This is a genomic window from Actinoplanes palleronii, from assembly GCF_016862315.1.
GTDB lineage: Bacteria > Actinomycetota > Actinomycetes > Mycobacteriales > Micromonosporaceae > Actinoplanes > Actinoplanes palleronii.
In genome coordinates, this window is the sequence record NZ_BOMS01000044.1 from 1 (window position 1) to 53,690 (window position 53,690).

Sequence of the window (53,690 nt, forward strand, 5' to 3'; positions counted from 1 at the left end):
CCGAGCGGGGTGCGAACGGCGCGGAGTCCGCGTCGTTGCGCGCGTCCGGGTCGCTGAACTCGTACGAGAACAGCGCCTGGTCCCACCGGTAGTCCCCGTCGATCGCCTTCGCGTACGGGTCGAGCAACAATTTGGTCGGGTTGCACCGCAGGCCCCGGGACGGGTCGTAGGGCCCGTGCACCCGGTAGCCGTACCGCTGACCGGGAACGATCCGCGGCAGATACCCGTGCCAGACGAGCGCCTCCCGCTCGGGCAGGTCGAACCGGGTCTCGGTGCCGTCGTCGTCGAACAGGCACAGTTCGACCCGCTCGGCGACCTCGCTGAAGATGGCGAAGTTCGTGCCGCCGCCGTCGTACGCGGCACCCAGCGGATACGGATTTCCCGGCCAGATCCTCATACCGCGATCCTGAGTGCTCCGCCTCGAGCGCACACCGGCGATCGCCCAAAACCACCCCGTCAGTGGAACGCCGAAAATAAACTCCGTCGTCGTGTCCGAACCTGGTCCTCCCGTTCGAGGAGCAGACAGGAGCAGATGAGGACACGAACGAAGGAGACCACGATGACCACCCTCGACCGGCAGTGCAGCCCGGCCGTCCGGACCACCCGATCGTTGCTCGGCTACGGGGTGCTCGCCGGGCCGTTCTACGTCACGGTCAGCCTGGCCCAGGCGCTGACCCGGGACGGTTTCCGCCTCGACGAGCACGCCTGGAGCCTGCTCGAGAACGGTGACCTCGGCTGGCTGCAGATCACCAACTTCGTGCTGACCGGCCTGATGACCTGCGCCGCGGCCGTCGGCCTGCGCCGCGCCCTTCCCACCGGTCACGGCCGATTCTGGTCACCGTCACTGCTTTTTGTGTACGGCGTGAGCCTGATCGGCGCGGGTGCTTTCACGGCGGATCCGGCCCAGGGGTTCCCGGCCGGCACCCCGGCGACCACGGCGGTCAGCTGGCACGGGATGCTGCACTTCGCGATGGGCGGGATCGGGTTCCTCGGCCTGATCGCCGCGTGTCTGGTGCTCGGCTCGCGATTCGCGCGCGAAGGTCGTACCACATGGGCTTGGTTCTCCCGGACCACCGGAATCCTGTTCCTGGCCGCCTTCGCCGGGATCGCCAGCGGCTCGCACGGACCGACCACCCTGGCCTTCGTCGCCGCCGTCCTGCTCGCCTGGGCCTGGCTGGCCGCCGTCTGCCTGCACTTCCACCGCACCGCCGCCTGAGAGGACCTGCCATGCGCTACCTGATGATTTTGAAGGCCGAGCAGCCGTCGACCCCGCCGCCGCCGGGCCTGATGGAGGCGATCATGAAGCTCGGCGCGGACGCCACCGCGGCTGGTGCGCTGCTGGACACCGCGGGCCTGGCCCCGAGCCAGACCGGCGCCCGGGTCTCCCTCGTGAACGGGCAGATCGGCGTGACCGACGGCCCGTTCGCCGAGGCGAAGGAGACGATCAGCTACGCGATCTACGAGGTGCGGTCCAAGGCGGAGGCGGTCGAGTGGGCGTCGCGCTTCCTGGCCCTGCACCGGGACATGTGGCCGGGCTGGGAGGGCGACACCGAGATCCGCAAGGTGTTCGGGCCGGAGGACTTCGGCAACTAGCGCCCCGGGTGGCAGGATCGGTGGCCGTGACGGCCACCGAGCCCTCCCGCGTCGTGGCGACGGTCTGGCGGATGGAGTCGGCCCGGATCGTCGCCACTCTCGCCCGCCTGGTCGGCGACGTCGGGCTGGCCGAGGAGCTCGCCCAGGACACCCTGGTCATCGCGTTGGAGCAGTGGCCGGTCGCCGGCGTGCCCGAGCACCCGGCGTCCTGGCTGACGGCCACCGCCAAGCACCGCGCCGTCGACCTGCTCCGCCGGCGGGGCCGGTACCGGGAGAAGCTCGCCGAGCTCGGCCGGGCCACACCCCAGGTGACCGATCCTGATCTCGCCGCCGAGTTGGACGACTACGTCGGCGACGACCTGCTGCGGCTGATCTTCACGACCTGTCATCCGGTGCTGCCGACCGAGTCCCGGGTGGCGCTCACGCTGCGGCTGCTCGGCGGGCTGAGCACCGACGAGATCGCGCGGGCGTACCTGGTGCCGGAGCCGACCGTGGGCAAGCGGATCACCCGGGCCAAACGCACCCTGGCCGAGAAACGGGTGCCGATCGAGCTGCCGCCGCCGGCCGAGGCCGCCGACCGGCTCGCCTCGGTCCTCCAGGTGATCTATCTGATCTTCAACGAGGGGTACGCGGCGACCGCCGGCGAGGACTGGATGCGGCCGGCGCTGTGCACCGAGGCGCTGCGGCTCGGCCGGGTCCTGGCCGGGCTGGCGCCGGACGAGCCCGAGGTGCACGGCCTGGTCGCGCTGATGGAGCTGCAGGCGTCCCGGACACCCGCGCGGACCGGTGCGGACGGCGCCCCGGTGCTGTTGCAGGACCAGGACCGGCGGCGGTGGGACCGGCTCCTGATCCGCCGCGGCCTCACGGCCCTCGATCGCGCCGGCTCCACCCTCGGCCCGTACGTCCTGCAGGCGTCGATCGCGGCCTGCCACGCCCGCGCGAGCACCCCGGCGGACACCGACTGGGAGCGGATCGCGGCGCTGTACGAGGTGCTCGCGTACGTCACCCCGTCACCGGTGGTGGAGCTGAACCGGGCGGTCGCGGTCGGCCACGCGTACGGCCCCGCCCGGGCCCTCGCCATCGTCGACGCCCTGGACCTGCCGGGCTACCCGCTGCTCCCTGCTGTCCGCGGTGACCTGCTGGCCAGGCTGGACCGGGCCGCCGAGGCGCGCGCGGAGTTCCTGCGGGCCGCCGCGATGACCCGCAACAGCCGGGAGCGCGACCTCTTCACGGCCCGAGCCGCCGCACTTCTCGCATAGACGCCGGGTGCCCGCTGCCGTCTGCCCGCCCGACCGGCCGGCCGGGAGCGGTGGGCACCTCCGGTCGGGCCGGCACCCGGTCACCCGCGCCGCCGCCCGCACGCTCGGCGTTGCCGGCTGGTCCTCAGGGGTGCCTCCCGGTCCTTGAGGCACCCCTGAGGACCAGCCGGCACCCCGGCGGCCGCTCAGCCGATCACTCAGCTGGTTTCGAAGGCGCCCAGATCCGGAGCCGAGCCGGTGAACGGCAGGCCCGCGTCGGTGCCCTTGTCGATCAGGGTGCTGGTGGCCGCCAGGTGCAGGGCGGTCAGCACGGGCAGGTCGCCGTTCGACTGGCGGGAGACGTTCCAGCCGGTCGTGGCCACGCTCTGGAACTGGGCGTCGTTCATGGTGAGGCTCAGGTTCCACGAGTTGGTGGTGGCGGTCGTGCCGGAGAGGTTCGCGGTGAGCGTTCCCCCGTACGCAATGTTGTTCTTCAATGTTCCGAGACCGACGGCGGCGCCGCTGGCATTGATGCCCAGCATGTTGAAGCCGATGCCGTTGCTGTAACTGGTGTTGTTGACGTAGTCGTTGGCGACCGGGTGGTGGTTGCTGTAGAAGCCCGGGCCGCGGTTCAGGAAGGCGACCGAGTTCCGTACGGTGTGCTTCGCCGCGGTCGCGACGTAGACGCCGCCGTAACCACCGGCCTTGAACCCGGCCCCGTTCCCGATCGGCGTCGTGGTCTGCGGCAGATACCCGTTGCGCCACGACCACGAGTTCTCGATCGTCACCGACGAGTACGCGTTGATCAGGTCGAAGCCGTCGTCGGAGTTCCACCACGCGCGGCAGCCGCGGAACACGTTCCCGGCATTACCGGCCGCGATGTGCGCGCCGAATCCGTCACCGTTCTCGCCGGCCCCGTTCGAGCTGTACGGGTCGTAGTTGTTGTAGGAGTCCGAGTTCAGGACGAGGTTGTTGCCGCCCTTCGCGATGAACAGTCCCGGACCCATGTTGTTGTGCGTGTTGATCTTCTCGAACGTGTTGTTGCTGCCGGAGATCCACAGCCCCCACGACTCGTGGTTCAGGCTGTTGTTCTGCGGCACGCCGGTCACGCCGATGCCCCGCAGATACAGATGACTGCCGGTCACGTCGAAACCCTTGATCCGGCAGTTCACGCCGGTCATCCCGGAGAAGTCGAAGATCGGCTTCTCGCTGGGATAGTTCACGTAGCTGATCGGGCTGCCCGCCGTGCCGCTCGTGCTCAGCTTCACCGCGTCGACCACGGCGGTCTGGCTCGAGCAGGCGGTCGTCGCCGTCGTGAACGCGTAGGTGCCGCCGCGCAGGTAGACGGTGTCGCCGGCCGCGGCCACGGTCTGCGCCTTCGCGATCGACTGGAACGGCGCCGCGACGGTGCCGGCCGCGCTGTCACTACCCGTGGGGGAGACGTAGTAGGCAGCCGCCGCGTGGCCCATCGAGGGGAGGATGATCACTGCCGCGACGGCGCTCGCCGCCAGGGCGGACACCAGGGCGGTGTTACGCACTTTCTTCCGGATGCTCACCGGTTGACTCCTATGTGGGGATGTGTCCTGCCCGCCTGGTGGGGAGCCAGGCGCTTCCCGGTGGGGAGCCGGGAAGTCAAGGATCATAGAGATGCTTCCTGTGACCGGTTACCGAGGCTTCGCGCCAGGGCGGGGATCATCACGGCCGCCGGGATCAGGTGCAGCCCGAGCAGGGTGGCGACGGTGGCGGTGTCCGCTCCGGAGAGGACCGGCGGGACCAGCGAGATCGCGGTCAGCACCACGGCCGTCCACACGAACCGCTCGGCCGGGCGAGTGCTCCACCGTCGCAGGGCGACGGCGATGACCACGCCGACGACCGAGAAGAAGCCGGTCACCACGGCGAACCCGGCCAGGGGGATCCTCTCGCCGCCGTCGGGGATCGCGAAGTCCACACCGGCGGCTCCGGCGATCGCGGCGGCCACGGTGGTGGCCACCACCGCCACGAGGGTGGCGACCAGCCCGATGCGGGCCATCACTCGGTACCGTCCGCGGCCAGGCGCTCCGGCAGCCCCAGCTGCGGGAAGCGGTCACCGCCGAACGTGGTGATCTCGGTGATCGCCCCGCCGGTGACCCGCAGGACGTCGAGGGTCAGCGGCAGGTACGCGCCCTCCTCCTTGTGCCAGAGGTAGAACGCGACGGCGGGCTGCCGGTTCATCGAGGTGGGCACGCTACGCAGGCGCCCCAGCTCGGTGAAGCCGTCCGCGAGCCAGTCGGCGACCACCGCGTCGCGGCCGAGCTGCAGCCCCGGCGTCGGCGGCATCGAGCAGCGGACGTCGTCGCGCAGCAGCGCGGCCAGCCCGTCGATGTCGATGGCCACGCTGGCCTCGGTGAACCGGCGCACCGTCGCACGCGTCCCGGCGTCCTCCTCACCACCGGTCCAGTCCTGCCGCTCGGCGGGCAGGTGCTCCCGCATCCCGGCGCGGGCCCGCTGCAGCGCGCTGTTCACCGAGTTGACCGAGTCGCCGAGCAGTTCCGCGACGTCCTTCGCCGGCCAGCCGAGCACGTCGCGCAGGATCAGCACGGCCCGTGGGCGCGGCGCGAGGTGCTGGACCGCGACCAGGTAGGCCAGCTCGATCGTCTCCCGGGCGACGGCCAGGGTCTCCGGCTCGTCCGCGCCACCCGCGGGCAGTTCGTCGAGCAGCCGGTCCGGGTACGGCTGCAGCCACCGCACCTCACCGCCGGTGGCCGGCTCCGGGCGGCACGTGGCGAGCAGGTCCAGGCACGCGTTGGTGGCGATCCGGTACAGCCAGGCCCGGAACGTCGAGCGCCCCTCGAACGTCTCCCGCCGCCGCCAGGCCCGCAGGAACGTCTCCTGCACGGTGTCCTCGGCGTCCTCGAACGATCCGAGCATCCGGTAGCAGTGCACGTGCAGCTCCCGCCGGTGCCGCTCGGCCAGCCCCTCGAAGTCCGCGTCCATGGCGCCACCCTTCTGTCTCGGCGTGTTCCGTCACAGGTAAGACGGCTGCGGGCCCGGGAACTCATCACCCGCGGTCTACAGCGCCTCCCGGGTGGCGGTGAGATGGCCGGTCAGGCGGGCACCGGCCAGGCCGGGATCACCGCTCTCGACCGCGGCCAGCAGCGCCTCGTGCTCGCTCAGCACCTGGTCGGCGCGGCCGCTGGTGCGGTGGATGGCGGCGTGACCGATCCGCAGCTGCTGGTCGCGGAGCGAGTCGTACAGGCGCAGCATGATCGGGTTGGCGGCCAGGGCGACCAGGGAGCGGTGGAAGAGCTGCGCCTCGGTGTTGAACGCGTCCAGGTCGGTGTCGGCCAGCAGGGCCCGCTGGCGCGCGAGCGAGCCGCGCCACTGCTCGGTCAGATCCGGCCGGGCGGCCACCTTGGCCAGGGCGAACTGCTCGACCACGAGGCGCGCCTCGATGACGGCCGCGGCGGCGCCGGCGGTGACCGGGACGACCAGGGCGCCGCGGCGCGGGTACAGCTCGATCAGGTTCTCGCTCTCCAGCTGGACGAACGCCTCGCGGACCGGGGTCCGGCTGACGCCCGCCTCGCCGGCCACCTCGCCCTCGGTGATCAGCTGCCCCTCGCGGTACGTCCCGTCCAGGATCCGCTCCTTGACCGTGGTGTAGACCCGCAGGCGAGGGGTTAGCATCTCAGGCGTATCTCTCATGTATCTCAGTTTAGGGGCATCCCGTGCAGCTCGCCGAGCATCCGTTCCGCACCATCGCGTGGGACCAGCTGGAACCGACGGTTCACCCCGGCGAGTCCGGCACGGCCAGCTGGCAGACGCACCGCCTCGGCGACGTGCGGATCCGGCGGGTGCGGTACTCGGCCGGGTATCTCGCCGACCACTGGTGCACCAAGGGGCACGTGCTGCTCTGCGTCGAGGGCAGCCTGCGGACCGATCTGGCCGACGGCCGGACCACGACGCTCGGCCCCGGTGACTGCTACACCGTCGGTGACGACTGCGAGCCGCACCGGTCCAGCACCGCGACCGGCGCGACCCTGTTCATCGTGGACTGACCACCCGATCATTCGGCGCGGGGTCGGTCGCCCGGCCGACATCGCGGCCCGCCGGGGAGTGGTAGGCAGGGGACATGTCCGCGGAACGCCGCCGCGTGTTGGCGATCGCCGCCGCGCTCACGGTCTTCCTGGCCGTGGGCGTCTTCTGGCTGACCCGGCTCGCGGTCGGCGGCACGGGGGAGGAGGCGGCGTTCGTGGCGCCGCCGGCCTCGGCGTCACCCTCCATTTCGCCCTCACCCGCACCCTTGTCCTTGTCCGCCGCGCCGCCGGGCACTCCCGATCCGCTGCCGAGAGGCGCCGCTCCCACCACGACCGCGACCCCGACCTCGACCGGCACCGACGACGCCGGTCCTGACAAAACCGGCCAGACGCCGACGAATCCTGCCATCCGGCCGTCCTCCCAGCGGCCGAGCAGCAGCCCGCCGCCGCCCCCGGCCCCGAAACCCCGGGTCATCGAGGTCGGCGGGGTGACCCTGGACAACCGCAACCCGCAGACCATGTGCACGCTCTTCGAGAACAAGACGGCCGGCATCGCGGTCAAGCTCCGCAACATCCGGGTCTCCGGAAAACTGACCATGGATCCCGGCACCTGCGCGACGAACGGCGAGATCGAGGGCAGCCCCCAGTGCGTCAGCGGGATGACCCTGGAACGAGGCGCTGCCTGCTTCACCGGAACCGCAGCCACCGCCACAACCCCCGACGAATACATCGGCTACGTCCGGATCGACGTGCAGGGCCGGTGTGCCTCGGCCGGCCCGAAGGCCTGCTCCGGCCCGGAGTTCGGGGGCGATCCGCCGACCGCTGCCCGGCCGGTCACCGTCACCTGGACGGTCCGCAGCGAGAAGCCGGTCTGCTACGCCGTGCGCGCGCCGGACGACGTGAACCAGGACAAGTTCTGCTTCAAGACCGACGAGTAGTGGACAAGCTCTCCCGGCGCCCGCGCGCCCCGGCACCACCGGCCGAGACCGGACCGGACTGGGGCACCCGGCTGAAGGACCTCGCGGGCATCCTGGCCCCGACCACCGCGATCACCGCGCTGCTGATCTACTTCGGCTACATCGGCACCCGCGCCCGCTTCGCCTACTTCGGCGTCTACCTGGAGCTGGCCGGCCTCTCCAACCAGGATTTGATGCTCTACGGCCTGGAAGTCCTCAACGTTCCGGCGGCACTGGTCCTGCTCGCCGTCCTGCTCGGCGCGGGCGGGCACGCGGCGGTCAGCTGGCTGACCGGGGCGCCGGAACATCGCCGCGCCGCCCTGGGCACCGCCGCCGCCCTGCTGATCGCCGGGGGACTGCTGCTGGCCAGGGCCACGATCGGGCTACTGGTGGTCCGGGTGTCGCGCACCGAGATTCCCGGCACCAGCGCGCTCGCGCTGGCCCTCGGACCGATCCTCATTGCGTACGGAGGGTGGGCCGCGGCCACCGTTCTGGTCCGGGACGGCCCGGCCCGGTTCCCCCGGTGGTACGCCACGCCAGGGATCGTCCGGCTCCGGCGCCTGATCACGGTAGCCGTCAGCGGCCTGGTGCTGGTTGGCCTGTTCTGGGCGGTGAACAGCTTCGCCTGGGCATACGGGCAGGGTCGCGCCGTGGACGACGCCCGTCGGCTGTCGTACCGCGCCGAGGTGTTGCTGGACACGAAGGAGCCGCTGATCGACCTCCCGCCCGGCGTTGACGAGACCCCGCTGGCCGGCGAGTTCAAGCACCGCTACCACGGCCTACGCCTGCTGGTAGCCGCCGACGACCGCCTCTTCCTGGTCCCCGCCACCTGGACCGACCAGGCCCGCACCCTGGTGATCCCTTACGACGACCAGATCCGCATCCAGCTCATCCCACCCCGGACGGGGTAACCACGTGAACACACCCGCCGGCGGGATAGCGCGAAGTGCCGCACTGTGGAAACCTGCGTCAGGCGTAATCTGCAATGTGCAGGTTGCGAGTCGCTGACAGCGACTATCGTCGTCCTGATGAGGAGTTCTGCGATGGAGAAGAGTGGCAGCCCGGCAAAGGTGATCGACGCGCGGGGACCCGAAGCCTTCGAGCAACTGATGAGGGTCGAGCGGGAGTCCTCCCAGATCTTCTACAGCCTCCCGATGTTCCTTCCCGGCCCGTTTCAGTCGGAGGGCTATGCCCGGGAGATGCTCAGCGGCATCGCCCATCCCGCACCGACCGGCGGCGAGCTGGCCGACCGCCTGCGGGTGCGGATGAACCGGGCCGCCGCTTTCCGCGAGCGACTCGACGGCGACACGCCTCCGCGGGTCTGGGCGGTGCTCGACGAGGCCGCGCTCCGCCGGACCCGGGACGCGGCGATGATGCGCGAGCAGATCGACCACCTGCTCGAGCTGTCCCAGAAGGACACCGTCCACCTGGCGGTCATGCCGTTGAGCGCCGGCCCGACCGCTTTGCTGGGCGGCTCCTTCGAGGTGCACGAGGCCGCCGAGGGCGAGACGTCGGTCTTCTTCGAGGGCCGCTACCAGGACGAGATCATCGGTCCCGACCAGGCGCGCGCCGAGTACTACCGGGACCTGGTCAGGACGCTCCTGGCAACGGCGGCGTCCGAGTCGGCGGCGACGTCGCTGCTGGTGGACATCCGAGACTCGTTATGACGTCTCGACCTCGATGAACGCTCGCCATACCGGCCGGTCGAAGGTCAGGACCGGGCCGCCCGGGTCTTTGGAGTCGCGCACGTGCACGTGGTTGCCGTCGAGTGCCACCTCGACGCAAGCGCCGCCTCCGCTTTTCGAGCTCGTCCGCCAGACGAGGTCATCCCGGTCGTTCACTACGCCTCCCGAACACCAATGCCGCGCGCGAACCTCAGGGGATCGTGCGGGCTGATCCGGCTTCACCGATGCAGTTTTTGTCAACGGTCGGTCACTCACGGTACCCGAAATCCACGGGACTGAATGAGGCGGAGATGAATCGGTCTTACCTTCCGCCGCGTCGGCGTCCGGGGAGCTGGTCTACGGTAGGTCTGCGCGAACTGGCAATTGCTGTCTGCGAATTGCAGCCGTACGACCGATCAGAAGGGCCTGGCGATGCCGGACACCCACTCCCTCGACGACACCTCGGCCGTGGGTCCCTTCGTCGCCCGCAACCAGGTCAGCCGGCGTCTGGTGGAGCTGCGGGAGAAACGGGAGCTGACGCCCGACCAGGTGGTGGCGCACACCGGGTGGTCTTCCTCGAAGCTGACCCGCATCGAACGCAGCGAGGTGACGATCCAGCCTCTCGAGCTCCGAGCACTTCTTTCCTTCTACGGCGTGCACGACGAGAGCGAGGTCGCCACCCTCGCCCACCTGTCGCAGACCTCACGATCGCGTTCCTGGTACAGCAGGCACAAGCTGGACAAGACGTTCCAGCAATTCGTGGCGTACGAGACCGAAGCTGCGGTGATCAACAGCTCCCAATTGCTGTTCGTTCCCGGACTGCTGCAGACCGAGGAGTACGCCCGGGAGATCACCGCGCTGTCCATGCGGCGCCGGCCCGACGACCCCGATGTCCTGGCCCGGGTGACCCTGCGGATGGACCGCCAGCAGGCCTTCCGTGCCCGGCTCGGCAAGCGGAACCAGCCGCACATCAACGCGATGATCGACGAAGCGGTCCTGCGTCGTCCGGTGGGCGGACGGGACTGTCTCCGCCGGCAGCTCGATCATCTGCTGCGACTCGCCGCCGACGGCTCGGCGTACTCGATCTCGGTGACACCGCTCGACCTGGTGCATCATTCCGGCCTCGGCGGAACCTTCGAGCTGCTGCAGTTCGAAGGTTCGCTCGACGACGTGCTCTTCATCGAAGGTGCGGCGGGCCTGGACTCGCTCACCACGGACCAGACCCAGGCCGAGCGGTTCCGGGGGATCGTCAGTGACCTGCGGACCTACGGCCTCGGTGGAGACGAGGCGCTGGACTTCCTGCGATCGGTCCGGGACGGGCTGTCGCAGCCCTGACGGCCCGGACGACGCTCAGGGAAGCGGGCGGCGGCCGGCCTCGACCGCCCGGATGACGGCCCGCCGCACCTGCTCGAACTCGGTCTTGTTGGCCGAGCTGAACAGGATCGTCGGAACTCCCCGGTGAAGGGCCCTGAGCTCCATGAGTCGAGGGTTGCGGTGGCCGTCGCGCACCACTGCGCCGCCCATGCCCGCGGCGGCGACCAATCCGGCGAGGATCATCAACGCCGACCCGAAGATGACGGCGAGCGGGGCCGCGAGCGCCAGCTCGACGGCCGCGCAGAACATCGCCACGGTCCGCGCCGGGTGGGCGTAGTGGTGGGCGATGCTGGTGACGACGAGGTCGTGCAGGTGGAACAGCCCGCCGGGGGTCTCGATGCAGGTGTTCGTGACCACGATGTGCGGGCCCGGGTAGAAGTAGCAGACGGCCGACGAGGTGTGTGAGTCGAGTGCCATGTGGACCTCCCTGGTCTCTCCATGGTCCGGGCGAGGCAAGCCGTCAGCAAGTCCCACTACCAAAACGTCCGTCAGCGTCGAGCTGTCTGCGAACCGCTGATCAGTCGAATAACTCTATTTGCCGGCCTTCGGTGGGATCAGAAGAGCGACTTATGCGGTCTTAACAAGATTTGCCCTTACCGCATAGGGGCGAACATTCGGCGTCGGGTGGGTTCCGGCGCCCGGCGTCCCGCCGGGGCGGACGGCGTGCCGTGGTGAACCTGTGAGGTGAGAGCATGGCCTCGAGCGGGTGGAAGAGGTAGCCGGATGTTTGATCATTTTCTGTGGTCCGTGGTCGTGGTGCCGCCGCTGGCGGTGCTCGTGGTGCGGCTTCTCGCCGACCGGCTCGCGCCGGGCCGGGCCGCTTCGGTGATCGCCTGGTCGGCGGTGACCGTGGCCGCGACCAGCACGATCAACCTGTTCCTGCTGGCCGCGCACGCCCTGGCCCAGGTCCCGGCGGTCGGCCGGCTGTTCGGCTGGTCCGCCGCAGTGGTCGCGGCCGACACCGCCGGTGTCGAGTGGGTGCCGTGGCTGAGCCTGGCTCTGAGCGTCGCCGTCGTCGTCGCGGTGGGCCGGCGCTGGTGGCGGCAGCGCGCGGTGCTGGCCATGGTCCCGGTGGACGGGCCGGGTGGCCTGGTCATGCTGCCGGACGACGCGCCCCGGGCGTTCGCGGTCCCCGGTGACCCCGGGCACGTGGTGGTCACCACCGGGATGCGCGGGCTGCTCACCGACCCGCAGTTCGAGGCGTTGCTCGCGCACGAGAACGCGCACCTGAGCGAACGCCATCACCGGCTGGCCCGGTTCGCCGAGCTGGCGGTCGCCGCGCACCCGGCGCTGTGGTGGGTCGGCAAGCACGTCGACTACCTGATCGAGCGGGCCGCCGACGAGCGGGCCGCCACCGACCTGGGCAGCCGGAAGACCCTCGCGCACGCGATCGGGGTGGCGGCGCTGGCCGGGGCGGGCAGCCCTTTCGCTGCGGCGTTGCACGCGGCGGTGCCGGGCGGTGTCGTACCGAAGCGGGTCGCCCACCTGTTGCGGCCGCAGCCGCGACCGGCGCCGCGGGCCTTCCTGATCATTCCGGCGCTGCTCGCGCTCAGTTCGGTGATCTGGACCGGCGAGGCCACCCTCGACCTGGTTGAGCTGATCCACGCCGCCCTGCGCTGACGGCCGCTGACCACAACCGGTCAACCAGTGCCGATCACGATGGACCAGCCGCGCCCGGTCAGCCGAGCGCCTGCATCACCGGCGCGAACCAGCGGCCCCGCTCACCCGGCAGCTCCCGGCCGCCGCGCACCATGGTCACCGTTGATCGCCGTAGCGCGAGGCCCCGTTCCGCGGCCCAGCCGAGCAACGAGGGGTGCCGGTCGTCGAGGTCGAGCCGCACCCCTCCGCTGACCGCACCGGCCAGATCGCCGATCAGGGTCCGCGCGTCGTCCAGGTTCCCCGCGACGACCGGGCCGACGACGACCTCGGCGAGATTGCGCCACGCACCGCCATAACCGCTGATCACCCCGCCCCGCTCGACGACCCGGAGCTGCTCGGTGAAGCCCGGCAGCCGCCGCACCAGCTCACCGCGATCCGCCCCGGCGACCTCGGCGTCGAGCGCGATGAGAGCGGGCAGATCAGCCGGCACCGCCGGACGCGACCCGGCCGCGCCACCTGAAGCCGGCACCGCCGGACGCGACCCGGCCGCGCCACCTGAAGCCGGCACCGCCGGACGTGACCCGGCTCCGCCATCGGAAGCCGGCGCCGAGAACCGGCCGGCGTAGGTGTGTGTGAGCCCGTCCACGACGAACCCGAGCTTCTCGTAGAGCGGCCGCCCGTACTCGGTCGCCCACAGAATCACCGTCGCCTCGCCCGCCGCCACCAGCGCATGCTCCATCAGCCGCCGGCCCAGCCCCCGTCCACCACACCGACCCGCCACCAGCACCATGCTGATCGCCGCGAGCCCGCCGCCGAACCGGGTCAGCACCGTGGTGCCGACCAGCCCACCCGCCTCGTCCCGCACGCCGTAGACCGTGCCGACGTCGAACAGCAGCCGCCACTTGTGCTCCTCGGGCAGCCACGCCCGGTCCTGCGCCAGGGCCAGGCACGCGGGCAGGTCGTCGAGCGTCAAGTCCCGGATCTCCGTGGTCACGCTCCGATCCTCACACACTGACATCTGTCATCGGTGAACGCTGATATTCGGCCTGGGGCCGGGCGCTCCGGAAGCGGTGTAGTGAGGTCATGCTTCGTCGTAGCGCACCCGCCATCGGGCTGTTCTTCCTGGCCCCGCTCGTCGCCGAGTTCCTGCTGGGCAACCTGCCGATCACGTTCCTGCCGGCGGTCGTCGCGCTGGCACCGCTCTACGGCGGCGGCGCCCTGCTGATCCGGGAGGTGACCCGCCGGCTCGGTCTCGGCTGGCCGAACATCCTGATCCTCGCTCTCGCCTATGCGGTCCTCGAGGAGGGGCTGACCACCCAGTCGCTGTTCAACCCGAACTACGCCGACGCGCACCTGCTGGTCGACGGTTATCTCCCGGCGCTCGGCATCGCCGTGCCGTGGACCCTCTACGTCCTCGGCCTGCACACGTTCTGGAGTGTCAGCGCGTCGATCCTGATGATGGAGGCGGTCGCGGGGGAGCGGCGCACCACCCCGTGGCTGGGCCGCACCGGTCTGATCGTGACCGGCGTGCTGTTCGCGATCGGCATCGCCATCAGCACCGCGATCACCATGCAGCAGTGGCCCTACACCGCCACCGCCGGCCAGTTCACCGCCACCGCGATCATCCTGGCCCTCCTGATCGCCGCCGGGTTGCTGATCACAATCAAGATCAAACCCCGGCAGGGTACGGCGCCGGGCGCCCGGACCGTCCTGATCGCGACTCTGGTCGCCGGTGCGGTGTTCCAGGGCCTGACCATCGTGAGCCTGCCCACCTGGATCGGCACGGCCGTGTGGGTGCTCGACGTGGCCGCCTTCCTGACCCTCGTCGCCCTCTGGTCGGCCCGCGAGGGCTGGACCGACCTGCACTACCTGGCGATCGGGGCCGGCGCGCTGCTCACCTACGCCTGGCACTCGTTCGTCGAGACCCCCACCGGCGGCGCCGCGATGGCCATCGACCTCTCCGGCAACGCCGTCTTCACCGCCGCCGCCCTGACCCTCATCTGGTACGCCCACCGTCGCCTCACCGCACCCACCCCGCTCAAGGTCTGACCCCCGGCTGGTGTCGGCGGCTGCCTCCGGCCCGTCGAGGCAGCCGCCGGCACCAGCCGTGCCCACCTTGCGCGAGGCCCGCGTCGGGGAGCGCGCCGCCGCGCGCCGCCGGCTTCCCCGGCTGGCTTCCAGGGGTGTCTCGGCGGCCTTGAGGCACCCCTGGAAGCCAGCCGGAACGTGTTGAGTGGCCGGATTTCGGGCAAGGTAGAGGCGGCAGTCCGACTACGAGGAGGCATTCATGCGGATCGGCGACGCGGCTGCGGCGGCCGGGACGACGGCTCGGGCACTGCGCTTCTACGAGGCGAACGGCCTGCTTCCCGCACCTCAGCGCACCGTCACCGGCCAGCGCGTCTACGGTCACCGCGAGGTCGCCCGGCTGCGGGTGATCCGTGGGCTGCTGAGCCTCGGTCTGACCGTCTCCGACCTGCGCGAGTGCGCCGACCGGCTGGACCTGCTCGACGGCGACGCCGCGGCGGGCCGCGGTGCCGGCCGGGCGAACCCGGCCGGGCGGGCGCACCCCGCAGGGCCGACCGCGCGCCGGATCGCCACCCTCGACGCCGAGATCAGTCGGCTGACCGGCCTGCGGGACGACCTCGAGGCCCGGACCCGGATTCAGGCGAACAGCGCCCGGCCCCAGTAGTCGTCGGCGGCGAGCATGCCGGGCGGGCAGGCGAACAGGCCGCTGGAGACGTGCCGGATGTATTCGTTGAGGGTGTCCTGTTTGGCCAGGCTGTTCTGCACCGGCACGAACTGTTTGTGCGCGTTGCGCTGGTAGGCCATGAAGAACAGCCCGGCGTTCAGCCGGCCCAGCCCGTCCGAGCCGTCGACGAAGTTGTAGCCGCGCCGCAGCAGCCGCGCCCCGCCGTTCTGGTCGGGGTGGGCCAGCCGCAGGTGCGAGTCGACGGCGATGACCGGCTCGCCCTCGCCGTCCTGGGCGGCGAAGTCCGGTTCGTCGTGCTCCAGCTTGCCGGTCAGCGGCGCGCCCTCACCCTTGTCCCGCCCGATGATCATCTGCTGTTCGGCGAGCGGTGACCGGTCCCAGGTCTCGACCAGCATCCGGATCTTGCGGGTGACCAGGTAGGAGCCGCCGGTCATCCAGTCCGGGCCGTCGCCGGGCTGCACCCACAGGTGCTCGTCGAGCAGCCCGGTGTCCTCGGACTTGAGGTTGCGGGTGCCGTCCTTGAAGCCGAACAGGTTGCGCGGGGTGGCCTGCGACCGGGACGTCGACGAGGTCCGGCCGAAGCCGAGCTGCGACCAGCGGACGCTGACGATGCCCATCCCGAGCCGGGCCAGGTTGCGGATCGCGTGCACCGCGACCTGCGGGTCGTGCGCGCAGGCCTGGACGCCGATGTCCCCGCCGCTGATCGCGTCCTCGAGGGTGTCCCTGGGGAATTTCGGCAGGTCGGCGAGGGCCGCCGGGCGCCGGGCCGCGATCCCGAAACGATCCTTTCCGCGTACGTCGCGGAAGAGCGTCGGCCCGAACCCGATCGTCAGGGTGAGCCCGGAGGCGGGCAGCCCGAGCGCTTCACCGGTGTCGTCCGGCGGGGCTTCCAGGGAGCCGCCGACCGCGCCGAACGTGCCGGCGTCCAGCCCCTGCGTCATCCGGGCGCCGGCCGCCGTCCAGTTCTGCAGCATGTCGACGAGCGCGGCCTTGTCGTCGGTGATCACGTCGAACGCGCAGAAGTGCAGCCGGTCCTGCGCCGCCGTCACGATCCCGGCCTGCCGCTCCCCGTAGAACGGGATGGCCCCGGCCGCGTCCGCCTCGCTGGTGGTGGCGGTGGCGGGCTGCTGGTCGTGACGTGCGAGAGCGAGCGCTCCCGCGCCTGCGGCGGCCACGCCCGCGGCGCTCGCGCCTGCCAATCCGAGGACCTTGCGCCGCTCCATGTGACGGGCCTTTCTCGCGGTCGGGGGTGCCGACGTGGTTTCGGTTTTTCGGGGTGAACCGTGCCCCGCCACGGGCGTCGCCCCGGAGGGTTTCGCGTTCTGGACGCGCCAGCGGCCAGCGAAGCCCGCAGGGGTCCCGGCGGGAGCGGCGATCTGTACCCCGGCGGACGCACGACATCTTGAATTTGATCTTGGGGTGAACCGGGGGCGAGACGACCGCCTCGCCCCCGGGCAAGCTGCCTGACTACTTCTTGGCGACGATCGCCGCAACCTTCGAGATCGGCTCGGCGAGCGCGTTGATGTCGTCGCTGAGTTCCTTCAGGTCCGCCTGGGTGAGCGTGTTGTGCAGCTTCCAGCCGTCGCCGGCGCGGTGCTTCTCGAGGGCGGCCTCGACCTTGGCGAAGTTCTCGTCGAGCGTCTTGACCAGGGCCGGGTCGCGCTCCTCGAGGGCCGGGCGCAGCGCCTGGATGGCGCCCTGCGAGCCCTCGATGTTGGCGGCGAAGTCCCACAGGTCGGTGTGCGAGTAGCGGTCCTCCTCGCCGGTGATCTTGCCGGTGGCGACCTCGTCGAGCAGGCCCTTGGCGCCGTTGGCGAGCTCGACCGGGGAGAACGTCACCGACTCGGCCTTGGTGACGATCGTCTGGACGTCGGTGAGCAGCTGGTCGGCGATCTTGCCGTCCTTGCTGACGTCCTTGGTGACCCAGAGGTCCTTCTCGATCTTGTGGAAGCCGGTCCACTCCACGCCGGGCTCCAGGTCGCCGTCCCGGGCGTCGATCTTCGGGTCCAGGTCGCCGAAGCTCTCGGCGACCGGCTCGATCCGCTCCCAGTAGGTGCGGGCGATCGGGAACAGCGCCTTGGCCTTCTCGATGTCGCCGCCCTTGACCGCGGTCACGAACGCGGTGGTCTGCTCGATCAGCGCGGTGGTCTGGCTCTTCACGTAACGCTGGTAGTCCTTGCTGGCCTGGGCCAGCTTGGCGTCCTCGGTCAGCGGCGCGGCCGAGCCGGACACCTGGAACGCGTTGCGGATGCCCTTGCCGATCATTCCGGGCTTGCAGGCGGTCTCGTAGGCGCCGGCCGGCAGCTCGACGATCAGCTCACGGGACAGGCCGGGCGCGATGTTCTCGATCTCGCCCATGATCCGGTCGCCGGCGGCGTAGATGTAGAACTCGTTGATCTTGCTGCCCTTGTTGCTGATCGCGAACGTGACGGTGCCCGCGCTCGACGCGGTCCGCTCCACCTTGCACTCGGTGTCGGAGGCGGCCACGGTGATCTTGCCGGAGGCGGCGTCGCCGGCCTTGTCGTCGGCCTTGTCGCCACAGGCGGTCAGCAGCAGGGCGGCGGCGGTAGCGGCGGCGCCGGCGGTCAGCAAGCGGGTATGCATCGTTCTCCTAAGGAGCGGTGGTGACGGGGGTGGGCGCCGGCTTGTGTGGGCGAGCCGGCCAGAGGAAGAGAACGAGGACCGGAATCCCGTACGCGAGCCAGGCGATCGTCTCGATGACGGTCGGCGCCGGCGTGAAATTGACCATGCCGCGGAGCAGTTCGGCGTACCACGCGGTGGGCGGGAACGAGCTCGTCACGTCGAAGGCCAGGTTGTTCAGGCCGCCGAGGACGTTGGACTCCTGCAGGTCGTGGAAGCCGTACTTGAAGATGCCGGCCGCGACCAGCACCAGCAGCGCGCCGGTCCAGGTGAAGAACGTGGACAGGTTGATCCGGACGGCGCTGTAGTACAGCAGCCAGCCCAGCACGATCGCGGTGAGCAGGCCGAGACTGATCCCGATCAGCGGCTTGGCGCTGTCCGCGGTGCCCTGGGCGGCCGCGTAGAACAGGATCGAGGTCTCCAGGCCCTCCCGGATCACGGCGAGGAACGCCACGCTCGCGATCGCCACCGGGCCGACCTCGATCGCGGACTCCATCCGGCCGCGCAGCTCACGTCCCATGTGGCGGGCCATCCGGCGCATCCAGAAGATCATCCAGGTGACGAAGGCCACGGCCACGAACGAGGCGATCGCCTCGAACAGCTCCTGATGGGTCGAGCTCAGCCGGGCGATGCCGACCTGCAGCAGCACGGCGAAGCCGACCGAGATCGCGGCGGCCAGCGCCACGCCGGCCCAGACCAGGCGCAGCAGGGGCTTGCGGTCGCTCTTGACCAGGAAGGCCACGAGGATCGAGACCACGAGGGTGATCTCCAGGCCCTCGCGGAGGCCGATGAGGTAGATGGCGGTCATGGAGCTCCAAAGGTTAGCCAACCCTAAGTCGGTAACCGCATCATTCTTCTATTCAGATGTAGATGTCAAATGACTCCACCTCCAGGATTGTGACAGCACTTATATAAGTGCTGTTACAGTTGGGCCGTGACCGAGTTCTCCGATCCCACCGACCACGCGGTATGGCAGTCGCTGTGGAACCTGCAGTCCGCATTGGACGCTGATATCGCCCGGATCTACGCCGAGGCCGACCTCGGCGGGATCAAGACCACCTGGGTCAAGGAACTGATCAAGCTGCACGTGCGCGGACCGATGACGATCAGCGAGCTGGCCGAGGCGACCGGCCGGACCCACTCGGCGCTGAGTCAGAAGGTGTCCGCGATGCGCGCCGCCGGGTTGGTGCGGACCACGGCGGGGCCGGATGCGCGTACCAAAAAGGTCGCCCTCACCGCGAAAGCCGCAAGTGTCGCGGATCGTCTCGCGGCCGAGTGGCGCGCGACCGAGGCCGCGGTGGCCGAGATCGAGGCGGAGATCCCGTACGGGATGACGCAGGTGGTCCGGGACGTCGAAGCGGTCCTGGCCCGCCGGAGTTTCCGCGACCGGATCGCTCTGAAACTGGCCGAGGATCCCGCGTGGCAGTGACCCGTGCTCTCATCGACGTGCAGCCGCTGCGGTCGTCGCCGGCGTTCCGGCGGCTCTGGATCGGGCGGACCTGCTCCGGGCTCGGCAGCCAGATGACCCTGATCGCGGTGATTTACCAGGTCTGGCAGCAGACCCACAGCACGGTCTGGACCGGCGCGGTCGGGCTCGCCCAGGCGCTGCCGATCGTGCTGTTCGGCCTGTTCGCCGGCGATCTCGCCGACCGGGTCGAGCGGCGCCGGCTCTCGATCGTCGCGACGACCGGCATGGCCGCGTGCTCGGCGCTGCTCGCGGTGCAGGGGTTCGCCGGGCAGCTGCCGGTCCCCGGGGTGCTGGCGCTGGTCGCCGTGCAGGCGTGTTTCGTCACGGTCGGCGGGCCGGTCGGGCGGGCGTTCCTGCCGCACCTGCTGCGCCGTGAGGAGGTCGCCGCCGGGCTGGCCCTCAACCACATCGTGTTCCAGGCGTCGATGCTGCTCGGCCCGGCGCTCGGCGGCCTGCTGCTCGGGTGGGCCGGCGTCGGTGGCTGCTATCTGATCGACACGCTGACGTTCGCGGTGGGGTTCTACGGCGTGATCGGGTTGCCCCGGCTGCCCCCATCGGTTGCCGTGCCGGCGGGGCGTCTGCGTGCGGTGGGGGAGGGGCTGCGGTTCGTGGCCGGGAACCCGGCGGTGCGCGGTGCGCTGCTGACCGATCTGGCCGCCACCCTGCTGGCCATGCCGATCAGCCTGTTCCCGCTGGTGAACGCGGAACGGTTCGGGGGGAACCCGCGGACGCTGGGGCTCTTCCTGACCGCGATCGCGGTGGGCGGGGTGTGCGCGTCGGTGTGGTCCGGGGCGTTCACCCGGCTGGGCCGGCCCGGGTCGGTGATGCTCTGCGGGGCGGGGGTGTGGGGGGTGGCCCTGGCCGGGTTCGGGCTGGTGCCGAACCCGTGGCTGGGGCTGGGGTGTCTGGTGGTGGCGGGGGCGGCGGACACCGTGGCGGTGGTGTCGCGGGGGACGGTGGTGCAGCTGAACACGCCGGAGGGGCTGCTGGGGCGGGTGGCGGCGGCCGAGCAGATCGTCGGGCAGGCGGCGCCGGACGTGGGCAACATGCGGGCCGGGGTGGTGGCCGGGGTGTCGTCGGGGGCGGTGGCGCTGGTCAGCGGCGGGGTGTTGTGTGTGGCGGCGGTCTGCGCGATCGCGCGGGGGACGCCGGCGCTGCGCGGTCGCTGAACAGCGGCGTGGCGCGGCTGCGCGGTCGCCGGTCAGCGGCGTGGAGCGGCGTGACGCGGGTGCGGTGTCGCTGATCAGCGGCGCGGCTGCGGGCTCGCTGGTCAGCGGTCGGGCAGGAGCTTGCGGTAGGCGTCTCGGAATTCCTGGCGGGGTTTGCCGCAGGAGTCGACCGGGACTCCGGGGCGGATCCAGCGGCCTTGGGCGTCCAGCAGGACCAGCCAGGGGACGAACGGGAGTTCCTGGGTGCAGGCCTGTGCGGTGGCACCCTCGTCGGGGAGCCGGAGCGTGGCCAGCAGCGCGGTGATGTCGGTCGCGCGCACCTCGGCGCTGCCGGTGGCGCCTGGCTGCGGCCGGTCGTCGCAGATCACCGCCGAGACGGCCGGGAAGCTGCCGGTGAGGCGGGGCAGGGTCAGGGCGTCCTGTCCGTCGCCGGTCTTCACCGCGCACGACATCCACTGGCTGTGCACTTTCGGTCCGCCGGACGCGACGCTCACCAACGGACCCGGCGCGCTCGTCAGTGGCGTCGACGCGGCCGACGGCGCTTCCGGTGGCGCTCCCGCCGGGCTCGGGTTCTGGGCACAACCGGTCACTCCGAGCGCCACCGCGATCGCCGATCCCACCATCCGTCTGCCCATGTCGCGCCGATCCCTCCCGTTGCGTGTCCTCCTGGGACGGGGCGGCCGCCGGCACGGTTCCCCTCAGCTCCGCCGATCCTCGTCGAACCACGACTCCGCTCGCGGGTCCTCGACCGTCAGGCTGTCGCCCCACCGGTGCCGCAGCTCGTCGGCCGTGGCCTGCCGCGCGCCGACCAGATGGAGCCGGCCGATCACCGGCAGGGAAGCCGGGTCGAGGCCGAAAGCGTCGATCAGGGTCAACGACTGCAACCCCGGATGCCCCATCAGCTGCTCGGCGTCGGTCAGCGCCCCCGGCGGCCCCTCGAACTCCACCACCAGCTCCCGCAGATCCGCCAACGGCGCCAGCCGGGCCGCGGAGAACTCCCCGCCGGCGCCCACCCGCACCACCGGGGTCAGCCGGAGCCCGACGGGCACCACGTCTCCCGCTCCGTGCCGCAGCAGACTCAGCCGCAGCCCACGGCCCTCCTCCGGCGCCTCCACCCGCAGGCCGGCCGGGCTCCGGTGCAGGAACAGGAACCTCATCGACTGCGGCAGGCGGACACTGCCGAGCTCCGCGCAGCCCAGCCGTACCCGGTCCAGGCAGGTCCGGCGCAGGTCGAGGTCACCTGACGCGTCACCCCAGTCCAGGGCGGTGATGGTCGGCTGGGCGCCGAGCGCCTCGCCCAGGCCCCGATCAGAACCGGACCACACCACCGTGGTGGTGTCCGGCAGCAGGGCCAGCGCCGTCCAGTCGATCGGGCCCTCGGCCGGGGTGAGACCGGTCGCGGGCCGCAGGTCGAGGACAGGCATCCCCGCGGTCAGACTCCGTGGGCCCGCCCCGAAGTCGACCTCGATCTCCACGGGCGGCCGGCGCACACCGCGCACCGACCGGAAACCCCAGGTGTTCGCCGGCATAGGGCCATCGTGTCAGTCCCGGGGCCAGGTGGCGAGGCGAGCACGCAACGTAGCGATCTGGGGCGCGTCCAGGCCGTAGAGGGTGAAGCGCACGTCGTCGAGCCGGTCCAGGTAGCGGCCGGCGTCCGCGATGTCCTGCGGGTCCAGGGCCGGGTCCACCGCGTACGCGAGAGCGAGGATCCGGTCCAGCGGATAACGCTCCAGCGCGGCCGCGACGTCGATGTAGTCGCGGACCTCGCGGCGGTTGACCAGCGCAGCGACCTTCGTGGCGATCAGGTCGTCGAGGTGCATGACCGGGCCGAGGTCCATCACCACCGGGGTGCGGTGCCGGTCCAGCCGGCACAGGGTGAGCCGCAGCGCCCGGTGCTCGCCGGCGACGAGGAACTCCTGGATGTCCGCGTCCATCCCGGCGAACAGTTCGTCACCCTCCTCGCGGACCACCCGGTAGCCGGCCTCGGTCAGCGCCGCGACCACCTCGCCGGCCGCCGCGACCACCGCGCCGTCGGTGTCGGTGAACAGGTCGACGTCCTCGGTCGGCCGGGCGACCAGGCCGTTGACCAGCCAGGCCACCCCGCCGCCGAGCACGAAACGGTGTTTGTCGGCGACGCCCAGCGCGATCCGGGCCACGTCACGGTAGAAATCGTCGACACCCATCAGGCGGCGAGACGGGCTGACAACCACGGATGGCGGGCCTCCCAGGCGGCACGCACCCCGCGCGGCAGATTCAGCTCGGACCACACCCGGACCAGCGTCGCGCCGTCCAGAAAGGCGCGCAACTCGTCGACCCGGATCGATTCCCGGAGCACATTCTCATACATCCACAGCAGCATGTCGTGCTGCCCGAGATCGAAAGTGCGATGCGGTTGCCACCACAGGCGCAACGGCAACTCGACCAGGCCGCAGGTGGGCCCGCGCAATTCCGCGAGGGTGCCGGCCACGACGACCGGCCGGTGCGGCCGGGCCAGGTGGACAACGGGGGCGAGGCTCGCGGACATGCCGCCAGCCTAAACCGCCACACCGGTCGGAATGCAAGCTCCTAGACTCCTAGGAAGCTTTAGAGGCTGTGGGGTCACTGTCATTTTTTCGTACGACCTGGGAAAGGTCCCGCCGAGCGACGTATGTCCGCCGTTGGTCCCGATCGCTCCACGGCCGCCGGGGTGTGGCTGAGGGCGAGGTCAAACCGTTTCCCGGCGAATAACCGCCTTCAATTCGCGTCCATTGATTCCCCGCCCGCGGCGCCGACCCCGCATCGGGGTGATCTTGATCATGAGGGTGGGTAGCAGTCGCCCGATTGTCCGCTCACCGCCGTGCTGCCGGCCAGCGCCCGGCAGGTCTTCCCGCGCGGATCATCGGCAAGCAGACCGCCCGCGCGACGCCGGCTGGTCCTTAGGGGTGTCTCAACGGCATCGAGGCACCCCTAAGGACCAGCCGGAGCCGGTCGGCTGGTCCTTAGGGGTGCCTCAACGGCCTTGAGGCGCCCCTGGGCGCCAGCCGGAGTCGGTTGGCTGGTCCTCAGGGTTGTCTCGAGGCCGTGAGGCACCCCTGGGCGCCAGCCGGGGTCGTGGTGCGTGCGGTTGTCGCCCCGTTACCTTTTTAATCGTCCCCACCGGGGACTGCTCGGTCGCTCGGTCCGGTATGACTTATCGCCCCTGTCGCACGCATGATCCGGGGGGTGTTGTCGCCGGGCCGGGTGGCGTCGGCGGACCGCTGATAGGGACCCGGCCACCCCTCATGGGTAGGTCTCTCCGTAACGTGGTTGCCGGCAGTCCGACGCTCTGACCAGCGGCCGAGCCCATGATGGACACGTGGGAGGCAAGGCGTGCACGACGAGTACGGCGTGTTCTTGGGACTCGATGTCGGCAAATCCGACCATCATGCGGTCGCGTTGAACCCCGTGGGTAAACGACTGCACGACGCGGCGCTGCCGAACACCGAGGCTGGGCTGCGGAAACTGTTCGACAAACTCGGCCGGCACGGCCGGATCCTGGCGGTGGTCGATCAGCCTTCCTCGATCGGTGCGCTGCCCGTCGCGGTGGCCCGCGCGTGCGGGCACCAGGTGGCGTATCTGCCCGGTCTGGTCATGCGGCGGCTCGCTGACCTGCACCCGGGCACCGCGAAGACCGACGCCCGTGACGCCTACGTCATCGCCGACGCGGCGAGGACGCTGCCGCACACGCTGCGCCGGGTCGATGTCGGCGACGACACCCTGGCCGAGCTGGAGATGCTGGTCGGCTACGACGACGACCTCGCCGGTGAGGTCACCCGGATCGCCAACCGGATCCGGGGCTTGCTCACCCAGATCCACCCGCCTCTGGAACGGGTCCTCGGGCCGAAAGTGCAGCACCCGGCCGTCCTGGAAGCGCTGTCGCGGTGCGGCGGCCCGGCGGGACTGCGCAAGGCCGGCCGCAGCAAACTGGTCGAGATCGTCCGGAAGCGGGCTCCTCGCATGGGTGCCCGCCTGGTCGAGCAGATCTTCACCGCCCTCGACGCTCAGACCGTCGTGGTTCCCGGCACCACCGCGGCCGAGACGATCCTGCCCCGGCTCGCCGATAGCCTGTCCGACCTGCTGAAACAGCGTGACCTGGTCGCCGGCCAGGTCGAGGAGATGCTTGATGCGCACCCTCTCTCGCAGGTCCTGACCTCGATGCCCGGCATCGGCGTCAGGACCGCAGCCCGGATCCTGCTCGAAGTCGGCGACGGCAGCTCGTTCCCGACCTCCGGACACCTGGCCGCCTACGCCGGACTCGCCCCGGTCACCCGCCGATCCGGGACCAGTATCCGCGGCGAGCATCCGCCCAAAGGCGGCAACAAGCAGCTCAAACGCGCGTTCTTCCTGTCCGCGTTCGCTGCTCTGTCCGACCCGCTCAGCCGGGCCTACTACGACCGCAAACGCGCCGAAGGCAAGAGACACAACGCCGCCCTCATCTGCCTCGCCCGCCGCCGCGTCGACGTCCTGCACGCCATGCTCCGCACCCGCACGGAATACCAGCACAAACCAGCAGAAAATCTCGCGCTCGCCGCTTGACAAAAACCATAGGGACACCCCCCGGGGACGGAACGTCGCGTGGCCTATGGCTCTGCGCGGACCCGCGCCGCCCCGGCGAGCCCCGACCCGACCACTAGTCGGGACTGCCTACCATCTGCTGAGATGCCCGCGTCCGTCTGCCGACCCTGAACCGGCATAACGGGCCATCACCCGGCTGCCCGGCTGCCCGGCTGCCTGGCAAGCCGATCACCCGAAACCGGCTCGGCGGACCCGGCCGTCGGTCACCTGCGACTCGACACTGCGGGTCGCTGCAGGTCAGGGCGTGTGGACGTGGGTCAGGTGAAGCGTTCCGTGGTCACCGGGATGAGGCCGCGGCGGCGGACGTCGGCGGTGAGCCTGCGGAGGACGGGACCGATGACGTCGGGTCGATCGCCGCCCAACAGGACCGTGACGTCGAGGCCCCAGCCGATGCCGTGGCCGATGCGGCGCAGGTTCCACGAGTACAGGTCGTTGCCGGCGCGACCCCGGCCGCCCGGCAGCCCGCCGTCGCCCTCGCCGGGCCAGGACGCGCTCAGCTCGGCCAGCCGGTTGCCGGGCAGCTCGCGGGCGAAGAGCACCCGGTAGAGCCGCTTCTCGGCGAAGCCGTCCGGCGTCTCGTCACCGCCCAGGCGCAGCGGCGCCGAGGTGGTGAAGCGTTCCCGGGCGCCGAACCCGGCCCGCAAGGTGTCCTCGCCGGGCAGGTCACCGCCGCCGAGCTCCCGGTAGACCCGCGCGGCGCGTTCCCGGCCGACCGGGGTGACCGTGGCGAGGAGCGCTTCCTCCGTACGAAAAAAGCGGCCGAATGATCCGGCGGCGCGCCATCGGCCGTCGCCGCCCGCCCACATCGCGCCGCCGAGCCCCACGGTCACGTGGTCCTCGCCGTATACGAACTCCTCGACCAGGATCCCGTCCCCGGCCAGCAGGTAGTAGTCCATGTGCGCAGCCCCCCCGAAGCCTCTACGACCGTCGATTCAACCCGCGGCCCGGTCGATCGACGGTCGTGACGCGCCCGGCCGCGCTGTCGTGTTCGTGACCCGGGCGGGCGCGATGATGGTGCGGTGGAGACGCGGCAGCCGGCGGGCCGGCTGCCGCGTTCTATCGGGCGCTCGGTTTCGAGCACACCCACGACGTCGCAGCCGGCTGGTCCGGGCCGGACGGGCGGCCGGTCACGCTGCGGTGTTACGCCCTCGGGTAGGCGATCGCCCGGTGGGTGGGGCCGTGGGCCTCGTCGCAGTGCGGTTCGCCGGCCGGGGCGGCGGTGTCGGCGGCGTGGTCGACCTGCAGCGTGGTGTGGGTGATGTCGTGCCGCTTCTGCAGCAGGTCCTCCAGGTCGCGGCGGACGGTGTGGCAGTCGGCGTGGTCGTCGACGATGACGTGCGCCGACAGTGCGGTCTGTCCGGAGGTGATCTGCCACAGGTGCAGGTCGTGGATCTCGCTGACCGTGCCGATCGCGGCCAGCTCGGCGCCGAGCGCGTCGACGTCGGTGCCGGCCGGTGCGGCTTCGAGCAGCACCCGGCCGGAGTCGCGGACCAGCCGGACGCCGGCCACGACCATCAGCACCACCACGATCAGTGAGGCGATCGCGTCGGCGCGGGTGAAGCCGGTGAAGACCATCACCAGCCCGGCGATCAGGGTGGCGATGAACGCGAACAGGTCATTGAGGATGTGCTGGTAGGCGCCCTCGACGTTGAGGCTGGTCCGGTTGGCGCGGGACATGCACCAGGCGGCGGCGATGTTCACCACCACGCCGGCCGCGGCGGTGCCCACCACCAGGGCGCCGGCCACCTCGGGCGGGGCGAGCAGGCGGTGCACGGCCTCGTAGGCGAGCCAGCCGCCGAGCAGCAGCAGCGTCAGCCCGTTGGCCTGGGCGGAGAGGATCTCGGCGCGCTTCAGCCCGTACGTGAAACCGCCCTTCGGCGGACGGGCCGCGAGTCGCATGGCGATCAGGGCCAGCACGATCGCGGCGGCGTCGGTCAGCATGTGCGCGGCGTCGGAGAGCAGCGCCAGCGACTGGGCGATCAGGCCGATCACCACCTCACCGGCCATGAACACGGTGATCAGGGTGAGGGCGGCGACCAGCCAGCGGCGGTCGGCGTCGGCGCGCACCCCGTGGTCGTGCCCGCCGTGGTGATGGTCGTGCTCGTGCATCCCGTCTCCCTCACCGATCTCGCTGCCCCGACCAGAGTAGGCCTGCCGGCGGCCCGGACGTCAGCGGTGCGGGCCCAGATGCGACCGTTCACCCTCGTGATCGAGGATGCAGAGCATCTCGGCCGGGCCGCCGGTCGAGCCGAACGCGTGCGGCACCATCGTGGAGAACTCGGCGGCCTCACCGGCCCGGACCAGCACGGTCCGCTCGGCCAGCCGCAGCACCACGGCGCCGGAGAGCACCACGAACCAGTCCCGGCCCGGGTGCACCCGCAGGTCGGCCGGCACCGCCCGGTCGAGGCGCAGCTTCGCCACCGTCATGCCGGCCGTGACGCCCTCGCGGGTCAGCAGCCAGGTGGTCATGCCGCGCGCGTCGTCGTGGTGCGGGCGGATCACCACGTCCTCGTCGCGGCCCGACTCGACGAGCTGGTCCAGGCTGGTGCCCAGCGCCCGGGCGATCGGGGCGAGCTGGTCGAGGGCGATCCGCCGGTGCCCGGTCTCGATCCGGCTCAGGGTGGAGGGTGTCAGATAGCTGCGGCTCGCCAGCTCGTCGAGGGACCAGCCGCGGGCCACCCGCAGGCTGCGGATCCGCTGGCGGACCAGGGCGTCGAGCTCACCGTCTTGCGTCATACGCAAGATAGTATGTCCCAGACGCAAGAACGGGATAGCGTACGGACATGGCACACGAACACGGTCACCACCACAAGCACGGACAGCCGAGCGGCGACCTCGCCGAGATCCTCGACCTGGACGCCGAGGTCCTGCGGGACTACTACGCCGAGGTGATCGGCTGGGCGGGCTCGCTCGTCGGGGACCGGCCGCGGATCGTCGACCTCGGTGCGGGCACCGGCGTCGGCACCATCGCCCTGGCCCGGCACCTGCCCACCGCCGAGGTCACCGCGGTCGACATGGACGAGGAGATGCTCGCCGGGCTGCGGCACCGCGCCGGCGCGGCCGGGGTCGGCGACCGGGTCCGCACCGTCCGGGCCGACCTCGACGGCGACTGGCCCGCGCTGGGCCCGGCCGACCTGGTCTGGGCGTCCGCGTCGATGCACCACCTGGCCGACCCGGCCCGCACCCTCGCGCGGGTCCACGACGTGGTCCGGCCCGGCGGCGCCTTCATGATCTCCGAGCTGGACGCGTTCCCGCGGTTCCTCACCGACCCGGCCGGGGTGGCGCTCGAGCAGCGCGCGCACGACGAGCTGGCCCTGATGCGGCGCGAGCACGGCATGCACATGGGTGAGGACTGGGGCGCGCTGCTGAAGACCGCCGGCTTCGCCCTCGAGGGGGAGCGGCGCTTCGACATCGAGCTGCGACCGCCGCTGCCGGCGTCAGCGCTGCGGTACGCGCAGGCCACCCTGCAGCGGACGGTGCCCCGGATGGTCGGCCGGCTCAGCGCGGACGAGGTGGCGGGGCTCACGGCGTACGCGGAAAATCTCGCGGACCGCGACGATCTCGTGGTCCGGTCCACCCGGATGGTCTGGATCGGTCGCCGGCCCTGACCCACCCTCGTCGGCGCCGGCCTGGCGGACTGCCAGGATGGGCGGATGGTGACCCGACCGCGGCGTGACGACGCGCTCTCCCGGGAGCGCATCGTCGACGCCGCCACCGCACTGCTCGACGCCGAGGGCGAGGGTGGGCTGACGTTCCGCGCTCTCGCCGCGCACCTGAACACCGGGCCGGGCGCGATCTACTGGCACGTGGCGAACAAGGGTGAGCTGCTGACCGCCGCCACCGACGCTGTGCTGAACCGGACAGTGCCCGCGGCTGCCGCCGGCGCCACGCCACCGGACGCGATCCGGGCGGTGGCGCTCGGGGTCTTCGACGCGATCGAGGCGCATCCGTGGGTCGGTACGCAGCTGACCCACATGCCGTCGCAGCCGGCGTTGCGGCGGCTCTTCGAGCGGCTGGGGCAGCAGGTGCGGGCGCTCGGGGTGCCGGCCGCGGCGCAGTTCACGTCGGCGTCGGCGCTGCTCAACTACGTGCTCGGGGTGGGCGCGCAGAACGCGGCGAACGCGCGCGCCCACCAGCCGGGCGCCGACCGGGGGGAGATCCTGGGTGCGGAGGCGGCGGCGTGGGCCGGGCTGGACCCGGGGGAGTACCCGTTCTTGCGGAGCGTCGCGGGTCAGTTGCGCGAGCACGACGACCGGCAGCAGTACCTGGACGGCGTCAACCTGATCCTGGTGGGGATCACGGCGTGTGCCGGGGGGCATACATGATCACAGCGACGCCGAGCAGGCAGATCGCGGCGCCGACGAGGTCCCAGCGGTCGGGGCGGAACTTGTCGACCACCATGCCCCAGCCGAGCGAGCCGGCCACGAAGACGCCACCGTAGGCGGCCAGGATCCGGCCGAAGTTCGCGTCCGGTTGCAGGGTGGCGACGAAACCGTAGGCGCCGAGCGCGACGACCCCGGCGGCGATCCACCACAGGCCGCGGTCTTCCCGCCAGCCCTGCCAGATCAGCCACGCCCCACCGATCTCGGCGAACGCGGCCAGCACGAACAGGAGCAGCGAGCGCGCGACGATCATGCAGGCGAACCTACCGGCCGGGTAGTGGCCGCAGGCGGCGGGCAGGCCGCGGGTGGGCAGAGCGCGGGCGCCCGCGGGCCGCGCGGCTGGCTGTGAGGGCCATTATCGAGCCGTCATAAGGGCCGTCAGAACCAGCTGACCCCGCCGCGACGCGCCGGGATCAGCTCAGGCGGGTCTGGACGATCAGGTCGTGCAGGGCCGTCACTGCGTCCGCCGACGGCTTGTCCGGCAGTGGTGACGCGTCCCGGGCCGCCTCCAGCTCCGCCCGCAACCGCGGGATGTCCGCTGCCAGCCGCTCCGCCGCCCCGGCCGGGAACGGCCCGTGCTCGGCCTCCCGCTTCGCCGCGATCAGGTCGGCCACATAGGCGACGTCCGCCCCGAGCACCCGCAGGTCGGTCTCCAGCGAGCCGGTCCGCATCAGATGGATGCCGGTGAGCAGCACCCGCAGCGTGTACAACGCCGGCTTCAACTCCCCGCCCTTGGCGTACAGCTTCTCCTGGCTGTGCGAGAACCCCAGGTAGTGGTGCGCGTGATGCCGGGTGATCAGCCCCGGCGCCAGCTCCGCCAACGCGGCGTGCAGCGGCGACGTCACCACCACCAGCGGCGACAGCAACTGCTCCAGCACGTAGCCGTTGCGGCTGTTCAGCAGGCGCGCGAACTTCAGCAGGTCGTGCGAGACCACGTCCAGCTCGACGCCGTCGCGGACCCCGCCGCGCTGCAGCGTCTCCGGCCCGGTCCGCAATCCGACGACTTCCGCGATCGGCAGCACGTGCGCGGCGCGCAGGTCGAGGTCCGAGTCGATCGAGGCGAAGCCGTACAGGTGCGCGCCGCTCACGGTGCAGAAGATCAGGGGATAGGGAAGGTCGGTGGCAGCGTCCGCCGCCCACTCCGGCACGTCGAGGGTCACCGCAGATTCCTTTCCCGTACGGCGGTGAGCAGCGCGTCGACCCGTTCCCGGTCGGGCCGCTCCGGCAGCGTGGTGTCGGCGGCGGCCCGCGACAGGTCGGCGAGCAGCTCCGCGGCCCACGCGGCGACCGCGTCCCAGCTCAGCTCGCCACGCTTGACCGCCAGTAGCCGGTCGCGCAGGTGCCGCACGTCGACCAGGATCTCCCCGGTCCGCAGCACGTGCGCACCGGCCGTCAGCAGCCGGATCATGTGCATGGCCTGCTTGTGGTTGATCTCCCCGGTCCGGGCGCGCCGGGCCGCGACCCGGTCGAGCTGGTCGCGCGCGTAGTTGCCGTACGTCTCGGCGACCCGCCGGGACAGGAACGCGCCGCGGGCGGCCAGGAGCTCCCGCCCGTCGTCGGTGACCTGCTCGATCAGCGGCGACCAGAGCACTTCGAGCACTGTCGGGTTGGCCTGCAGCGCGAGCGTGCAGAACCGTTCGACCTCCCAGGAGAACTGTTCCTCGGCGGGCCCGTCCAGGTGGGTCGGCGGCTTGTCGAGACGCCAGAAGTCCCGGGTCGGCGCCGCGTAGACGCCGCGCCGGTCGTGGTCGCTGCCCGGGCCTTCGAGGCCGTAGGCGCGCGACCCGACGACGACCGCCAGGATCGTGTGCTTCTCGACGAGGTCCATGCCCGGGCACGGTACTGAACCCGTGCCCGGGCAGCGACGGGATTACAGGTCCAGGACCGTGGCGTCGATGGCGTCCAGCTCCTCCTGCGACAGCGGGAGGTTGTCCAGCGCGGCGATGTTGTTCTCCAGCTGCTCGACGCTGGACGCGCCGATGATCAGGCTGGTCATCCGCGGGTCGCGCAGCGCCCAGGCCAGGGCCAGCTGGGCCAGGGACTGGCCGCGGCGCTTGGCGATGTCGTTCAGCGCGTGCAGCCGGCCCATGGTCTTCGCGTCCAGGGCGTTCTCGTTGAGGAACACGCTGGTGCGGATCCGCGAGTCGTCCGGGATGCCGTCCAGGTACCGGTCGGTGAGCAGGCCCTGCTGCAGCGGGCTGAAAGCGATCGCGCCCGCGCCGGCCTCCTCCAGGGTGTCCAGCAGGTTGTCGTGCTCGGTCCAGCGGTTCAGGATCGAGTACGACGGCTGGTGGATCAGCAGCGGCGTGCCCAGCTCACGCAGGATCGCGGCGGCCTGCGCGGTCTGCTCGGCCTTGTAGTTGCTCAGGCCGACGTAGAGCGCCTTGCCGGACCGGACGATCTGGTCGAGCGCGCTCATCGTCTCCTCGAGCGGCGTCTCCGGGTCCGGCCGGTGGTGGTAGAAGATGTCGACGTACTCGACGCCGAGCCGCTTCAGCGACTGGTCCGCCGAGCTGATCAGGTACTTGCGGGAGCCGAAGTCGCCGTACGGGCCGTCCCACATGGTGTAGCCGGCCTTGCTGGAGATGATCAGCTCGTCGCGGTGGTGCTTGAGGTCGCCGTTGAGGATCTTGCCGAAGTTGGTCTCGGCGCTGCCCGGCGGCGGGCCGTAGTTGTTGGCCAGGTCGAAGTGGGTGACCCCGAGGTCGAAGGCGCGGCGCACGATGTCGCGCTGACGGTCGGCCGGTCGGGTGTCGCCGAAGTTGTGCCAGAGGCCGAGGGAGATGGCGGGCAGCTTGAGCCCGCTGCGCCCGGCGCGGCGGTACGTCATCGACTCGTAGCGGTCGTCGGCAGGGGTGTAGGTCACAGCCCCAGCCTAGGCATGCCGATCATGGTCATGTCCGCTGGTAGGTTGGTGAGGCCGGCTACACCCGCGCGGGAGAGACCTGGGTCCTGATCTTGTCAGGGCTCGTCGGCGCCGAAGAGGCAAATCCTCCCCGGAAACTTTCAGGCAAAAGGACCGCGTGGGCAGGCGACTCTGAAGTGCTCCGTCTTTCGAACGTGAAGGGCTGGGTATGACAGAGGGGGAGGTTGCGTGTCGACCTTCTCAACGCCCGGGAGCTGCCCCTATGACGTCGTCGTTCACCCACCGCCACATCGGCCCGCAGGCCGACGAGCAGGCGGAGATGCTCAAGGCCATCGGGTACGGATCACTCGATGCCCTGATGGATGCCGCGATCCCCGAGTCGATCCGGTTCCACGGTGAGCTCGACCTGCCGGCCGGCGCCTCCGAGGAGGAGGCGATCGCCGAGCTGCGCGCGATCGCCGGCCGCAACACGGTGGCCACCCCGATGATCGGCCTCGGCTACTACGGCACGCACACCCCCGCCGTGATCAAGCGGAACGTGCTGGAGAGCCCGGCCTGGTACACCGCGTACACGCCGTACCAGCCGGAGATCAGCCAGGGCCGGCTCGAGGCGCTGCTCAACTTCCAGACCATGGTCACCGACCTGACCGGGCTGACCACGGCGAACGCGTCGATGCTCGACGAGGCCACGGCGGTCGCGGAGGCCATGACGCTCGCCCGCCGCGCCTCCAAGGTCAAGACTCCGGTGTACGTCGTGGACGCCGATACCTTCCCGCAGACCCTGGCGGTGCTGCGCACCCGGGCCGAGCCCCTCGGGATCGAGGTCACGCTCGTCGACCTGGACGCCGGTGACGCGCTGCCCGAGGAGTATTTCGGGCTGCACCTGCAGTACCCGGGCGCGTCCGGCGCGGTCCGTGACCACGCCGACCTGATCACCGCGGCGCACGCCAAGGGTGCCCTGGTCACGGTCGCCGCCGACCTGCTGGCGCTGACCCTGCTGCGCGCACCGGGTGAGATCGGCGCGGACATCGCGGCCGGTACGACGCAGCGCTTCGGCGTACCCCTGGGCTTCGGTGGCCCGCACGCCGGCTATCTGGCGGTGCGCAGCGGTCTGGAGCGCAGCCTGCCCGGGCGCCTGGTCGGTGTCAGCAAGGACGCCGACGGCGCGCCCGCCTACCGCCTCGCGCTGCAGACCCGTGAGCAGCACATCCGCCGGGAGAAGGCGACCAGCAACATCTGCACCGCGCAGGTCCTGCTCGCGGTGATGGCCGGCATGTACGCGGTCTACCACGGCCCGGCCGGCCTGCGGGAGATCGCGCAGCGCACCCACCGCAAGGCGCGCGCGCTCGCCGCCGGCCTCGCCGCGGCGCGTATCGAGACCACCCAGACCGCGTTCTTCGACACGGTGACCGCGCGGGTGCCGGGCCGGGCCGCCGAGATCGTCGCCGGAGCCGCGGCCGCCGGGATCGACCTGCGGCTCGTCGACGCCGACCACGTCGCGATGTCGGCCGACGAGACCACCACGGACGCGCACGTGGCCGCGGTGCTCGCCGCGTTCGGCGCGCCGGAGAAGACCACCGGCCCCCGGGTGATCCCGGACGCGCTCGTGCGGACCAGCGACTACCTGAGCCACCCGGTGTTCAACACCCACCACTCCGAGACGGGCATGCTGCGCTACCTGCGCAAGCTCTCCGACCGCGACTACGCGCTGGACCGCGGCATGATCCCGCTGGGCTCGTGCACGATGAAGCTGAACGCCACCACCGAGATGGAGGCGGTCAGCTGGCCGGAGTTCGCGAACATCCACCCGTTCGCGCCGGCCGACCAGACCCGCGGCTACGAGGACCTGGTGGCCCAGCTCGAGGGCTGGCTCGCCGAGATCACCGGGTACGACGCGGTCAGCGTCCAGCCGAACGCCGGCTCGCAGGGTGAGCTGGCCGGGCTGCTCGCGATCCGCGGCTACCACCGCTCGCGCGGCGAGACCCACCGCGACGTCTGCCTGATCCCGTCCTCGGCGCACGGCACCAACGCGGCCAGCGCGGTGATGGCCGGCATGCGCGTGGTCGTGGTGGCCTGCGACGAGAACGGCAACGTCGACCTCACCGACCTGGCCGCCAAGATCGAGAAGCACCGCGACCAGCTCTCCGCGATCATGGTGACCTACCCGTCGACCCACGGCGTGTACGAGACCTCGATCGCCGACCTGTGCGCGAGCGTGCACGAGGCCGGCGGCCAGGTGTACGTCGACGGCGCGAACCTCAACGCGCTGGTCGGCTTCGCCAAGCCGGGCAAGTTCGGCGCCGACGTGTCGCACCTGAACCTGCACAAGACGTTCTGCATCCCGCACGGCGGTGGCGGCCCCGGCGTCGGCCCGGTCGCCGTCCGCGCGCACCTGGCGGACTTCCTGCCCGGCAACCCCCTCGAGCCGGGCGACCACCACGCCGTCTCGGCCGCCCCGCACGGCTCGGCCGGCATCCTGCCGATCTCCTGGGCGTACGTCCGGATGATGGGCCCGGACGGCCTCGCGCAGGCCACCGCGACCGCGGTCCTGGCCGCCAACTACGTCGCGGCCCGGTTGCGCGAGCACTACCCGGTGCTCTACGCCGGGGAGAACGGCCTGGTCGCGCACGAGTGCATCCTGGACCTGCGGCCGATCACCAAGGCCACCGGCGTCTCGGTCGACGACGTCGCCAAGCGGCTGATCGACTACGGCTTCCACGCGCCGACCATGTCGTTCCCGGTCGCCGGCACCCTGATGGTGGAGCCGACCGAGAGCGAGGACCTGGCCGAGCTGGACCGGTTCTGCGCCGCGCTGATCGCGATCAAGAAGGAGATCGACCAGGTCGCCGCGGGCGTCTGGCCCAAGGACGACAACCCCCTGGCGAACGCGCCGCACACCGCGTCGGCGGTCTCCGCGGACGAGTGGCCGCACCCCTACCCGCGGTCGGTGGCCGGTTTCCCGGAGGGCGTGGACCGGACGGCGAAGTACTGGCCGCCGGTGCGCCGCATCGACGGGGCCTACGGGGATCGCAACCTGGTCTGCTCGTGCCCCTCGCCGGAGGCCTACGAGAACTGATATCTAGGATGCGTGCGCAGGTCGCGGTCTTCGGATCGCGGCCTGCGCCGTCTCTCGCCAGGGCCGTCGAACCTCCGCCAATAAAACGGCCGTTTCGTTACCCTGAGTGATATTTATGCGGCGAGGCAGTGCACTGCCGGGCCGCGGTGCGGTTCGATCGTCGTGCCGTCCGGCAGCAGTTCGCCGGTGTCCTCGAACACGATGACGCCGTTGCAGAGCAGGCTCCAGCCCTGTTCCTGGAAGGTCGCCACGGTGCGGGCGGCCTCCCGATCGATGGCTTCGGCTGAGGGGCATTGCGCTAGGTGCTGGCACATCAGGTTTACTCCGGTAGGGGGCTGTGTGAAGGTTCACAAAGTCGAGGCCGAACGTTACCTCACATCGAACGACAGCGGTTCACAGCGGTGACGGCGTCCGCCCACGAATTCACAAGTTCGATAGTCCACGCACACGGCCTCGGCGACCACTCTCCGGTACCTCCTCTCGGTGCTCCGCCGGGTGCTCCGGCGTCCTGCGGTGCCCGTCACCATGCGTTACGTACGTTCCAGTGGTTCCGGGGTGATTCCGGTGACCCTGCCGAGCTTGTGACGGCCTTTCTCGAGGGCAACGGACTGCCGGTGCGAAAGCTCGGCCGAACGGGTGACAAAGACCGGCCGGATGGCCATGGCGCTATCTGCGGGGCGTCGCTCTACGTATCCGCGGATGCCGGATGCGTGATGATCAACGCCACTGCCGGCGGCCCCAGTCCGGTCCCCGCGGTCCCGGACGTGTACGCCGTCATCTGGGTACACGCCGACGTGCCTTCGCAGGGTTCAACGGACGACTGGGAACTCGGTTCCTGGCACGCGAGCTGGACTCCGCAGGAGCACGCCGGTGCGGTCCAGGACGTCCGGGACGCGATCGGGCGGGGCGACGTCTACCAGGTGAACGTGGTCGGGCACGCGTCCGCGCCGTACACCGGGAATCCGGCCGCGGCCCTGCGCCGCGTCGCCGCCCTGCCCGGAGCGCGGTACGGCGGCGTCCTGGCCGGCCCCGGCGGACGGTGGGCGATCGCGACCGCCTCGCCGGAGACCCTGGTCGAGGTTCGCGACGGCCGGGTGATCACCCGCCCGATCAAGGGCACCCGCCCGGCCACCGCTGCCGGGCACCGGGAGCTGCTCGCCTCGGCCAAGGAACGCGCCGAACACATCATGATCGTCGACCTGGAGCGCAACGACCTGGCCCGGCTGCCCGGCACCGGACCGGTCCGCGTCGACGAGCTGTTCGCGGTACGCCGTTGGAGTGGTCTCTGGCAGGCCGAGTCGGTCGTCTCGGCGGCCCTGGACGGCGACGTCGGCCTCGCCGAGCTGCTCCGCGCGGTCTGCCCCGGCGGCAGCGTCACCGGGGCGCCCAAGCACGCCGCGCTCGACCGGATCGCCGCCCTGGAGCCGGTGGGCCGCGGGGCGAGCATGGGTGGCCTGGGCTGGATCGGACACGACCACGTCGACCTGGGGCTGAGCATCCGGACCGTGGCGGTCGACGGCGCCCGGGTGCACGCCTGGGCGGGCGGCGGGATCACCGCGGACAGCGACCCGGCCGACGAGGTCGCCGAGGCCGCGGCGAAGGCCGGACCACTGCGCGCCGCCCTGGCCGGGACGGTCACAGGCGCCGCATAGCCGCTTCCGAGCGTTCTCTACCTATTGCGTGCCACTCTCACTGTCCGCCCCCACGGCCGGGGGCCGAGCGCGTACCTTGGCGCACGCGTTTCACCAAGACGGTCCACAGTGGCGACCAGGCCGCGGTGGCTGCAGAGAAGGCGACACCCAGGTCATGCTCGAACTCCTCGACCCACCGGCGGTTCCCGCCCCGCGCTCCGCGAGCCCCGAGTTCCCGCGCTTCGCGCACGACAGCTCGCAGCGGCTGCACCACAGCGCGTATCAACTCTGCCGGGATTGGCACCTCGCCCAGGACCTGACCCAGACCACGCTGACCAAGCTGTTCCTGAGCTGGGACCGGGCCGCGGAGAGCGACAACCTTTCGGCGTACGCCCAGAAGGTCCTGCTCCGGACGTATCTGGACCACAGGCGCCGCCGCAGCTCCACCGAGTCCACTCCGGGCGAATTGCGCGAACCGTCCTACACGTCCGATCCCGATCTGCGGATCACCATGATGATCGCGGTGGACCGGTTGCCGGCCCGGGACCGGGCGATAGTGCTGCTGCGCTACTTCGCCGACCACACGGTCGAGCAGGTCGCCGCCGAGCTGAACGTCCCGATCACCGTGGTCAAGAGCCAGACCCGGCGCTCCCTGATCAAGCTGAAGCACATGCTGGTCGGCGACCGCGCGGCCCTGTTTGCCGCCTGACGCTATCGTCACCCGCGAAGGGGAGTAGTCCTTTCGTCGGTCGTTCGACATCCTGGCGCCTCGCGGTGCCCGGCGGCCGGGCCCCGGGTCACGTACCCGGGGTGGACGAGACCTTCGGCCCTGCAGGTGACATGTGTCGCCGCGACAGGGGCCGGAGTCTCGGCGGTCGCGGGAAAACGGTCCTCTGCCCCGGTGGCGGGAGAGGAAACGACCATGGCGACGGCCCTTGCCACCGCTGCTATCGCTCCGTGCGCAGCCCGCGACCTCCGCGGGCAGCTGGTCGGGGAGCTCAACTTTCCGGCGGGGTCGCTGCTGGTGGTGGCCGGTGTGCCGGGAGCGGGCAAGACCACGCTGCTGAAGCGGCTGCTGCCGCAGGCGGGGGTGCGGCTGCTCGACTCCGAGCACGGGCGGGTGCGGCTGAGCCGGTACTTCGGCGCGCTGCCGTACAAGTACTGGCGGCCGCTGGTGCACGCCAGCCACTACGTGCGGCTGTACCGCGCGCTGCGGGGACCGGAATCGATCGTGGTGCACGAGTCCGGGACGCGGAGCTGGGCGCGCCGACTGATCACGGGGGCGGCGCGGCGGGCGGATCGTCGTACCCATCTGCTGCTCCTCGATGTCGACCCGGGCGAGGCTCTCGCCGGACAGCGGACCCGGAACCGGAAGGTCCGCCCGTCGGTCTTCGCCGCGCACTGCCGCAACTGGCAGCGGCTCCTGCGCGAGGTGGCCGATTCTGGTCACCCGATCCACCGGGAGGCCGCGACCATCACCGTGATCGACCGGGCGGTGGCGACCGAACTGAGCGCGATCCGGTTCACCGGTCCGCACCTGGTGCCGGACGCCCCGGTCCGGCAGCTGTCGGCGGCGGCGTAACGGGCCGATAGGCTTTCAGGCATGACAGTGAGGCCCATCCGGATCTACGGCGACCCGGTCCTGCGCACACCCGCCGACCCGGTCACCGCGTTCGACGCCACCCTGCGCGAGATCGTCCGCGACCTGGAGGACACCGTCCGCGAACCCGGCCGCGCCGGTGTCGCCGGACCGCAGATCGGCGTGAGTCTGCGGGTGTTCTCCTACAACGTGGGCGGCGAGGTGGGTCACATGATCAACCCGGTGCTGTCCGATTTCGAGGGGGAGCAGGAGGACGAGGAGGGCTGCCTGTCGCTGCCCGGCCTCGGCTACTCCACGAAGCGATCGATGTCGGTCACGGCCAGCGGCTTCGACCAGCACGGCGAGCCCCTGGTGATCCGCGGTACCGAGTTCCTGGCCCGGGCGCTGCAGCACGAGACCGACCACCTCGACGGCCGCCTCTACATCGATACCCTGACCGGCGACGTCCGCCGCCAGGCCCTGCGCGAACTGCGCCGGGTCGTCCCCCGCCGATGACCGAGCCGCCCGCGCCCCCACCCACCGACACCCGGCGGTTCGCGGCCGCGTCGCTGGCGGCCGGCGACGCGACCGGCTGGTTCGAGGAGCTCTATGCCTCGGCGCGGGACGGCGGCGCGGTCGTGCCGTGGGACGTGGCGGCGGCGAGCGTGCGCCTGCGGGAGTTCCCGCTGCCGCCGGGCGCGGGCCGGCGCGCCCTGGTCGTCGGCTGCGGTCCGGGCCGCGACGCGGAGCATCTCGCGGCTCTGGGGTATGCCGTGACCGCATTTGACATCGCAGCCACCGCGATCGAGCTGGCCCGCTCACGGCACCCGGAGTCACCGGTCGCCTATCAGGTGGCCGACCTGCTCGACCCGCCGGCGGCGTGGACCCGGGCCTTCGACCTGGTCCTGGAGAGCAACAACGTGCAGGCCCTGCCCGCCGGGATCCGCACCCGGGCGATCGCCGCCGTGGGAGAGTTCGTCGCACCGGGCGGAACCCTCCTGGTCCTGGCCGCCGCAGCCACCGACGTCCCCCCGCCAGCCGACGTCCCGGCGCCTGCTGACGTCCCCCGGCCGGCCGGCGTCCCGGCACCGGTCGATGTCCCCTTGCCCACCGATATCCCGGCGCTGATCGATGTCCTCCCGGCAACCGACGTCCCGGCGGTGACCGACCTTCCGGCTGTGCCGGATGTCGCGGCGGCGGTCGGCGTTCCGGCGGGGGCCGGTGTGCTGGGGGAGGGCCCGCCGTGGCCACTGACCCGGGCGGAGGTCGACGCCTTCGCCGGCCCCGGACTGCGCCCGATCTCGGTAGAGGAGATCACCGCACCCGGCACCCGGCTGGTCCGCCGCTGGCGAGCCGTCTTCACCCGCCGACCCTGACACGCCGAGCCTTCCAGCGCGCAAGTCCCGGTTTTCCAGTGCGCGTGGGCGGGTCCCGGTCTTCTATTGCGCGCGGCCCCGGCCGTCTATCGCGCGGGTCCCGGCCCACGGTCCCGCCGCCGCCCCATCAAGGCCGCAACAGCACCCGAACGGCCGTCGTGGGCGCCCGGGTCCCCGGCTGGTCCGCAGAGGTGCTTCCGCGGCCCGGAGTGACCCCTCACGGCCAGTTCGTCCCCGCCGGCTGGGTTCCAGGTGTGCCTCGAGGCAATGGGACACACCTCTGGTCCCCGGCTGGTCCGCAGGTGGGCCCCGGCTGGTCCGCAGAGGTGCTTCCGCGGCCCGGAGTGACCCCTCACGGCCAGCTCGTCCCCGCCGGCTGGGTCCCAGGTGTGCCTCAAGCCAACGGACACACCTCTGGGAACCAGCCACGGTCGGTGGGGCGCGTGGTGGCCGCCGTTGCTTGCGGTTGTTGTGCGCGGCCCGGGCGGAGGGCTGGCTGTCAGGTGTGTCTCGAGCAGGTGGATGCACCTCTGGGAGCCAGCCGGGGGGCGGGCGGCGTGCCGCGGTCCGGTCCGGCGGGGGCCGGGCGCGGCGGGTCGCCGTGTCCGGCGCGCGGGCTGGTGCTCACGGTTGTCTCGGAAGTGCGGAGGCAGCCGTGAACACCAGCCGGTGCTGATCCGCGCGGACAACGGTGCGCCGGGCGTGTGCCCGGCGCACCGTGCCTCAGGTAGGGCCGGCTGTCACTGTGCGGAGGTGGGGCCGGCTGTCAGTGAGCGGCGAAGAACAGGAACATGTTGGTCGGGATCGGGCCGACCACGTTCTTGTTCTTGGCCTTGATCAGGCCGGACAGGTAGGTCCAGCTCTGGTGCTTCTGGATCGCCTTGTAGGTGGTGGCGTTCGTGACACCGACCACCTGCACGTCCCACCACTCCGCCTTGCCCTTGTTCTTGGTGGTGATGAAGTGGTCGTGCCCCGGCGTGGTGAAGTTCTCCAGGGCCGGCTTCAGCTTCTCCGGAGTGGTCTTGTAGATCGGGGCGAGCGCCTCCGCCAGGCGCGTCATGTCCAGGTTCATCGGGTGGTCGACGCAGGTCAGCTTGTCCGGGCAGTCCAGGCCCTTGGCGGTGAAGCCGAGCGGCACCGTGATGAAGAGCGGGTCGAAGTTCTTGGCCGGCGCCACCGTGGCCTTCTCGCCGACCTCGCAGCCGGTGGTCGACGCCGCGGTCACGTGCGAGTCGCAGTAGAAGCCGTGGTTGTAGGTGAAGCTGGACCCATGACCGGCGTGGTTGCCCATGGTCATGCCGAATTCGTTCGGGCCGCGTCCACCGGTCGCGGTGGTGGCCTCGCCCTTCGGGTCGCTGCTGGAGGCGGCGTGCGCGATGGCGCCACCTCCGGCGGAGAGGGCGATCGCCGCGGCCATCAGCGGAATGGCTCGGGCGGTGTTGCGGCGGATGAGATCGAGCATGTCGGCGTCCCCTTTGACGCTCGCGGGCGCGCCTTCGGACGGCGGCCCTGTTCGAGGAGTTCGGGGCCGCGCGGAAGCCGGATTGCCGCAGAAGCCACCTATCACTCGTAAGGGGTAAACCTAGTCATAAACCGCACCGGCTGGCGCGGAACGCGCTACCGGGCCGGGGAGCCCTCCACCTTCTCGGCCACCCAGGACCGCAGGAACTCGCTGTCGGTACGGTTCACCCCGCGCGCCAGCCAGGTGAGGCCGGCACCCAGCAGCGCGACCGCCGCACCGGCACCGACGACCACCGGACCGATCAACGCCTCCCGGAACGACCCGTGCACCAGCGGCACGACAGTGTCGACGACACCGAGCACCGCGATCAGCGAGCCGGCGACGGCCCCGGCCCAGAGCAGCGCCCGGCCCGGTTGACTGCCACCCGGGGTGCAGCGGATCTCGCAGCCGGCCGGGACCGCGACGATCTCCCCCCGCAGCGACGGCTGGCGCAGATGGCGCGAGAACCGCACCCGCAGCAGCATCAGCCGGAATCCGTCCTCGCCGACGTGGCCGTACACCACCCGGTCGTCGGGGACCATCATCGGCGCCCGCCGCCATGCCTGTGTCCCGCTCACCACCGCCGCGTCCAGCCGCCGCCGGGCCTCCTGCGCCGGCACCGCCGAGACCAGGACGAACTCCTGGTCCCGCCGTCCGCGCGCCACACCGCCGATCCACCGCCCGATCCCCATCCCGTGAGTGTCGGCCCGCCGCACAAGGGCGCAGACACGCCGACGCCCGGCGCGTGGGCCGGGCGTCGACGGGGGAACCGGGGGGACGGTCGTGGCGGTGGGAGTGGTGCGCCGAGGTCGGGCCGGCCGCACGCCTGGGCCCGACCTCAGCGGCCTGTGCTACCCGAAGATCGAGCTGACCCATTCCGGGTGGTCGATGAACGGGTTCCGGTTGTGCTGGTACGTGCTGTAGATGACCTGGTTGCGGTTCTTCTCGAACGCGTCCGGCGGGTCGGCGGCGTTCCACTGCAGCAGGACCGAGAGCTTGCCGATGTACGGGTTGGAGCCGTTGGAGACCGAGTTGTTGACCTCCAGGTCGGCGAAGCCGTCGTCCCCCGAGTAGCGGACGGCCATGTAGAAGATCATGCGGGCCACGTCGCCCTTGACCGCGGCGCGCGGCTCGAACGAGTCCGAGTCGGTGTAGTTGCCGGCCGCGCCGGAGACCGCCGAGCCGCCGGTGTCGAAGTCCTTGTTGTCACGGATCGAGTTGACCGTGACGTCCTCCGGGCGCAGGTGGTGCAGGTCGGTGCCGGGGCCGGTGACGGTGCCGAAGTCACCGTGCGACTTGGCGTAGACGTGCTCGCGGTTCCAGTCGCCGACGTCGCCGCCGTTGAGGGTCTTGGACCGGCTGGTGCCCGAGTAGAGCAGGATCACGTTCGACGAGTTCGACGGGTCCTGGTCGGTGACCTTCAGGGCGTTCCACACCCCGTCGTACGAGAGCTTGGTGACGCCGGTGGAGATGATCGTGTGCAGTGCGGACTTCAGCGCGGCGCCGGACTTGCCGGAGGCGGCCGCGTAGTACGCGTCGGTGCTGCTGGACGCGGTCGGCGTGGCGGTGGCCGTGGTGGTCGTGGTCGGGCTGGTGGTCGACGTCGCGCCCAGGGTCATCGCGGTCGGCGACTTCAGGCCGGCGTGCGAGAAGTACGCCTCCAGCGAGCCGCTGACGGTCAGCGCCTTGCCGATCAGCGACGGGTTGCTGAGCAGCCCGAACGAGGACCGGTACGAGCTGGTGATCTGGACGTACAGCATCTTGGTGGTGCTGGTCTCGGTCTTGCTGTCGGCGATCGCCAGGGCGGTGTCGCCGGTGAAGTTGCTGAACTTCACGGTGCTGGTCGCGGTCGGCTCGCCGACGATGTAGCCGAGCACCGTGCCGGAGCCGCTCTGGCCGGCGATCGCCTGGGCGACAGTCAGCGAGGCGGCAGCCGTGGCGGGCGTCGAGGCCAGCGTGAAGAGCAGGGCCAGCAACGCGAGGAACGTGGGGACGGTCACCGCCAGAATGCGGCGATGCTGTTTCGGGACGGGCATGGGGGTGCTCCGTTTCGCCAGGCTGTATAGACAGCTTTGAGTGTGGGTGACCGGCGGCGATCGCCGTACATACCACATGGGTCATATCTGCCCGCCCGTTCTGGACGTGTGGATTTAACCTCAATGGTGCGTACCCGAAAGATGTTTCAGCCTGTCGGGTTCACCCAGGGTGCGACGCGCTCTCAGGGACGGTCGTTACCCTGCGTCCCGGGGAGGCTTCGTGACGATCGAACATGTGGCGCGGCGGGTCTGGGACGAGACGCCCGCCGAGGAGCTCGGCGTGGCGCCGGCGGCGGTGCGGACCATGCTCGCGATGGCGGCCGCGCGCGGTGCGGCCGCGCAACTGGTGGTGCTGCGGCACGGCGACGTGTTGATCGACAGGTCCTTCGGCGCGCCGCCGGACGTGCCGTTCCTGCTCTTCTCGGCCGGCAAACCATTGATCGCCGTGCTCGTCCATCAGCTCGCTGAGCAGGGGTTGCTGCGCCTCGACGCGCCGCTGTCCGCTTACTGGCCCGGCTTCGAGGCAAACCACAAACAAGACATCACCGTACGACAGGTGCTGCAGCATCGGTCCGGTCTCCCGTACGTGAAAAGTCTGTACCGCGACGCCCTGCTCGCGCCGGACTGGCACCGATCGGTCCGCGCCCTGGCCGCCGCCCGCCCGCACCACGCGCCCGGACGGCTGCCCGCCTACCACACGCTGAGCTACGGTTTCCTGCTCGGCGAGCTCATCCAGCGGGTCACCGGGCGTTCACTGCGCGATGTCCTGCACGAGGGGATCCGGCAACCGCTCGGCCTGCGCGACACCCACCTGAACGCGCCGCCCCGGCGGATCCCGATGCGCGGCGCCCCGTCCGGCGGCCCGCGGGCGCTGCAGTGGGCGGCGAACCGCCGGGTCACCCGGGACGCGGTGATCCCGGCGGCCACCATCTCCAGCACCGCCCGGGACCTGGCCGTCTTCTACCAGTCCCTGCTGGACTCCCGGCTGCTCGCGGCGGACGCGGTGGCCGAGGCCTGCGCGCCGTCGACCAGCGGCGAGAAGGACCTGATCCTCGGCAACCGGATCCGGTGGTCGGCCGGTTTCCAGCTGGGCGGGCACGAGAACGATCCGCTGCGACCCCGGCCGATGGGCAGACGCAGCAGCCGGCGGGCGTTCGGCCACAACGGCTCCAACGCCTGCCTGGGCTGGGCCGACCCGTCGCGCGGGCTGGTGATGGTCTACCTGACGAACCGCCTCGAGGGCAGTCCGGAGGGGTCGCCGTACCAGTGCGAGCTGAGCGACACCCTGCTGGCGGGGGTGCGGGAGTGATTTTGTTGCGGTGGCGTGCCCCTTGCTCGCCGGGGCGCGGCGGTAGAGTCGCGGCGCATGGAGCTGGATCATCTGGCGCATCTGCGGCGGGAACTGGCCGCTTTCCACGACTGCCTGAGCGATGACCTGACGGCGCCGGTCGTGCACTGCGGGGAGTGGACCCTGCGCGACCTGGCCGACCACCTGGGCAACGGGAACCTGTGGGCGGCCACCGCGGTCACGGAGCGGCACGGGCGGTTCCCGCGGCCACCCGCGCCGGCCGACATCGGCCCGTGGTTCGCCGGCACCGCGCAGACGTTGACGTCCGCGCTGGCGGTGGACCCGGCGACCGAGGCGTGGACGTTCGCGCCGCCGCACACCGTCGGGTTCTGGCGACGGCGGCGCTGCCTGGAGACGCTGGTGCACCGGTGGGACGCGGAGCACGCGCTGGGCGGGGCGGGCGCGCTGGACCCGGCGTTGTGCGCGGACGGGATCGACGAGGTCTTCGACACCTTCGCGCCGCGGCAGGTGCGGATGGGCCGGATGCCCGTACCGAAGAAGTCGGTTTTGTTCGTGGCGACCGACCTGGACCGATCGTGGACCGCGGGCCCGGACCGCCCGGTGGCGACACTGGAGGGTTCGGCGGCGGACCTGTTCCTGGCCCTGTGGAACCGGCTGCCGTGGTCCGCGCTCAGCGGTGACCCCGAGGCCGCGCGGGCGGCGCTGCCGGGCCCGCTCGTCCCCTAGGCACCGGCGGAATAATCGGCAGACGGGTGCGGCCGGCGTCACGATAATGGGCCGGTGATCACTAAATTCAGTCCGGACACGGTGCATGAGACGGCTGGGTACAGCCATGTGACGATCTCGGAGGCGGGCCGGCTGGCGCATCTGGCCGGGCAGTGTCCGCTCGACCTGGGCGGCCAGGTGGTCGGGGAGACCGGTGACTTCGCCGGGCAGACCGCGCAGGTGATCGCCAACTGTCTCGCGGTGCTGGCGGCGGCCGGGGCGGCGCCCGCGGACGTGGTGCGCTCGGTGATCTATGTGGTCAGCCCGGACAGCACGGTGCTCGCGGCGGTGTGGGATCAGCTCAACGCGTCGCCGCTGGCGCCGGCGTTCGGCACCGCGAGCACGCTGGTGGGCGTGGCCTCGCTCGGCTATCGGGGCCAGCTCGTCGAGGTCGACCTGACCGCAGCCCTGCGGGACGAGCCGACGGCTGACCGGGACTGACGGTGGCGGTCACCGAGATGCGGCTGGCGGCGTACGCGATCTGCCTCGAAGAGGACCGCGTGCTGCTCGTCCGGTGTCCGCCGGTGATCGGGCCGGCGCTGTGGACGCTGCCCGGCGGGCGGGTCGAGCACGGCGAGGACCCGGTGGACGCGGTGATCCGGGAGGTCGCCGAGGAGACCGGCTGCGACGGTGTGGTGGAGCGGCTGCTCGGCGTCGACTCCCGGGTGATCCCGTCCGCCGAGCGGCTGAATCGTGGTCCTGACCTGCACAATGTCGGCGTCTTCTATCAGGTTCGGCTCACCGGGGGCTCGCTCCGGCCGGAGCCCGGCGGCGCGACGATCGGGCCGGCCTGGGTCCGGGTCGGTGACGTCGCGGGCGAGGTCCGCTCGTCACTGGTCGATATCGGGCTGGCGCTCGCGGCGCAGCGGCCGGCCACCGGTCATGTGTCCCCGGTCGAGATAGCCGGCCTGCTGCGCCACTGACCGTTCCGGGCGGCCGGCACACCGGTCACCGAGGGAGCGCTTGCTGCCTAGACCGCCACGAGGCCGGCGGAACCGTTGGCGATGTCCACTCGGAAGGACAGGCCGGTCGCCCTGGTCAACCGGGCCAACGTCGCCAGTCCCGGTGCCTCCTCGCCCTTTTCGAGACGGGCGATCGCCGGCTGCTTCAGCCCGGTGACCTCGGCGAGTTTGCGCTGGGAGAGGTCGTGTCCGGCTCGGTACCTCACCACGGCCACCGCAACCTCGCGGGCGAACGCCGTCCGATCCCATTCATCCTGGAACTCGGGATCGGCCTCGCGCCGGTCCTCGATCACTTCTTCGACGGCTTTGAGGTCGGACAGCTTCACGTCAATCCTCCTGCAGTTCGTCCAGCCGTTTTTCCGCCGCCCTGACGGCCCGCCGGAAACCCCGCCGGTCGCTCGCTGCTTCCGGGGCGATCGCGGCGATGACGAAGACCTCGCCCACTCGCCGATACAGCCCCCGCCACGGACTGTTTCCCGCGCGCGGGCGAAGTTCACGGAGCTTTGCCGCCTCGTTGACGTTGCTGGAGTGAGGGAACGGCAATCCAGCGCCAAGGGCGGCAAGCTTCTCGGCCGCGTGGAGCATCGCACCAGCCTCGGTGCCGGGAAGTTTTGCCAGTTCTGCCTCAGCCTCCGGATGTAGGGCAACCTTCCAGGTCATGGTCGGACGATAACGATTCTGTTATCGCTCGACGATACCTCGTCCGGGTTCGTCCTTGCCACTGACCCTGGTCGGGTACCCGCCCGGTCAGGGCGGGGGGAGCAGGGCGGGGAGGTCGGCTATGGAGTTGATGGTGTGGGTGGGGCGGGGGAGGGCTTCGGTGGCCTGCTGGTCGAGGTATTTGCCGGTGCGGACCTGGACCGATGTGGCTCCGGCGGTGATGGCCATCGGGATGTCGGTGGTGCCGTCGTCGCCGACCACCCACAGCAGGTCGGCCGGGGCGGACTGGGCGGCCAGGCGCAGGAAGTCCTGGCTCGGCTTACCCAGGACCCGGGCCGGTTTGCCGGCCGCGAACTCGATGGCGGCGACGATCGCGCCGGTGTCGACGTGGTCGCCGTCGGCGGCGCGGAAATAGCGGCCGCGCTGCAGGGCCAGCAGCTCGGCGCCGGCGCGGACCGCGCGGAAGGCCGCGTCGAGTGCCGGGTAGCTGAGCGTCTCGCGGCAGTCGCCGACGACGACGTGGGTCGGCGGGCCGGCGTCCGGGCTGCGGTGGGCGGCCAACTCGTCCCGGACCGCGCGGTCGGCCAGGACCAGGACGCGGCTGCCCGGCGTGGCGGCGAGGATCTCCCGGGCCGCGATCACCGGGGTGAAGATCTCGCCGAGGGCGACCGGGATGCCCAGGCGGCGGATCCGGTCGACCAGGGTGGCCTCGGACTGCGAATCCGTGTTGGTGAAGATGCGGACGGTGTGGCCGGCTCGGCGCAACTCCACCACGGCGCGGGCTGCGCCCGGCACCGGCTGGCCGCGTTCGATGAGGGTGCCGTCCAGATCGAGCAGTACCACGCGCGGTTCCATGAGCTCCCGTCCGCCGGTGAACCGGGGCAGCCTATCGCGGAGGTCGTCGATATCGTTCACATCGCGGCCGGGCGTGTGGTTCCGGAACGTGGCGGGGCCATCCGGAAAAACGTCGGGGTCGCTCGAGGAGTGTGCCGCGGACGTCGGCGAGGAGTTCACCGCCGGGCAGCGTGCGGCCGTGGAGCAGCGGCACGCGACGGTGCCCGGCAGTCACCGCTGAGCCGGGAAACCCGGTCGAGGAATTGCGGGTAGGGGGATAGGTTTGCCGACTGTGCATGCCGAGATGATTTCTGTGCCGGGTGGGCGGACGACGCTGTCGGATCGTCGTACGCAAAGGTCGTGGGATGTCGAATTTGATTCTTATCTGCTCGGGGCGGTGCCGGTCACGCAGGCGGAATACGCCGAGGTGACCGGGGAACGGCCGGGCAGTGTGCCGGGTGAACGGCTGCCGGTGGAGAGTGTTTCCTGGTGGGACGTGGTGCGGTATTGCAATGCGCGGTCGGAACGGGAAGGTCTGCGCCCGGCCTATCAGGGTGGGGAATGGGACCCGGACGCCGACGGATATCGGCTGCCGACCGAAGCGGAATGGGAGAACGCGTGCCGGGCCGGCACCAGCGGGCCGCGGTACGGGGAACTCGACGAGATCGCCTGGTACCGGGGTAATTCCGGTGAGCGGCCGCACGAGGTGGGCACCCGGGCGCCGAACGCGTGGGGTTTTCACGACATGCTCGGCAACGTGTGGGACTGGTGCTGGGACGTCTACGACGCCGAGGTGTACGGCGAGTACCGGGTGCTGCGCGGTGGCGGATGGTTCGACGAGCAGTGGAGTTGCCGGGCCTCGGTGCGCCGCCGCAGCCACCCCGACCTGAAGATCGAGGACGTCGGGTTCCGGGTGGCCAGAAACGGACGTCCGTGAGGAGAGCGGTGTGGATCAACGGGGTGTCCGGGTCGGGCAAGAGCGCGCTCGCCGCGGTCCTGGCCGGGCGGGGCCTGACCGCGATCGACGCGGACGAGGACCCGGCGCTGGCCGGCTGGGTCGACGAGGACGGCCGGCCGGTCGCCGAGTCGCAGACCGACGCCGGCTGGCTGCGCAGGCACCGCTGGGTGTGGCACCCGGAGCGGCTGGACGAGCTGATCGGCGCGCCCGGGAGCGCGGACGCCGGCACGGTCTACGTGTGCGGGAACGCCGCCAACGACGCCGAGCTGTGGGACCGGTTCGCGCGGGTCGTGCTGCTGGTCGTCGACGAGCCGACGATGCTGGCCCGGCTGGACGACCCGGCGCGGGACAACGACTTCGGCCGGTCGCCCGACGAGCGGGCCCTGTGCGTGGAGTGGCTGCCGAGTTTTCAGCGCGAGCGGCTGGCCCTCGGCGCGATCCTGATCGACGCGACTCAGCCGCTCGAGCAGGTGGCGGATGCCGTGATCACAGCGGGAACAACCACCCCAGCGCCCTGAGCGACTTCTCCACATACTTGATCCGCCCGGCCTCCAGCCCGTAGGCCAGATCCTCCAGGACACCGCACCGGGCGTAGAACACCGCCCGGTCCCGCAATGACGGATCACCCGGCAGCGCGGCCGGCCCGAGATCGCGGAACAGCCGGCCGAGGTCGCAGGCCGGGTCGACCAGCGCCGCGTCACTCCAGTCGATCACGCCGGTGACCTCACCGGCCGCGTCGACGAGCACGTGCTCGATGCCCAGGTCGTTGTGCGAGAAGACGAGGGTGTCACCGTCGGGCGGCGGGGCGGTGTCCAGGAACGCCTCGACCCGGCCGCGGAACGGCGCCGGGAGGTCCCCGGCCACCGCCGGGTAGGTGGCCACCGCCTCGCGCAGCCATTCGGCCAGGGGCAGGTCGTCGACCTCGACCAGGCCTTCCACCCGCGCGGCCGGGACCGCGTGCAGGGCGGCGAGCAGGCCGGTGAGCGCGGCCGGGTGCACCGGCACGGCCAGGTCGAGCAGCGGGGTGCCGGCCAGTTTGCGGTAGGCGAGACATCCCTGCTCGGCCAGGACGAACACCGGCGTGGGCACCGGCACCGGGGAGACCTCGGCGACCAGGGTGAGCAGGCGCGCCTCCCGGTCGGTCTGCTCGGGATCGGGTGCCTTGCTCATCCGTACGATGAGATCGTTGTTGATCTCGTAGGCGAAGTGGTCGACGCCTTCGCCGACGAGGACCACCGACTCCACCCCGAGGCCGGGCTGGCCGGCGGCCACGGCACTGCGCACGTCCACCGGCTCAGGTTACGGCCCGCCGGTCAGGTAGCGGGTCAGCATCGTGATCATCTCCTGCTCGAGCGAGGCCTGGTCGACCTCCGCCGCGCTCAGCCAGTGCACACCCATCTCGACCGTGGTGATCAGCAGGTGGGCCGCGGTGGTGGTGTTCGCGACGTCGACCTCCGGATAGCGGTCGAGCAGGTCACGGATCTCGACGACCCGGTCCTGGTACTGCTCGGTGATCTTGGTGAGCACGTCCGGCCAGCGCAGCGCCTGCTCCATCAGCACGTGCAGCAGCTGCGGGTCGTCCTGGTGCGCCTCGATCGAGGCCTGGACGATGGCCCGCAACTCGTCGGCGAGCGACGCGGCGGGCTCCGGCGAAGCGGGCTTGCCACGGTCCATGTGCCGGGCGAACAGCTCGACCAGGATGGCGTCCTTGCTCGGGTAGTACTGGTACAGCGACCCGATCGACACCCCGGCCCGTTCCGCGATCCGGTTGGTGGTGCCGGCGGCGTAGCCGTGCTCGGCGAAAACGTGAGCAGCCGCGGCCAGGATCCGCTGCCGGGTCAGCTCGGCGCGCACCTGGCGGGGCGTTCGCCGTGGTTGCAGGTTCGTGTCGTCGGGTGTCACGGCGGGTTCCTCACCGGGGTAAAAGCGAGTAGCGGACGATGCGAGCAATTGCTCATAATTACGGCTCGACCTGCGGAAACACTTGAGGTGAGAGCTGTGCCGACCCTACTCGACCGACTCGTGCGCCGCGCCCCGGTGCAGCGCGTCACGCCGGTGACCCCCTGGATGGTGGAGGTCCGGATCGCCGGCCCGGCCCTGCGCGACCTGCCCTGGACGCCGGGTCAGCACCTGACCGTGCTGCCCGGTTCGCCGCACGGGGTGCTCGGCGCGCTGCGCACCGGCTGGCGCAGTTACACGATCTGGGACCTGCACCCGGACGGGGTCCTTGACCTGCGGATCGTCACGCACGGCCACGACGGGCCGGGGACTCGATGGGCGCGGTCGGTCCAGGTGGGCGACGAGGTCGCGGTCACCCCGCCGGAAGGACGCCTCACGGTACGACCGGAAGCGCCGTATCACCTGCTCGTCGGTGAGGAGACCGGCGCCGTGGCGATGGGGGCGATCGCCCGCGCGGTCCCGCCCGGCGCACCGGTGCACGGGGTGATCGAGGTGGACACCCCGGACGACCGGCCGGCGATGCCGCGCGGCGACGAGCTGCAGTGGGCGTACCGCAACGGCGCGAGCGCGGCGTCGTCCCCGGCCCTGCTGGGCGCGCTCAAGACGCTGGTGCTGCCGGACGAGCCCGGTGTCGCCTACGTGGCGGGCGAGGCCCGGACGTGTCAGAAGGTCCGCGCGCACCTGCTGCACGACCGGGGCTGGCCGCGCGCCAACATCCGCCTGCACGCGTACTGGACGGCGAAAATGTCCTGAAAGAATTCTCCGGTGGCGCTGTCGGATCGGGGTGACGGCGTTCGTAGCAGGGGTGAGCGGCGCCCACCCGGGCCGGCCGGACCAGAGGAGATGTTCAGCGATGCAGTACCTGTTCTCGGTGATCCACGACAGTGAGGCCCTGGCCACCGACGAGGAGATGGCGGCCATCGACGTGTTCAACGACCGGCTGCAGGCCGACGGGCACTGGGTGTTCGCCGGCGGGCTGGGCTTCCCGTACTCGGCCACCGTGATCGACAACCGGGGCGGCGACGCGCTGGTCACCGACGGGCCGTTCGTGGAGTCGAAGGAATACCTGGCCGGCTTCTGGATCATCGAGGCGGCCGACCTGGACGTGGCGCTCCGGCTCGCCACCGAGGCGTCGCAGCACTGCAACCGCAAGGTCGAGGTCCGGCCGTTCCTGTGAGCGACACCGACGTTCCCGCGGCGATCACCGCGGCGCACCGGTCCGAGTGGGCCCGGGTGGTCGCCGCGCTGGCCCGGCGCTTCGGTGACCTCGACATCGCCGAGGAGGCGGCCGCCGAGGCCTGGGCGGCAGCCGTCGAGAGGTGGCCGGCCGACGGGGTGCCGCCGAACCCGGGCGCCTGGCTGACCACCACCGCCACCCGCAAGGCCATCGACCGGATCCGCCGCGAGAACAAGCGCGACGGCAAACACCGGGAGGCCCTGATCCTGTACGACGACGGAGCGCCCGAGCCGACCGGCCCGATCGACGACGAACGGCTCCGGCTGATCTTCACCTGCTGTCACCCGGCGCTGGCCCCGCAGACCCGGGTGGCGCTGACCCTGCGCCTGGTCGGCGGGCTGACCGTGGCCGAGATCGCCCGTGCCTTCCTGGTGCAGGAGTCCACGATGGGCCAGCGGATCACCCGGGCCAAAGCCAAGATCGCCCAGGCGCGGATCCCGTACCGGGTGCCGTCCGCCGAGGACCTGCCGGCCCGGGTCGCCGGGGTGCTCGCCGTGCTGTTCCTGGTCTACAACGAGGGGTACCTGGCGACCGGCCCGGACACCGACCCGGTCCGGCGTGACCTGACCGGCGAGGCGATCCGGCTCACCCGGCTGATCCGCGCGCTGCTGCCCGGCGACGGCGAGGTGGCCGGGCTGCTGGCGCTGATGCTGCTCACCGAGTCCCGGCACGCCGCCCGGGTGTCGGCCACCGGCGAGCTGGTCACCCTGGACGAGCAGGACCGGGGCAGCTGGGACACCGGCCTGATCGCCGAGGGCCACCGGCTGGTCCGCGAGCGGCTGGCCGCCCGGGTGGCGCCGGGCCGCTACCAGATCCTCGCCGCGATCAACGCGGTGCACACCTCGGCCCGCGACATCCGCGACACCGACTGGTCACAGATCGTCGCGCTCTACGACCAGCTCGTCCACGTCGACCCGTCGCCGGTCGTGGTGCTGAACCGGGCCATCGCGGTCGCCGAGTTGGACGGTCCGGACGTGGCACTGGCCGCTGCCGACCGGCTCGACGGCGCCCTGGCCGGGTACCACGCCTACCACGCGACCCGCGCCGACCTGCTGCGCCGGCTGGGCCGCGGACCGGAGGCGCGGGCGGCCTACGACCGGGCGATCGCGCTGGCCGGCAACACCGCGGAGATCGCGTACCTGAGCCGCCGGCGCGACCAGTTGGGACGGTAGCGCGAACTTTCCGCCGGGGGCGTGCAACCGATCCGGCCGCCGATCCGTCACGCTCGGTGCCGATATTCCCGGGTTCGTGCCACACCCCGGGAGAACCCGGGCTCTCGCGTCCGTCATGGACCAGCCTCGTCGCGGAGATGATCACGACGAGGGGGAGATGGCGATGATGACGCAGCGACATCGCGGGACGGGCGCCGGCGAGGACACGCCGCGGCTGTCCGTGGTCGTACCGGTGTTCAACGAACAGGAGGTGCTGCCGCTGTTCGCGGCCAGGCTGCGGCCGGTGCTGGACCGTCTCGGGATGTCGTACGAGGTGCTGACCGTCGACGACGGCAGCCGCGACGCGACAGCGGCCGTGCTCGAGGCGATG

63 protein-coding genes, 1 pseudogene and 1 riboswitch (1 of these 65 running past the window's edge) are annotated in these 53,690 nt (G+C 71.3%); of the genes and pseudogenes, 33 read left to right on the forward strand and 31 right to left on the reverse strand.

The window, feature by feature from the left end:
* Positions 1–397: pseudogene (locus Apa02nite_RS15710) on the reverse strand (glycogen debranching enzyme); the annotation flags it as partial.
* Positions 398–559: 162 nt separating this feature from the next.
* Between Apa02nite_RS15710 and Apa02nite_RS15715 the strand changes: the two are divergent.
* Genes Apa02nite_RS15715 through Apa02nite_RS15725 form a run of 3 tightly spaced genes read left to right on the forward strand, consistent with a single transcriptional unit; the run spans position 560 to position 2,852 of the window.
* A complete protein-coding gene (locus Apa02nite_RS15715) occupies positions 560–1,216 on the forward strand; it encodes a DUF998 domain-containing protein (protein WP_203825591.1) in 657 nt (218 codons plus the stop codon).
* Positions 1,217–1,227: 11 nt separating this feature from the next.
* Complete coding sequence (locus tag Apa02nite_RS15720) at positions 1,228–1,593, forward strand: YciI family protein (RefSeq protein WP_203825592.1); 366 nt, start codon at positions 1,228–1,230, stop codon at positions 1,591–1,593.
* Between the two features lie 26 nt (positions 1,594–1,619).
* Complete coding sequence (locus Apa02nite_RS15725) at positions 1,620–2,852, forward strand: RNA polymerase sigma factor (RefSeq protein WP_344574545.1); 1,233 nt, start codon at positions 1,620–1,622, stop codon at positions 2,850–2,852.
* 197 nt (positions 2,853–3,049) lie between these two features.
* On the opposite strand, the gene Apa02nite_RS15730 is transcribed toward Apa02nite_RS15725, so the two are convergent.
* The 4 genes from Apa02nite_RS15730 to Apa02nite_RS15745 all read right to left on the reverse strand — a co-directional run bounded on the left by Apa02nite_RS15730 (position 3,050) and on the right by Apa02nite_RS15745 (position 6,512).
* A complete protein-coding gene (locus Apa02nite_RS15730; protein ID WP_203825593.1) occupies positions 3,050–4,387 on the reverse strand; it encodes a right-handed parallel beta-helix repeat-containing protein in 1,338 nt (445 codons plus the stop codon).
* Between the two features lie 83 nt (positions 4,388–4,470).
* Complete coding sequence (locus tag Apa02nite_RS15735) at positions 4,471–4,860, reverse strand: DUF6069 family protein (protein WP_203825594.1); 390 nt, start codon at positions 4,858–4,860, stop codon at positions 4,471–4,473.
* The gene (locus Apa02nite_RS15740) at positions 4,860–5,804 is read right to left on the reverse strand and encodes an RNA polymerase subunit sigma-70 (protein ID WP_203825595.1); all 945 of its coding nucleotides are present in this window, start codon (positions 5,802–5,804) and stop codon (positions 4,860–4,862) included. The genes Apa02nite_RS15735 and Apa02nite_RS15740 overlap by 1 nt, the downstream gene beginning before the upstream one ends.
* 75 nt (positions 5,805–5,879) lie before the next feature.
* Positions 5,880–6,512 (reverse strand): GntR family transcriptional regulator, encoded by a 633-nt coding sequence (locus Apa02nite_RS15745; protein ID WP_203825596.1) that lies wholly within the window; start codon positions 6,510–6,512, stop codon positions 5,880–5,882.
* A 23-nt stretch (positions 6,513–6,535) separates the two neighbouring features.
* On the opposite strand from Apa02nite_RS15745, the gene Apa02nite_RS15750 reads away from it, so the two are divergent.
* The 4 genes from Apa02nite_RS15750 to Apa02nite_RS15765 all read left to right on the forward strand — a co-directional run bounded on the left by Apa02nite_RS15750 (position 6,536) and on the right by Apa02nite_RS15765 (position 9,467).
* Positions 6,536–6,865, forward strand: coding sequence for a DHCW motif cupin fold protein (locus Apa02nite_RS15750; RefSeq protein WP_203825597.1), 330 nt, complete (start codon positions 6,536–6,538; stop codon positions 6,863–6,865).
* 74 nt (positions 6,866–6,939) lie between these two features.
* Positions 6,940–7,782: a hypothetical protein gene (locus Apa02nite_RS15755; protein WP_203825598.1), complete on the forward strand. Its 843-nt coding sequence runs from the start codon at positions 6,940–6,942 to the stop codon at positions 7,780–7,782.
* Positions 7,782–8,711: a hypothetical protein gene (locus Apa02nite_RS15760; RefSeq protein ID WP_203825599.1), complete on the forward strand. Its 930-nt coding sequence runs from the start codon at positions 7,782–7,784 to the stop codon at positions 8,709–8,711. Before Apa02nite_RS15755 ends, Apa02nite_RS15760 begins: the two co-directional genes overlap by 1 nt.
* 117 nt (positions 8,712–8,828) lie before the next feature.
* Entirely contained in the window at positions 8,829–9,467 is a 639-nt protein-coding gene (locus Apa02nite_RS15765) for a DUF5753 domain-containing protein (protein WP_203825600.1), read from the forward strand.
* On the opposite strand, the gene Apa02nite_RS15770 is transcribed toward Apa02nite_RS15765, so the two are convergent.
* Positions 9,462–9,641 (reverse strand): DUF397 domain-containing protein, encoded by a 180-nt coding sequence (locus Apa02nite_RS15770; protein ID WP_203825601.1) that lies wholly within the window; start codon positions 9,639–9,641, stop codon positions 9,462–9,464. The two genes, Apa02nite_RS15765 and Apa02nite_RS15770, sit on opposite strands and share 6 nt — an antisense overlap.
* 255 nt (positions 9,642–9,896) lie before the next feature.
* Here Apa02nite_RS15770 and Apa02nite_RS15775 point away from each other — a divergent pair, with 255 nt between their 5' ends.
* Positions 9,897–10,799, forward strand: a complete 903-nt coding sequence (locus Apa02nite_RS15775) for a helix-turn-helix domain-containing protein (protein WP_203825602.1) — start codon at positions 9,897–9,899, stop codon at positions 10,797–10,799.
* Between the two features lie 15 nt (positions 10,800–10,814).
* On the opposite strand, the gene Apa02nite_RS15780 is transcribed toward Apa02nite_RS15775, so the two are convergent.
* A complete protein-coding gene (locus tag Apa02nite_RS15780) occupies positions 10,815–11,255 on the reverse strand; it encodes a DUF6232 family protein (protein ID WP_203825603.1) in 441 nt (146 codons plus the stop codon).
* Between the two features lie 306 nt (positions 11,256–11,561).
* On the opposite strand from Apa02nite_RS15780, the gene Apa02nite_RS15785 reads away from it, so the two are divergent.
* Entirely contained in the window at positions 11,562–12,458 is an 897-nt protein-coding gene (locus tag Apa02nite_RS15785; protein ID WP_203825604.1) for a M56 family metallopeptidase, read from the forward strand.
* Between the two features lie 58 nt (positions 12,459–12,516).
* Here the strand turns inward: Apa02nite_RS15785 and Apa02nite_RS15790 are convergent, their stop codons facing one another.
* Positions 12,517–13,431, reverse strand: coding sequence for a GNAT family N-acetyltransferase (locus Apa02nite_RS15790; protein WP_239164334.1), 915 nt, complete (start codon positions 13,429–13,431; stop codon positions 12,517–12,519).
* 89 nt (positions 13,432–13,520) lie between these two features.
* Here Apa02nite_RS15790 and Apa02nite_RS15795 point away from each other — a divergent pair, with 89 nt between their 5' ends.
* A complete protein-coding gene (locus Apa02nite_RS15795; protein ID WP_203825606.1) occupies positions 13,521–14,486 on the forward strand; it encodes a hypothetical protein in 966 nt (321 codons plus the stop codon).
* Between the two features lie 238 nt (positions 14,487–14,724).
* Entirely contained in the window at positions 14,725–15,126 is a 402-nt protein-coding gene (locus Apa02nite_RS15800) for a MerR family transcriptional regulator (RefSeq protein WP_203825607.1), read from the forward strand.
* Here the strand turns inward: Apa02nite_RS15800 and efeB are convergent.
* The 3 genes from efeB to efeU all read right to left on the reverse strand — a co-directional run bounded on the left by efeB (position 15,099) and on the right by efeU (position 18,595).
* Positions 15,099–16,370, reverse strand: a complete 1,272-nt coding sequence (gene efeB, locus Apa02nite_RS15805; protein WP_203825608.1) for an iron uptake transporter deferrochelatase/peroxidase subunit — start codon at positions 16,368–16,370, stop codon at positions 15,099–15,101. The two genes, Apa02nite_RS15800 and efeB, sit on opposite strands and share 28 nt — an antisense overlap.
* Positions 16,371–16,614: 244 nt before the next feature.
* Positions 16,615–17,751, reverse strand: a complete 1,137-nt coding sequence (efeO, locus tag Apa02nite_RS15810) for an iron uptake system protein EfeO (protein WP_203825609.1) — start codon at positions 17,749–17,751, stop codon at positions 16,615–16,617.
* A gap of 7 nt (positions 17,752–17,758) precedes the next feature.
* Positions 17,759–18,595 (reverse strand): iron uptake transporter permease EfeU, encoded by an 837-nt coding sequence (efeU, locus tag Apa02nite_RS15815; protein ID WP_067685967.1) that lies wholly within the window; start codon positions 18,593–18,595, stop codon positions 17,759–17,761.
* A 126-nt stretch (positions 18,596–18,721) separates the two neighbouring features.
* Between efeU and Apa02nite_RS15820 the strand changes: the two genes are divergently transcribed.
* Entirely contained in the window at positions 18,722–19,216 is a 495-nt protein-coding gene (locus Apa02nite_RS15820) for a MarR family winged helix-turn-helix transcriptional regulator (RefSeq protein ID WP_203825610.1), read from the forward strand.
* Entirely contained in the window at positions 19,207–20,424 is a 1,218-nt protein-coding gene (locus Apa02nite_RS15825; protein ID WP_203825611.1) for an MFS transporter, read from the forward strand. The genes Apa02nite_RS15820 and Apa02nite_RS15825 overlap by 10 nt, the downstream gene beginning before the upstream one ends.
* A 101-nt stretch (positions 20,425–20,525) precedes the next feature.
* Here the strand turns inward: Apa02nite_RS15825 and Apa02nite_RS15830 are convergent, their stop codons facing one another.
* From Apa02nite_RS15830 to Apa02nite_RS15845, 4 genes are all read right to left on the reverse strand, one after another.
* Positions 20,526–21,059, reverse strand: coding sequence for a hypothetical protein (locus tag Apa02nite_RS15830; RefSeq protein WP_203825612.1), 534 nt, complete (start codon positions 21,057–21,059; stop codon positions 20,526–20,528).
* A gap of 63 nt (positions 21,060–21,122) precedes the next feature.
* The gene (locus tag Apa02nite_RS15835) at positions 21,123–21,953 is read right to left on the reverse strand and encodes a hypothetical protein (protein ID WP_203825613.1); all 831 of its coding nucleotides are present in this window, start codon (positions 21,951–21,953) and stop codon (positions 21,123–21,125) included.
* Between the two features lie 12 nt (positions 21,954–21,965).
* Complete coding sequence (locus Apa02nite_RS15840; protein ID WP_203825614.1) at positions 21,966–22,607, reverse strand: nucleotidyl transferase AbiEii/AbiGii toxin family protein; 642 nt, start codon at positions 22,605–22,607, stop codon at positions 21,966–21,968.
* On the reverse strand, positions 22,607–22,948 hold the full coding sequence (locus Apa02nite_RS15845; protein WP_067695328.1) for a hypothetical protein: 342 nt from the start codon (positions 22,946–22,948) through the stop codon (positions 22,607–22,609). The genes Apa02nite_RS15840 and Apa02nite_RS15845 overlap by 1 nt, the downstream gene beginning before the upstream one ends.
* 824 nt (positions 22,949–23,772) lie before the next feature.
* On the opposite strand from Apa02nite_RS15845, the gene Apa02nite_RS15850 reads away from it, so the two are divergent.
* Positions 23,773–24,978, forward strand: coding sequence for an IS110 family RNA-guided transposase (locus Apa02nite_RS15850; RefSeq protein WP_203825615.1), 1,206 nt, complete (start codon positions 23,773–23,775; stop codon positions 24,976–24,978).
* A 296-nt stretch (positions 24,979–25,274) separates the two neighbouring features.
* Here Apa02nite_RS15850 and Apa02nite_RS15855 read toward each other — a convergent pair whose 3' ends face one another.
* From Apa02nite_RS15855 to Apa02nite_RS15865, 3 genes are all read right to left on the reverse strand, one after another.
* On the reverse strand, positions 25,275–25,913 hold the full coding sequence (locus Apa02nite_RS15855; protein WP_203825616.1) for a hypothetical protein: 639 nt from the start codon (positions 25,911–25,913) through the stop codon (positions 25,275–25,277).
* Between the two features lie 244 nt (positions 25,914–26,157).
* The gene (locus tag Apa02nite_RS15860) at positions 26,158–27,126 is read right to left on the reverse strand and encodes a cation diffusion facilitator family transporter (RefSeq protein ID WP_203825617.1); all 969 of its coding nucleotides are present in this window, start codon (positions 27,124–27,126) and stop codon (positions 26,158–26,160) included.
* A 60-nt stretch (positions 27,127–27,186) separates the two neighbouring features.
* Entirely contained in the window at positions 27,187–27,753 is a 567-nt protein-coding gene (locus tag Apa02nite_RS15865; protein ID WP_067695317.1) for a helix-turn-helix domain-containing protein, read from the reverse strand.
* Positions 27,754–27,800: 47 nt separating this feature from the next.
* On the opposite strand from Apa02nite_RS15865, the gene Apa02nite_RS15870 reads away from it, so the two are divergent.
* Positions 27,801–28,625: a class I SAM-dependent methyltransferase gene (locus Apa02nite_RS15870; RefSeq protein WP_203825618.1), complete on the forward strand. Its 825-nt coding sequence runs from the start codon at positions 27,801–27,803 to the stop codon at positions 28,623–28,625.
* Positions 28,626–28,670: 45 nt separating this feature from the next.
* Positions 28,671–29,342 carry a TetR/AcrR family transcriptional regulator gene (locus tag Apa02nite_RS15875; protein WP_203825619.1) on the forward strand — a complete coding sequence of 224 codons (672 nt, stop codon included), beginning with the start codon at positions 28,671–28,673 and terminating at the stop codon, positions 29,340–29,342.
* Here Apa02nite_RS15875 and Apa02nite_RS15880 read toward each other — a convergent pair.
* The 4 genes from Apa02nite_RS15880 to mgrA all read right to left on the reverse strand — a co-directional run bounded on the left by Apa02nite_RS15880 (position 29,314) and on the right by mgrA (position 32,265).
* Positions 29,314–29,652, reverse strand: coding sequence for a YnfA family protein (locus Apa02nite_RS15880; protein ID WP_203825620.1), 339 nt, complete (start codon positions 29,650–29,652; stop codon positions 29,314–29,316). The genes Apa02nite_RS15875 and Apa02nite_RS15880 overlap by 29 nt on opposite strands.
* Positions 29,653–29,812: 160 nt before the next feature.
* Complete coding sequence (locus tag Apa02nite_RS15885; RefSeq protein WP_203825621.1) at positions 29,813–30,559, reverse strand: nucleotidyltransferase domain-containing protein; 747 nt, start codon at positions 30,557–30,559, stop codon at positions 29,813–29,815.
* Positions 30,556–31,227: a nucleotidyltransferase domain-containing protein gene (locus Apa02nite_RS15890; protein WP_203825622.1), complete on the reverse strand. Its 672-nt coding sequence runs from the start codon at positions 31,225–31,227 to the stop codon at positions 30,556–30,558. The genes Apa02nite_RS15885 and Apa02nite_RS15890 overlap by 4 nt, the downstream gene beginning before the upstream one ends.
* A 42-nt stretch (positions 31,228–31,269) precedes the next feature.
* Positions 31,270–32,265: an L-glyceraldehyde 3-phosphate reductase gene (mgrA, locus tag Apa02nite_RS15895; RefSeq protein ID WP_203825623.1), complete on the reverse strand. Its 996-nt coding sequence runs from the start codon at positions 32,263–32,265 to the stop codon at positions 31,270–31,272.
* Between the two features lie 59 nt (positions 32,266–32,324).
* Positions 32,325–32,431, forward strand: a riboswitch (glycine riboswitch).
* A 96-nt stretch (positions 32,432–32,527) separates the two neighbouring features.
* Between mgrA and gcvP the strand changes: the two genes are divergently transcribed.
* On the forward strand, positions 32,528–35,341 hold the full coding sequence (gene gcvP, locus Apa02nite_RS15900) for an aminomethyl-transferring glycine dehydrogenase (RefSeq protein ID WP_203825624.1): 2,814 nt from the start codon (positions 32,528–32,530) through the stop codon (positions 35,339–35,341).
* 113 nt (positions 35,342–35,454) lie between these two features.
* Here the strand turns inward: gcvP and Apa02nite_RS15905 are convergent, their stop codons facing one another.
* On the reverse strand, positions 35,455–35,655 hold the full coding sequence (locus tag Apa02nite_RS15905; RefSeq protein WP_067695293.1) for a DUF5999 family protein: 201 nt from the start codon (positions 35,653–35,655) through the stop codon (positions 35,455–35,457).
* 120 nt (positions 35,656–35,775) lie between these two features.
* On the opposite strand from Apa02nite_RS15905, the gene Apa02nite_RS15910 reads away from it, so the two are divergent.
* From Apa02nite_RS15910 to Apa02nite_RS51050, 5 genes are all read left to right on the forward strand, one after another.
* Positions 35,776–36,993 carry a chorismate-binding protein gene (locus tag Apa02nite_RS15910; protein WP_203825656.1) on the forward strand — a complete coding sequence of 406 codons (1,218 nt, stop codon included), beginning with the start codon at positions 35,776–35,778 and terminating at the stop codon, positions 36,991–36,993.
* A 154-nt stretch (positions 36,994–37,147) separates the two neighbouring features.
* On the forward strand, positions 37,148–37,681 hold the full coding sequence (locus Apa02nite_RS15915) for a sigma-70 family RNA polymerase sigma factor (protein WP_203825625.1): 534 nt from the start codon (positions 37,148–37,150) through the stop codon (positions 37,679–37,681).
* A gap of 213 nt (positions 37,682–37,894) precedes the next feature.
* The gene (locus tag Apa02nite_RS15920) at positions 37,895–38,554 is read left to right on the forward strand and encodes an AAA family ATPase (protein WP_203825626.1); all 660 of its coding nucleotides are present in this window, start codon (positions 37,895–37,897) and stop codon (positions 38,552–38,554) included.
* 21 nt (positions 38,555–38,575) lie between these two features.
* Positions 38,576–39,067: a peptide deformylase gene (locus tag Apa02nite_RS15925; RefSeq protein WP_067695287.1), complete on the forward strand. Its 492-nt coding sequence runs from the start codon at positions 38,576–38,578 to the stop codon at positions 39,065–39,067.
* The gene (locus tag Apa02nite_RS51050) at positions 39,064–39,927 is read left to right on the forward strand and encodes a class I SAM-dependent methyltransferase (protein ID WP_239164336.1); all 864 of its coding nucleotides are present in this window, start codon (positions 39,064–39,066) and stop codon (positions 39,925–39,927) included. The genes Apa02nite_RS15925 and Apa02nite_RS51050 overlap by 4 nt, the downstream gene beginning before the upstream one ends.
* A gap of 766 nt (positions 39,928–40,693) precedes the next feature.
* Here Apa02nite_RS51050 and Apa02nite_RS15935 read toward each other — a convergent pair.
* The 3 genes from Apa02nite_RS15935 to Apa02nite_RS15945 all read right to left on the reverse strand — a co-directional run bounded on the left by Apa02nite_RS15935 (position 40,694) and on the right by Apa02nite_RS15945 (position 43,464).
* Positions 40,694–41,389: a hypothetical protein gene (locus tag Apa02nite_RS15935; protein WP_203825627.1), complete on the reverse strand. Its 696-nt coding sequence runs from the start codon at positions 41,387–41,389 to the stop codon at positions 40,694–40,696.
* Positions 41,390–41,544: 155 nt separating this feature from the next.
* Positions 41,545–42,120, reverse strand: coding sequence for a hypothetical protein (locus tag Apa02nite_RS15940; protein WP_203825628.1), 576 nt, complete (start codon positions 42,118–42,120; stop codon positions 41,545–41,547).
* A 159-nt stretch (positions 42,121–42,279) separates the two neighbouring features.
* A complete protein-coding gene (locus Apa02nite_RS15945; RefSeq protein ID WP_203825629.1) occupies positions 42,280–43,464 on the reverse strand; it encodes an endonuclease in 1,185 nt (394 codons plus the stop codon).
* A gap of 220 nt (positions 43,465–43,684) precedes the next feature.
* Between Apa02nite_RS15945 and Apa02nite_RS15950 the strand changes: the two genes are divergently transcribed.
* From Apa02nite_RS15950 to Apa02nite_RS15965, 4 genes are all read left to right on the forward strand, one after another.
* Positions 43,685–44,773, forward strand: a complete 1,089-nt coding sequence (locus Apa02nite_RS15950; protein ID WP_203825630.1) for a serine hydrolase domain-containing protein — start codon at positions 43,685–43,687, stop codon at positions 44,771–44,773.
* A 57-nt stretch (positions 44,774–44,830) separates the two neighbouring features.
* Positions 44,831–45,499, forward strand: coding sequence for a maleylpyruvate isomerase family mycothiol-dependent enzyme (locus Apa02nite_RS15955; RefSeq protein ID WP_203825631.1), 669 nt, complete (start codon positions 44,831–44,833; stop codon positions 45,497–45,499).
* An 81-nt stretch (positions 45,500–45,580) separates the two neighbouring features.
* Entirely contained in the window at positions 45,581–45,979 is a 399-nt protein-coding gene (locus Apa02nite_RS15960; protein WP_275412474.1) for a RidA family protein, read from the forward strand.
* A gap of 2 nt (positions 45,980–45,981) precedes the next feature.
* Positions 45,982–46,461, forward strand: a complete 480-nt coding sequence (locus tag Apa02nite_RS15965; RefSeq protein WP_203825633.1) for an NUDIX hydrolase — start codon at positions 45,982–45,984, stop codon at positions 46,459–46,461.
* 47 nt (positions 46,462–46,508) lie between these two features.
* On the opposite strand, the gene Apa02nite_RS15970 is transcribed toward Apa02nite_RS15965, so the two are convergent.
* The 3 genes from Apa02nite_RS15970 to Apa02nite_RS15980 all read right to left on the reverse strand — a co-directional run bounded on the left by Apa02nite_RS15970 (position 46,509) and on the right by Apa02nite_RS15980 (position 48,003).
* The gene (locus Apa02nite_RS15970) at positions 46,509–46,826 is read right to left on the reverse strand and encodes a helix-turn-helix domain-containing protein (RefSeq protein ID WP_203825634.1); all 318 of its coding nucleotides are present in this window, start codon (positions 46,824–46,826) and stop codon (positions 46,509–46,511) included.
* A 1-nt stretch (position 46,827) separates the two neighbouring features.
* The gene (locus Apa02nite_RS15975) at positions 46,828–47,160 is read right to left on the reverse strand and encodes a type II toxin-antitoxin system RelE/ParE family toxin (protein WP_203825635.1); all 333 of its coding nucleotides are present in this window, start codon (positions 47,158–47,160) and stop codon (positions 46,828–46,830) included.
* Between the two features lie 87 nt (positions 47,161–47,247).
* On the reverse strand, positions 47,248–48,003 hold the full coding sequence (locus Apa02nite_RS15980) for an HAD-IIA family hydrolase (RefSeq protein ID WP_239164338.1): 756 nt from the start codon (positions 48,001–48,003) through the stop codon (positions 47,248–47,250).
* Positions 48,004–48,103: 100 nt separating this feature from the next.
* Between Apa02nite_RS15980 and Apa02nite_RS51915 the strand changes: the two genes are divergently transcribed.
* The 3 genes from Apa02nite_RS51915 (at position 48,104) to Apa02nite_RS15990 (ending at position 49,470) form a co-directional block, all read left to right on the forward strand.
* Positions 48,104–48,235 carry a hypothetical protein gene (locus Apa02nite_RS51915; RefSeq protein WP_275412471.1) on the forward strand — a complete coding sequence of 44 codons (132 nt, stop codon included), beginning with the start codon at positions 48,104–48,106 and terminating at the stop codon, positions 48,233–48,235.
* Positions 48,236–48,298: 63 nt separating this feature from the next.
* Complete coding sequence (locus Apa02nite_RS15985; protein ID WP_203825637.1) at positions 48,299–48,931, forward strand: formylglycine-generating enzyme family protein; 633 nt, start codon at positions 48,299–48,301, stop codon at positions 48,929–48,931.
* Between the two features lie 8 nt (positions 48,932–48,939).
* Positions 48,940–49,470, forward strand: coding sequence for a DEAD/DEAH box helicase family protein (locus Apa02nite_RS15990; RefSeq protein ID WP_203825638.1), 531 nt, complete (start codon positions 48,940–48,942; stop codon positions 49,468–49,470).
* On the opposite strand, the gene Apa02nite_RS15995 is transcribed toward Apa02nite_RS15990, so the two are convergent.
* Together Apa02nite_RS15995 and Apa02nite_RS16000 are read right to left on the reverse strand one after the other, a co-directional pair.
* Positions 49,439–50,242 (reverse strand): phosphotransferase family protein, encoded by an 804-nt coding sequence (locus Apa02nite_RS15995; protein WP_239164339.1) that lies wholly within the window; start codon positions 50,240–50,242, stop codon positions 49,439–49,441. The two genes, Apa02nite_RS15990 and Apa02nite_RS15995, sit on opposite strands and share 32 nt — an antisense overlap.
* A gap of 9 nt (positions 50,243–50,251) precedes the next feature.
* Positions 50,252–50,854 carry a TetR/AcrR family transcriptional regulator gene (locus tag Apa02nite_RS16000; RefSeq protein WP_203825639.1) on the reverse strand — a complete coding sequence of 201 codons (603 nt, stop codon included), beginning with the start codon at positions 50,852–50,854 and terminating at the stop codon, positions 50,252–50,254.
* A 96-nt stretch (positions 50,855–50,950) separates the two neighbouring features.
* On the opposite strand from Apa02nite_RS16000, the gene Apa02nite_RS16005 reads away from it, so the two are divergent.
* The 4 genes from Apa02nite_RS16005 to Apa02nite_RS16020 form a co-directional block, all read left to right on the forward strand.
* Entirely contained in the window at positions 50,951–51,664 is a 714-nt protein-coding gene (locus tag Apa02nite_RS16005) for a siderophore-interacting protein (protein ID WP_203825640.1), read from the forward strand.
* 100 nt (positions 51,665–51,764) lie between these two features.
* Positions 51,765–52,088: a YciI family protein gene (locus Apa02nite_RS16010; RefSeq protein ID WP_203825641.1), complete on the forward strand. Its 324-nt coding sequence runs from the start codon at positions 51,765–51,767 to the stop codon at positions 52,086–52,088.
* A complete protein-coding gene (locus Apa02nite_RS16015; RefSeq protein ID WP_203825642.1) occupies positions 52,085–53,320 on the forward strand; it encodes an RNA polymerase sigma factor in 1,236 nt (411 codons plus the stop codon). Before Apa02nite_RS16010 ends, Apa02nite_RS16015 begins: the two co-directional genes overlap by 4 nt.
* 163 nt (positions 53,321–53,483) lie before the next feature.
* Positions 53,484–53,690: the start of a glycosyltransferase family 2 protein gene (locus tag Apa02nite_RS16020; RefSeq protein ID WP_239164340.1), read on the forward strand. Its footprint extends 801 nt past the window's final position; only the first 207 of its 1,008 coding nucleotides appear in the window; its start codon is at positions 53,484–53,486; the stop codon falls past the right edge of the window.

Bases quoted from the DNA above. Each gene is read 5' to 3' on its own strand.
- Apa02nite_RS15720 (WP_203825592.1), top strand. From the start codon at position 1,228: ATGCGCTACCTGATGATTTTGAAGGCCGAGCAGCCGTCGACCCCGCCG.
- gcvP (WP_203825624.1), top strand. From the start codon at position 32,528: ATGACGTCGTCGTTCACCCACCGCCACATCGGCCCGCAGGCCGACGAG.
- Apa02nite_RS15955 (WP_203825631.1), top strand. From the start codon at position 44,831: ATGGAGCTGGATCATCTGGCGCATCTGCGGCGGGAACTGGCCGCTTTC.
- Apa02nite_RS15915 (WP_203825625.1), top strand. From the start codon at position 37,148: ATGCTCGAACTCCTCGACCCACCGGCGGTTCCCGCCCCGCGCTCCGCG.
- Apa02nite_RS15870 (WP_203825618.1), top strand. From the start codon at position 27,801: ATGGCACACGAACACGGTCACCACCACAAGCACGGACAGCCGAGCGGC.
- Apa02nite_RS15905 (WP_067695293.1), bottom strand. From the start codon at position 35,655: ATGTGCCAGCACCTAGCGCAATGCCCCTCAGCCGAAGCCATCGATCGG.
- Apa02nite_RS15985 (WP_203825637.1), top strand. From the start codon at position 48,299: ATGATTTCTGTGCCGGGTGGGCGGACGACGCTGTCGGATCGTCGTACG.
- Apa02nite_RS15865 (WP_067695317.1), bottom strand. From the start codon at position 27,753: ATGACGCAAGACGGTGAGCTCGACGCCCTGGTCCGCCAGCGGATCCGC.
- Apa02nite_RS16010 (WP_203825641.1), top strand. From the start codon at position 51,765: ATGCAGTACCTGTTCTCGGTGATCCACGACAGTGAGGCCCTGGCCACC.
- Apa02nite_RS15795 (WP_203825606.1), top strand. From the start codon at position 13,521: ATGCTTCGTCGTAGCGCACCCGCCATCGGGCTGTTCTTCCTGGCCCCG.
- Apa02nite_RS15775 (WP_203825602.1), top strand. From the start codon at position 9,897: ATGCCGGACACCCACTCCCTCGACGACACCTCGGCCGTGGGTCCCTTC.
- Apa02nite_RS15935 (WP_203825627.1), bottom strand. From the start codon at position 41,389: ATGCTCGATCTCATCCGCCGCAACACCGCCCGAGCCATTCCGCTGATG.
- efeO (WP_203825609.1), bottom strand. From the start codon at position 17,751: ATGCATACCCGCTTGCTGACCGCCGGCGCCGCCGCTACCGCCGCCGCC.
- Apa02nite_RS15920 (WP_203825626.1), top strand. From the start codon at position 37,895: ATGGCGACGGCCCTTGCCACCGCTGCTATCGCTCCGTGCGCAGCCCGC.
- Apa02nite_RS15835 (WP_203825613.1), bottom strand. From the start codon at position 21,953: ATGCCGGCGAACACCTGGGGTTTCCGGTCGGTGCGCGGTGTGCGCCGG.
- Apa02nite_RS15845 (WP_067695328.1), bottom strand. From the start codon at position 22,948: ATGTCCGCGAGCCTCGCCCCCGTTGTCCACCTGGCCCGGCCGCACCGG.
- Apa02nite_RS15875 (WP_203825619.1), top strand. From the start codon at position 28,671: ATGGTGACCCGACCGCGGCGTGACGACGCGCTCTCCCGGGAGCGCATC.
- Apa02nite_RS15785 (WP_203825604.1), top strand. From the start codon at position 11,562: ATGTTTGATCATTTTCTGTGGTCCGTGGTCGTGGTGCCGCCGCTGGCG.
- Apa02nite_RS15830 (WP_203825612.1), bottom strand. From the start codon at position 21,059: ATGGGCAGACGGATGGTGGGATCGGCGATCGCGGTGGCGCTCGGAGTG.
- Apa02nite_RS15740 (WP_203825595.1), bottom strand. From the start codon at position 5,804: ATGGACGCGGACTTCGAGGGGCTGGCCGAGCGGCACCGGCGGGAGCTG.
- Apa02nite_RS15840 (WP_203825614.1), bottom strand. From the start codon at position 22,607: ATGGGTGTCGACGATTTCTACCGTGACGTGGCCCGGATCGCGCTGGGC.
- Apa02nite_RS15745 (WP_203825596.1), bottom strand. From the start codon at position 6,512: ATGAGAGATACGCCTGAGATGCTAACCCCTCGCCTGCGGGTCTACACC.
- Apa02nite_RS15860 (WP_203825617.1), bottom strand. From the start codon at position 27,126: ATGCACGAGCACGACCATCACCACGGCGGGCACGACCACGGGGTGCGC.
- Apa02nite_RS15880 (WP_203825620.1), bottom strand. From the start codon at position 29,652: ATGATCGTCGCGCGCTCGCTGCTCCTGTTCGTGCTGGCCGCGTTCGCC.
- Apa02nite_RS15940 (WP_203825628.1), bottom strand. From the start codon at position 42,120: ATGGGGATCGGGCGGTGGATCGGCGGTGTGGCGCGCGGACGGCGGGAC.
- Apa02nite_RS15765 (WP_203825600.1), top strand. From the start codon at position 8,829: ATGAGGAGTTCTGCGATGGAGAAGAGTGGCAGCCCGGCAAAGGTGATC.
- Apa02nite_RS15755 (WP_203825598.1), top strand. From the start codon at position 6,940: ATGTCCGCGGAACGCCGCCGCGTGTTGGCGATCGCCGCCGCGCTCACG.
- efeB (WP_203825608.1), bottom strand. From the start codon at position 16,370: ATGGAGCGGCGCAAGGTCCTCGGATTGGCAGGCGCGAGCGCCGCGGGC.
- Apa02nite_RS15715 (WP_203825591.1), top strand. From the start codon at position 560: ATGACCACCCTCGACCGGCAGTGCAGCCCGGCCGTCCGGACCACCCGA.
- Apa02nite_RS15925 (WP_067695287.1), top strand. From the start codon at position 38,576: ATGACAGTGAGGCCCATCCGGATCTACGGCGACCCGGTCCTGCGCACA.
- efeU (WP_067685967.1), bottom strand. From the start codon at position 18,595: ATGACCGCCATCTACCTCATCGGCCTCCGCGAGGGCCTGGAGATCACC.
- Apa02nite_RS15975 (WP_203825635.1), bottom strand. From the start codon at position 47,160: ATGACCTGGAAGGTTGCCCTACATCCGGAGGCTGAGGCAGAACTGGCA.
- Apa02nite_RS15945 (WP_203825629.1), bottom strand. From the start codon at position 43,464: ATGCCCGTCCCGAAACAGCATCGCCGCATTCTGGCGGTGACCGTCCCC.
- Apa02nite_RS15800 (WP_203825607.1), top strand. From the start codon at position 14,725: ATGCGGATCGGCGACGCGGCTGCGGCGGCCGGGACGACGGCTCGGGCA.
- Apa02nite_RS15780 (WP_203825603.1), bottom strand. From the start codon at position 11,255: ATGGCACTCGACTCACACACCTCGTCGGCCGTCTGCTACTTCTACCCG.
- Apa02nite_RS15855 (WP_203825616.1), bottom strand. From the start codon at position 25,913: ATGGACTACTACCTGCTGGCCGGGGACGGGATCCTGGTCGAGGAGTTC.
- Apa02nite_RS15890 (WP_203825622.1), bottom strand. From the start codon at position 31,227: ATGGACCTCGTCGAGAAGCACACGATCCTGGCGGTCGTCGTCGGGTCG.
- Apa02nite_RS51050 (WP_239164336.1), top strand. From the start codon at position 39,064: ATGACCGAGCCGCCCGCGCCCCCACCCACCGACACCCGGCGGTTCGCG.
- Apa02nite_RS15735 (WP_203825594.1), bottom strand. From the start codon at position 4,860: ATGGCCCGCATCGGGCTGGTCGCCACCCTCGTGGCGGTGGTGGCCACC.